A 45,237-nucleotide genomic window follows, 5' to 3' on the forward strand; every position below is an offset into this window, starting at 1 on the left:
TCCGGGCAGGCTGGCTGCGATAGCAGCAAGCCGCTCATGCATCGAGCTATCTGGCTCTGTGAATCACCAATGCCGAGGAACTGGCAGGCTAGAAGAAGCGGCTGTTGAGATAGACGCGCTCGACGACAATCGATGCGTGGCGGAGCGACGATCAATGCGGATCGTCACACCGTTTGGGAGGAGACTCATGGCTACGGGCAAACCGCACTCTTACGTATGAGATAGCTTTGGACTAGAGGCGATAGAAAAGGCCGTTTCGGCTGGCGCCAGCCTGCGCCACCGGCAGCAGACTGGTCAGCTCTCGACCACCGCGTTCAGCTAACCGGCTCGACCTCTTTCACGGCTTTTGGATCAGAGGCGGCGATCGATGCCTCAGCCTGATCACGGCGCTTAATGAATTTCCAATCCGCTTCGTCGATATAGATTCCGGCCGGGCCGCTACCGCCTTCCAGGTCGATAGCTACATGTGCCGACACCTGCGGCTTCACCGAGGCCAGAATCGGCACGAAGCCGAGTTGCAGGCTGGTTTCGATGAGTGCCTGCTGGTTTACGCTCGTCAATGTTAGCCGCTTCGTCCAGATAATGGGGAGTCGGATACGGCCCACCTGCTTTTCAAGTGCTTACGAGCAAAGCTGAACCGTAAAACGGTCTCGCAGATTCTTGAGTTCAAGCAGCCTTGAGAAAGCGCGTCAACGCGGCGTTTCCTGGTTAGCACCTAGCTGGGCAAAACCATTTCGCTCTGCTCGGTAAGCACTGATCGTCTCATAGACCGTCTTCCTCAGTCGGTTGATGCCACCTATCGGCCGGTGCGCCGGCAGAGCATGCCAAGGGTTGAACGAAAGATTGTCGCAGGCAAGGTTCTGTTCGGGGTTGTCAAAGTCCTGCGCAGGGAGGCGGATATCGGCAACCGTTTCGAACGGAGAAACTGAATCGTCCCATTCGATACTGGTGTCCTCAATCGGCATGTAATGGTCTGCGTTCTGCCGCTGAACCTGAAGCTGAAAACAGGCTGGCGCGCGGTCCAGCGACAATTGCTGGTAGAGCGCACTGCGCAGGAAGTTCGGTAGATCGCGGTTCTGCTCTGGCAGACGGTAGTCCGGGCAATGCTCGGGGGTGGGGATTACGCGGTACTTGATGTTGTGCGGGCCGAGCTTGTATGGCGCCACTGAACTGTAGGTGGTCGCGACTGGACTCTCGGGTGCCGGTGCGAGTGTCTCCAACGCGATATAAAGGTGGCGTAGTTCCCAGCTGCGTGGGTCGGCACTCGGAAAGAAGGCCAACAATTTTTTGCCTTCGGCTTGAGCTGCAAAGTTGCTGCGATATTCTGCGACGTCGCGTACGAAGAACACCGGATTGTTGAACATCACGAAGTCCTGCTCCCCGGCATGGTGCGGGTCGCGGGTGAGCTTATCGCCTGGCACATCGAGCAGTTTGATAGCCATACCGCGGGCGTCCTTGATCCGGTCGAATTGAGGATAAGCGTTGCCGTTGGAGAGCCGCACCCAGGCCTGCCAGGTTTTGCCTGGCTCCGCGAATACACCCTGGCGCAGCGCGCTCTCCAAATCTTCACGTACCCTCACCTCGGCCTTAACGCAGCCATGCGCTTTGGCGTGTGCGTCACGAAGCACGCGAGTGTTGTCTCGATGCTGCTCGATTACCGCGATAGCGTTCTCGATGATCGCCTGCGTGTCGGAGGCTTCGTCGGGCGCGACCATCTCTTCGGTCGGAACTGGACCGCTGTATTTGAAATGGTAAAAGACAAAGCTGATTGCCCAGACGGTCACGCCGAGCGCGATCAAAGCGACCAGCAGTCGGCTGAGCAGGCGCCCGAGCCAGAGCCAGAACCGTGTAAACATGTGTAACTCCTTATGTGCTGATCAGCGGCAGGCCGGGCCAGGATTGTAACGGCGGGGTGGAATGTCGCTCAGCAGAGGCTCGAAGCGCGGATCACCATATACCTTGAGGTATTCCACCAGAGCCCAGCGTTCGTGCGGCTCAAGGGCACGACCAATCACGCCGTTGCCGCGGCATCCAGCACGAAATTCATGACCGCGATTGCTATTGCCGGTGATCGAGGTGTCCAGCAGGAACCCGCCCTCGAAGCGCTCGGTGCGGATGCCGACATGCCGCGGGTCATATTCTCGGCTACCGGTCCAGAAGGTTTTTTGCCGCTCGGCGACGGGCGACAACAGCTGGAACAGGGTTGGCACGGAGCCGTTGTGTAGAAAAGGAGGCGTCGCCCAGATGCCGTCTAGCGGGCGCGCCTTATAACCGCGGACTTCCTGCACCCCGATCGGCAGCCCGAAGCCATCGAATTCGGCCCGCTCTTCCGGCGTGATGCCCGCGTCGCGATATGCGCGGTCGCTGACGTAAGCAGTGATATAGGCCAGTCCCTTAGCGCTAGAAACCTTCCTCAGGTCCAGTTCGCCTGCCGATTTACCGAACAGACGGACGTCCAGCCGATTCAGCTCCTCCTGCTTCCAGCCCAAACGGGTGAGATCGAAGCGATTGTCGGCAATGTTGTCGGCTGTGGTCGGGTCGGTACCAACGAAAGAGGTCGCAACGACTGGCATGCGCCACTCCGGCTCACGGCTTGGAGCAAAGCGCTTGTCGGCCGGTTTGGGCTTGGCGTCGTGACAGTGCGCGCAGTTTTCCCAGTACAGCGCGCGTCCCTGGCTCGCCTGCTGGAGATCGACCTGGCCCAGCACCTCTTCAGGCCAGCGTGGCGGGGTCAGCTGCATCAGGGTCGTTTCAAGCCTATGCAGGTCTCGTACACGCACGCCGGACGCATAACGCTCGGCCTCGGGAACCGGTTGGCCATCTTCGTGCAGCAATTGCAGTCGCGCACCCACGCCCAGTGCCTCGCCAATGTTGCGCGCCATAGGCTGCATGGCCGAGCCGTTCCACTGAACCCAGTCGAACTTCCAGATATCCCAGAGTTGCGGATAGCTAACCGGGGCGTTGGCGACGCGGTAGTTGACCGGGTCAATGGCGTCACCGAAGGTTGTGTTGGCGATGCGCCCGAAGGCATCGGTGCGGCCGAAGCCTTCCTCGGTCGGGTAGAGTCCACGATGCCAGTCGTTGTAGGCCGTGCCGAGCAGCCGATTGAGCACCTGCTTGAAATCCCGGCGCAGCTGGCTACGATCACGCTCGTAGTTCTCACCCAGCACCTCATGAGCGAAACGGCGGAACTTGAGCGGATTGTAGTAGGTAAATGCCATGCTCATGCCGAGCGCCTGGCCAAAGGACCCGCCGCGCAAAGTCGGTACGGTCGACGCCAGTGAGTGCATCGCCGCGCCGCCGTCGATGCGTATGGCCTGACCATTGTAGCGCAGCTCGCCGGTGTGGCACGCCGCACAGCTGACGTCCAGGTAGGCTCTTCCTGTCTCGTCATCTTCATGTCGGGCAAAGCCGACCGGAAGATTGCCAGGGTTCAGTGCAGTGGCCTTCTGTGTGGGATCGATCAGAAATCCGAAGCGGGCCAGGTAGTCGGGTGCCGCGAATTTGGCTCTACTGAGCGGTAGCTCCAGCGCTCCGAACCAGTCGTATTCCAGGCCTTTAACCTGGGTGCCTTGTGGCGTGTAGTAATAGGTTTGCCGGTCTGCCTCGCTCCATTGGTCGAGGTAGCGAAGCACCTTGGGCGCCTCATAGTCAGGCAGGTTGGGATAGGCCACGAAATACAACCCAGCCCCGACCACCAGCGCAGCCAGCAACAAAACAGCCAACAGGACACGTCGCACTAGTCGCATTGGTACATCCTTGTAACGGTAATGGCGAATGCGCGTTTATGGCAGGGTTAAAGAGCGATGGCAATATGGCGCTTTCTGTTTTGGTTTACACAGCTTGTCACGATGAAGACAGGAACGGATTTTGTTGTTCTTCTCTACTCTTTCGTCTTTTTCTCCGCGTTTCGAAGATCATTTTCGGTTGGCGTCAATGGCTAGCGACAGGTCCGTAGCTGTCAGGCGTTCCAGTGCATGTGTGACAGGGTCCGTCTCCATATCCACCGCAAGGAGGGTCGTACCGTCAGCGTCATAGACCAAATAAGCATTGCCGTTGGTTATTTCATGGGTCTTTTCATCTACCTTAGCTATGGTTTTCGGGGTTGCAGACATTAGCTCCTCGACCGAGCTGTAGCGCAATGCCAAATCAATCTCGCCCAGTCTATCGAGAGGGGCATCGACCTCTTGAGAAGGCTCCGCCATCACGGACTGCAAAGATACTGAATTGGATGCTCTGATCCACCTGTCCGAGTAGGTGAAAATCAGGTCTTGATACTGGCTCGAAAGTGGCTTCTGAATATTGCATACAGCCTTGCGAATGGATACGCCATTCTGCCCATTGCGGATGTTACCGTACACGCAGTCAATAAGCGGGACTTTGTCCTTAAGGGTGAGCGTATAAAATACTTCGAAAAGAGTGTTTGATCCGGCGTTTTCGTAGCTAAGCGCCGGGCCACCGTTGAACGAGGACAGAGCTCTGGAAACTTGCCCTGTATAACCAACTATATCGGTGAATATCTTGGTTTCCTTTCCCCAGCTGATCGTTAACGCACCGGTATTCATGTTTGCTTTATAGACAATCTTCGGCGATGCATTGCTATCTATTATCACTGTATATGGATCTGCATGTGTAGCGGTAGCCAGCGAAAGCGAAACCAATAGCGTGGAATATCGTGTGTATCTCATGGCGCGAAGATTTCCTTGGCCGAGGATGTTTTTCTTAGAATGATTTCAAATTTTTGTGCATAACCGGCAATGAGCTGGTGCTGATCGGTTCCGTTAATAACTCTGCGGGCTTCGGCATAGTCCACGCCAGCAGCATTAATGTACTGGCTTAGTTTCCAACCTGTAAAAACTCCTTCCTGCATTCCCCAAATCATAATTGGCACGGAATGCTCGGGCTGCGCGGCTTTTTCAGGTTGGGTCACGAAATCGACGCCAAGATGCTCCTCCGCCTTGCGGTAATTATTCTTCCAAGTAAGGTGGACGAGGCCTCGCCCTCGGTATTTATAACCGTCACCCGACAATATGTTCCCATTTGCTATGGCTCGATCTCGATGTTCTTGGGTGCTGGCTAGCATCGGGTCATATTTGTTGAAGTAGGCAAAGCTGCCTACTTCGGGCTTGGAACTAAAAAACTCACCAGTGGGGAAATAGTAGGCCTCATGCCGGGCTGTCGCAAGCATGTACGCCAGCTCGAAGAGGTTTGCTTTTCCAGGAAAGCTATGGAGTAGGAAATTCTTGACGAAGGATATTTGACTTAGGCGCAGATATATTTAAGTAATGTTCAGTGGATATCTTTGCTTCCGAAGCTCTAGAAGAGCTTTCTAAATCATGCCAATTTTATCGTGGTGACTAGAATCGACTGACAAGTGATGGCTTTCGCTCGTTTCATTATGGGTTGATGTTTTAACATGGCACGTGCATTCCGCAATCAGATAGTGGAGTTAAAATACGCCTCTTTTTCCTTGTATCGTTTTATCATGCAGTCGAGTTTATTAGCTTGCTCTGCTCGAGTTCCAATGCTTTCGAGAGCTTCGGCTCGGCAAGTCTTTTCGATAAAATCATCCCATACTTTAAATGCTTCTTCCAATCTCTTTACCTGCTCTTCATGATTGGTTGGAGAGGTCGATGCAAATTCGACTACTTCTTTGTATGCGTGTTCGGCTAGGTCTTTTTGTGCTTCTAGTTCCATCCGGAGCTGTTTTTCTGTTTCTTGTTGCTGTGCTATTTCCGTCTCAAGGCCAGCATGGGCCAAGGCGGTGAAGAAGAAAGCTGTAAATATTGCTTTACCAATCATTCGTATACTCTTTCCGTCTGTTGAATCTGTCTGGCGGCACATTGTGTGTCGATACCCAGAATGCTTGGTCTTGCATTGCTTGTTTGAGGTTAGGAAAATCATTTTTATAACATAGCTCCTGAATTTTTTCTCTTGTAGCTGGCTTGTAATCGCCTCGATATCTCAAATCAATCATAAGATCTTTTATCTTCTCATCAATTGCGTTCCACGCTTCTTCGCCTCGTCCGGACATGGTGGGGAAATATCTGTTAAGAGTGGTGCTCGCGGTGCTGATGCGCTTCACATCAGCCTCCATTAGATGATATGTAAACAGAAATAGCTGGTGTTGTTGTTTTCTAGTAATCGTAAGTTTGCGCAACTCTTCAGGTGCGGCTGACAAGTAACTGCATGCCTCTACTTGTGTTTTGCCTTGTCCAGCCACAAGCCAAGATAAGAATGGTTCTTCAATCCCCGCACTCTCAAGATCGGCTTTTACATTAGGTTGTTGACCTATATCGTAGCCGCGGCCGAGGGTTACGCCGGAGTTTCCTACAGGAGGCCAATGAGCCACTCGGCTAAAATAAATTGAACTTGGGTTGTCGTTGCCTTCGACGTCGAAAGTTAGTTGTCCTTGCGGAACTTTTAGCCATTTCAAATCATTCTCGTCTTCGAGAATATAAAGGTTGCCAATTAAGCCTGACGGCTGAAAATGCCAAGCCTTCCCATCCCCACCGAGCCCATGCTTTTCGGCTACATCGCTCCACCAGCTCAGCTTCTCAATCCGCCGTTTTTCCGCTTCCCAAATAAAATTCGGTTTTCCAGGTTCCTCCTCCAGTAACGGGTCCAGTTCATTCCATTTACTCCTGTTCCAGAACCATTCGCTTTGATATCTGGTGATCATTTGGCCGAGCAGTTGCGCCTGCCAAGGCTTCGTAAGGGCAGCACGGATTTCCGTGCTGGTCAGAATTCCGTCCTTATCTGTGTCGACGATGTCGTGCAGCCGAGCCAGCGTCAGGATGGGACCGCCGTCTGCCTTGTTGATCTGGGCGTGATAGTTTTGCTGTTCCTCCGTATTTAGCAGGCGGCGGGCATCGAGACTATAGGCAAGCTTTTCGACGGGCGTCCCGGTTTCCTCGACGCATTGGAAGCCCTCCCACTCCCAGGGACTGTGGCGGGTAGTGATCAATTCCTGTTCGGCCAGCCAGCCGTCGATGGGATTCCCGTTGACGTCAGCGAACAGGCTGTCCAGTCGCCACCAGCAGGTCGTGTCGCCATCGTCCGCGGTCTTGACCTGGATCTTGCTCGAAGCCGGTAGTCCGTCCAGCAGCGCTTGCGGAATGATCAGGTCGACACCGATCTGAGAGCCTTCGTCGCTGAGCCTGGGTGGACTATCAGCGCTGATGTCGTCCCGGTGCTTGATCAGCTTGCTTGCGCCTTTGTAGACCTTGAGCAGGGTTTTCTGGTCGTCGGGTAGGCGGCCCGCCCAGGCGCGACTCTGAGTGAGGAACGCGGGCACATCGTCGCAGCTGAAGAGCTCGATATGGACCATATGCTGGGCGGCGCTGTCGTGGTTCTGGTACAGGCCCGGATGACCAATCAGAGCACCGGCCTTGATTGGCCGCCCGCTGTCGAGGACGACGACCTTGTCGTATTCCGCTGGTTCGCTGTGCGGTTTGAGCAGCTTGGTGAGTACGTAGCCAGGCAGTTGCCCGTTTTCATTGGTCGCCATGACGGGTTGCGCCGTTCCGCTGATCAGGCTGACCAGCTTGCTGAATTCGCCTTGCGTTTCGCCAATGGCAACTTCGGCTCCCCTGGACAGCTCGGAAAGCTTGGCGGCGTTCTTGCTCGGACCCGCACGGACGCTCAAACCTTGATTCTGCGTGTTGACGGTATAGCTTCTCGTTTCCCAGAAGGCGGGGCGCGGCAGGTCTGGCTGCGCCTGGTAGCCCGGCCAGTCCAGCAAGTGCATATACAAGCTGTAGAGGGTCAGGTTTGGAGGGATACTCCGATCATCGATGCGGCCGTCGGCATTGCGTAGTGGTGGTGCCTGTAGGCTGTGCTTGACCAGAACGAACCCCGGCGAAAACGGCGCGCGTTTGATCAGCGGGATCTCGTCCGTAAACTCGCTGACGGGGTAGTGCTCGTCGATGCGATAGGCGATCACCTCTCCATCAGCGATGCAGCGCACGCTCGATTGATCGAACTCGGCTGCAGTGCCGTCGTCGAAATGCACGCCGCCATGCCATAGGCCATTCTCGCCGGTCGGGTAGTAGCCTCCCTTGGCTGACGCCATAAGGGTAAGTAGCTGCAGCGGATTGCTGGTTGCGTCCCTGCTGGGGAACGGGTAGCTCCAATTGATCGGTTTGTTTTCGGCCATGTTCGTACATTGCTCCTTGCCTATGAGCACGCCTGGCGGCTTGCCCTATCCTTTTCTTAACCCGAAAAGTTAAGCGAGCGCTTGCGTTTGGTGGTCAAGTTGCCTGCCTCACCTAGCTGCGCCTGCTCCAACAAACTCCCCGCCTTGTCGCGATCCGCCATCCCCGGCAGCACCGGCGGCTTGATCTTTATCCCAGTCCCTTTGCCCGGCGCGCCACCGGCATTTATCTTGACCAATGGACCGCTGACGGTGATGCCGCCGGGGTCGAGCCTGATGAAGCTGCCGCCAGCGTGGAGGGTGAGTTCGATGCCGGCTTCGATGACCATTTTCTGGCCGGACTTGAGGTGTATCTCGCGGCCGGCTTTGGTCAGTTGGGCGGTGCCGAGCTTGATATGTTGGTTCTGCCCGACCGCGAGATGGTCGTCGGGTTTGATTTCCACCTTGCGCTCGGTTCTGACGATCAGGTGTTCTTCGGCGTGCAGCTCGGTGTAACTGTTCTTTTCTACACTGTCGTGGCGTTCGTTTCCGACGCGGATTTTCTGGTCGTGCTCGACGTTTTCGTCCCAGTCGCGCTGGGCGTGGATGTAAATCTGTTCGGCACCTTTGCGGTCCTCGATGCGCAGCTCGTTGTAGCCGCCACCGCCCGGTGAGCTCAGTGTCTTGAAAACGCTCCGGGTCTTGTTCGCCGGCAGGTCGTAGGGGACCTGGTGTTCGGCGTGGTAGAGGCAGCCTGTGACCAAGGGTTGATCGGGGTCGGCCTCCAGAAAGGTAACCAGTACTTCCATGCCGACGCGCGGGATGGCGATACCGCCGTAGCCGTCTCCGGCCCAGCTGTTGGCGACGCGTAGCCAGCAGCTGGTCTTGTCGTCCGCTTGGCCTTCGCGGTCCCAAAAAAATTGGGCCTTGATTCGACCGTACTCATCGCAGTGGATCTCCTCTCCGGCGGGGCCGGTGACGACTGCGGTCTGGGCGCCGAGTAAGCGGGGTTTTGGGTAGTCCAAAGCGGGCCGGAACGGAACATCCCATGGGGTTGCGAAAAAGCGGTTGCGATAGCCTTGAGTGAAGCGATCTTCCGTAGAACTCAGTCCTTCTTCCGGTTGAGTTGTGCGGGCGCGCCCGTGCCCGCGCTGACTTGAGTTATTGGCAATCGACTCCTCCAACACCTGCGGCTGTTTACCTTCGTGAAACACCTCAGTCAGCAGCCAGAGGTCGTTCCATTCCCGTCGAGGGTGGTCGGAAATTTCCAACAGATGACCGCTGACCAGCGTGGGCTGGTCGCTTCGGCCTTCAGCCCGCCGATAATCGGAACGGTGGCGTTCTAAGGCACGCTGAGATAGATGCTTGCCGCGGGCGCGCTCGGTGAAGCGCCCCGGGTAGTCGTAATCTTCTAGGTCAGATCCTGATGCGCTCTGCTGTTCGGAGCCCTTGTGGCCGGCTTCCATCACCAGACGCGGCTGCTCGAAGTCGTAGTCGCGCCGGCTGACGCGGTTGGTACGGGTCTCCAGGCGGACGGCAAAGCGCTTGATCACTGGCTCGTCGGGGACCAGCCCGCTGTCCTGGAGGTATGCAGTCGGTTGGCCGAGTTTGGGAAAGCTCGTCTGGTCGTCCCCAAACACCAGCACGTGGCCTCGTTCGCTGTGCTCGAAGTGATAGTGGATACCTTCCTCTTCGCACAGGCGCTGGATGAAGTGCAGGTCCGTCTCGTCATACTGCGTGCAATAGTCACGTTCGGGATAGACCACAGGACCGAGTTGAAAACGATAGGCGTCAGCCTGAATGCCGTGACCCTCAAGCACCTGGGCGATGATTTGCGGTACGGCCAGGTGCTGAAAGATGCGCTGATCGGTACGGTGGGCGAGGTACGCCAGTTGCGGAACGATAGTTACTTGGTAGCGGGTTAGGCGCTTGCCGGACTCGCCCTGTGCGACGCGATGAATCAATCCGTGAATGCCATTGCCGGCCGGAGAGAGCGACAGGAATGCTGGCTTGTGCAGCAGGCTCTGCAGGTCGAGATCGGGATGCTCGCCGACAAGCTCCAGGTCGAATCGGTAGGGCTGGCTGATGGCCTCGCGACCGGTGAAAGCGAGTACCTGTAGGTCGTGCTCGACGCCTTCGATGGTGAGGCTGAAGTGGGTGTCGTTAGCCGCGTTGAACATGGCGCTTCCTTGTTTCCTATGTCATCCATGGGGGCGCCCGAACCAGCGCTGCAGGCGGCTAGGTGCGGGGCGACGGAAAATTTCCAGTAGTTGAGTCAAGCTCGCCGTGCGGTCAGGGATATTGAACGCCAGCGCCGAACGCAGTACTGGCCAGCCATGCATCAGATTTGGTGGGCACCGCAGCTCTTTCTCCAGGGCCATAGCTTTGGCCTGCTTGGCACTCAGCCGGCGGAACGGGTGCTGGCCGCTCGCAAGTTCGAATAGCAGGCACGCAAGCGCGTAGATGTCGCTGACTGAGGAAGGCTCGGCGCCTTCCAGCAGTTCTGGAGCCGCGTAGCGGGTCGTCCAGGCCTTAAAACGATTACGAGAGAGGCGTGGTAGCTTCTTGAGAACCTCCTCGAGTGGCTGGCCGAGGCCGTAGTCGAACAAGCGCAACCCGTCCTCGGCAAGCATTACGTTGCTTGGTTTGATATCGCCGTGGATCACGCCGTGGCTATGGGAGTAGGCCAACGCTTCGATCAGCGGCAGGGCGATTTCGCGCAGCTCGTCCCAGGCGAGGCCACCAGGGCGCTCGCTGAGCAATTGGTCGAGGGTCGGACCCTTGAGCAATTCAAGGGTGATAAAAGCTCTCTGGCTGGCTGTGTCCACATCGAAGCCGAACAGCCGTACGACATGGCGATGGCTAAGCCGTGCGGTCAGGGCGAACTCGGTATAAAGCAGCGCATGGGCGTCGGGGTACTCGGCGAACTCATCGTTCAGGGTTTTGAGCGCAATGTAGGGCTCCGGGTCGCCGAACTGTTCACGTAGCAGGTCCCGGGCGCGGTAGACGGCTCCCATGCCGCCCACGCCGAGCAGTCGTTCAATTCGGTAGCGACCGCCTAATACCTGCGGCAACTCGTTGGTATGGGTGGCCGACGACGTCGGAGTGCCAGGCATGGCAGCCGTGGAGGCGAAGGCGAAGTAGGTCAGGTCCGAAGCCGGCTCGGCCCCTATGGGCTCGTTCATCGGCGTACCACCACGGCGCTGAGGTTGTCCCGCGCCGGACCGTCCATGGCCAGGTCGAACAGCCGTTGCAGCGCAAGCGCCGGCGACGGCGAATTGAGCGCTGCACCCAGTGCGTCCGGCGATAGAGTCTGGTAGAGGCCATCGCTGCACAGCAGCAGGGCGTCGCCTGGATAGACATCGAACTCAAGAATGTCCAGCACCAGATGCTCGCTGGCACCGACAGCGCGAGTGAGCGCATGCGCAGCGGGGCGGCGTGCAGCCTCCTGCGGGCTTAGGTTTTGTTCGTCGATCAGTTGTTGCAGCAGTGAGTGGTCGCGCGAAAGCTGATACAGGCGACCGCCACGCCAGAGGTAGCAGCGGCTGTCGCCGGCCCAGACGCAGGCGGCGCGATTATTCTCCATCAGCAGTGCGACCACGGTGCTGCCAATCACCGGGTCTGGACGATCAGCGGTGACGGTCAACTCCTGCCCGAGCCGGTGGTTCAGGTCATGCAGGCAGCGCCGCAGGTTGGCCAACCGTTCGGTCAGGCTACCTTTCGGTAAGTCGGCCAGTTGCTCAACGATCAAGCGGCTGGCCAATGCACCGTTGTGATGGCCACCCATGCCATCGGCGACCGCCCACAAGCCTTGCTCAGGGAGGTCGAGGAAGGCGTCTTCATTACGCGTGCGAACCTTGCCGGTGTCGGTTCGCGCGGCGCTACGCCAGCCATGGGCGGGGCTTGCGGTGCTCGTCATCACAGGGTCGCCGGTAGCTTGAAGTCGCGCAGCAAGGCGATGTCGAACGGGTTCGGCGAGCGCTGGCTGTGCAGCAGGTAATTGGCGTGACGGCCGGCCAGATTCGCTTTGAGCATCAAAACGTCACGGCCGCTGTGGTAGTCCACCTGCATCAGGTCCAGCAGGCGGAACAGCGACCAGGGACCGGTGTTCTTCTCAATGCCGACACGGTGTCCACCGAGCTCTTCGACAACCAGGCTGGTGCGGCCGTCTTCGGCGTCGGCAGGCCAGCTGAAGGCTGTCTGCACGATCGGGCCGTGGCGGTATTCCATCTGCTGATTGCCGAAGCGGAAGTCGGCGCGGCCCAGGCTCGAATCCAGCGAATAGGGCTCAAGTTTGAAGCGGATCTGCGGCTCGTTCGGGTTCTCGGCGAAGAAGCTGCGACGGATCGTTTGTGCGTGGCTCATCTGGGCCAGGAACTCGCGCGACAGAGGTAAGCCACGGCCATCGACACGACGCAGCTGATACTGGCCAGCGCTGCCGCTCACAAAGGCCTTGAGGTATCGATCGAAGAAGCTTTCGGCCACGCCCTGTGTCTTGAAGAACTCGCGGAAGTCAGCGATGGCAACATCGCTTTCGCTATGGGCGCTGAACGGATAGCGCTGGCGCAGCGATCCTTTGTAAAACGCGTACAGCTCGCTTTGGTAGCGCTGGTTGAGGTAGTGGTAGGCGTCGTTCAGCACCAGCGTCCAGCTGTCTTCAGCGAGCAGGCCGAACCAGTTGCCGATCGGTTGCGGCAAACGGGCTGCGCTGGCGCGTAACTGGTTGATCGCATCTCGCTGGCCGCCCATGCGTGCTTTGGCGAGTTCGAACGCGGCCTGATCAGGCGTGCTGGCGTGGGCCAGACCCGCCAGTTGCAATTGCAGCGCATCGAGAGCCTGCAGCGTCGGGACCAGTTCGGCGCTCGCGCCCGAATTCTCGTCGAGCAGACGATGTAGGGGTTCGAAGCGGCGCTCCAAGGTTTTGCGCGCGGTGTCCGGAAGATTCTTGGCCAATACCACCTGAGCCTGCTCGGCAGCGGCCGATGCCAGCATGGCGGCTTTGCCCAGCTTGCCCTTGGCGCCCTTGAGCGCATCGCCAGCGTCTGCAGCATCGTCAGCGGCGTCAGCCACCCCCGCGAAGTGGGTGTTGTCGCGTATTTCGACGAGTAATTGCAACAGCGGCGAATTGGCTGCGCTCAGCCCGCTGAGCAATACCGCGCCCTGACCAGCACCTGCCATCGGCTCCAGCGTCAGTTGTGCGACTGCTTCGCTCCAATAGTTGGCATAATCGCGGAAATAGAGCTGTTCCATCTCCACCATGAGGTGGCTCAGGTCCTTAAGGCTCAGGCTGTCGCCCCCTCCGAGTACCCAGTTGTCACGCAGAATTTCGCGCACCAGATCGCTGCCCTGGGCGACGTAAAACTTCTGATAGCCATTCTGGGTATAGAGGCCGGGAATGGCATAGTCGCTGCCGTTGAATAGGGCGCCCTGAGGGCCGAGGCGTTGGCTGAAGCGATAGTCCGGAAGGCTGCGGGCTTGGTCGCGCAGCATCCGGTAGACGACGTTGGCCAGCGATTCGCTGCGTAGCACTTGGCGCGCTTCGGCGACCAGCTGGTCGTTGAGCGGGTAGGCCGTGAAGCTTTCGTCGAGCAGCCGCTCGAAGTGCGTAAGCAGGCCATTTTGCGCCACGGCATTCCCGGCATAGCGCAGTGACCAGTCCGCTGCTAGCCACTCCTTGAGGAAGCCGTTTTCGCGCCGTTGCTCCAGGTTGAGCATGAGGTAGGCACGCAGACTGCCCAGCAGGCGCTCGCGGTCGGTGAGGTTAGCGCGGATCTGCGCTTCGAGCTGGCGTGCTACGCGCGGCAGCAGCAAGTCTTCCAGTTCGCGCCGGTAGGCCTGATGCAGGGTCGGATCTACCCGTTCGCCCTGGTAGAGCCCGGCACGCTGCAGGTAGGCCACCTCGGCTTTATTCGGGAACACCTGTGTGGCCGCGTAGCTGGTATCCAATGCCTTGAGTGTGCGCAATGCATCGTCCTGAGCAGAGATGGCTTGATGCTCACGGCCCAGATGCTCGGCGAGGCTGCGTAGTTGCTCGAGACGCTGGTGGTTGTTGGAAAAGCCGTTGGCCCACAGCGCGCCGAACAGCGCCAGGCACGCGAAGCTCGTGGCATAAAGAGCGCGCTGTCCCCAGTCGATACGGCGTAGTTCCTTCTGGTCCAGCCCGGCAAGATCGGCTTCGGGGAAAATCACACGGCTGAGCAGGTGGTTGATAAAGCGCGCTCGGCCGCTGCGGTAGGTAGGCAGGGCGCTGCTCGACAGCCCGATGTTGCGACCGATTCCACTGGTGAGCGGATCGAGTCCGTTTTGTAATTGCGGTGCGCTGGTCAGGTAGAAACCGCGCAACTGACTGGCACGCTGGTAGCGGTTGCCGGAGAATGCCAGCTCGACGAACAGGCACAAACGCTCGCCGATCTGGCCAAGCTGGTGAGGGAAGTCGAGGATGCGCCCGCGGCGCTGGGTATCGCGCTCCTGGTGCATGCGTAGAATGATCTGGCTGTTGAGCCGGCGCAGCAGTTCCTCGAATTCGCCCCGAACCACGTTGACGTCGGTGCCGTCCTGTTCCTTTCGGAAGCTGGTCCCCAGCACTTGATCGCTTTCCTCTCGCGAGAGCTGATCGAAGAACTCGTCGAAGCCAAGCACCTTGTCCGCTTTGCTCAAGACCAGATAGATAGGCACGTCGGCACCGAGGCGCTGGCGGATCTCATGCAGGCGCTGGCGGCTTTGGCGCGCCAGGGTCTCGAGTTCCAGTTCGTTCGACTGGAGCAGCTGCTCGACCGGAATATTGACCAGCACACCGTTGAGCGGACGCGCACGGCGGCGGCGCAACAGGCCAAGTAACGTATCCCAGGCTTTGCTGTCCACGGGGGCGTCGGGCTGGGTCAGGTAGCGGCCGGCGGTGTCGATCAGCACCGCATGATCGGCGAAATACCAGTCAGCGTAGCGGGTGCCCGAGACATCCTTGGTCAGGCGCTGGTTTTCGCCACGGTTGAGGGGAAAGTCCAGGCCGGAGAAGTCGAGCATCGAGGTCTTGCCGCTGCCTTGCGGGCCGAGCAACAGGTACCAGGGCAGATCATTGCGCCATTTTTCGCTGCGCCCGCGATACAGGCTCGAACCCTTTAACGTGCGCATAGCGTCGCGGTAACGCTGGCGTAGGATGCCTTGCTCTTCGCTAACCAAACCTTCGCAGCGCAGGCGCTCCTGGGCCTGTTCGTCGCTGGCTTCGGCCTGCTTGCGGCGGGTAGTGCGCCAGCTGGTGAAGACAATGAACAGCCCCCAGGCCAGGCACAGACCGGCGATGGTCAGCAGGCGGCTGGTCGAGGACTCCCAGACCTTGTAATCGTCAACTGCGAGCAGCGGGCCGACGAACCACACCAGCAGGATCAGCACCAGCAGGACACATAGGCTCCATACCCAGGTCTTGCGGAAAAACGCGGCAAGCTTGCCGAAAAAAACCTTCATGGCATTACATCCTTGTTACGGCTTGGGCTCGACCTGAACGGTCGGATCAACAGGTTGGTACGGCTGTAGAACGGTGTCGCGGTGTTCGCCCAATACCCAGGCGAACCCCGCATACAACGTTACCAGGCAGATCAGCGTGAACAGCGTGACCAACCACCAGGGCACGATGCGGACCAGGCGGCGGCGCGTATCGCGTAGCCCCTGCCAATGCGGCGAAACCTCGCGGGGTACGTCACCGCGCAGCTGGCGAATCTGCCGGTAAAGACTGTCGCGCACCGCTTCGAGCTCGACCATGCCGCGCGGCATCACCCGGTACTTGCCCTCGAAGCCGAGCGACAGGCAGAGGTACATCAGCTCCAGCATTGGCAGGTGCTTGACCGGGTTGCGTGACAAACGCTCGAGCAGCTGGAAAAACTTCTCGCCGCCGAAGGTCTCGTTGTGAAAGGAGGAGAGCAGGCTCATCTGCGACCATTCGCTCTCGTTCCCCCAGGGCGTGGTCACCACCGCTTCGTCGATCGCGGTGCACAACACATAACGCGCGGCCATGACCTGGCTGCTCTCGGCGCCATCGTGCAGGGCGCGGTGTTCGAACAGCTTGAGTTCGCCAGACAGGCGTTGGTTTAGCGCATGCAGGTCTTCGCCTTCGTAGCTGTGCTTGAGCCGCACCACTTCCGACAGCAACGAGGAGGCCGCCGCCACCAGCGGGTTGAGGCTGATGTTGAAGGTTTCCGCCGGGCGCAGGCGCGCGGCGTAGATCATCCGCTCCTCGAGCTGCTCGAAGCGCGGGGGGGCGCTGAAATCCGTCAGCGGGCTTTGCGCCGGAGCGTCGCCGTGGCGATTGAGGATGACCGTCTTGTCGTCCTGCCCGTAGTCCATTTCTCTGATCATTGGTCAGTTCCTGATCGCCCAGAATTTCAGCTCAAGCCCGGAAAATTCACCGGACACGTGGAAGGCGAAGCCGCCGGAGCGCTCCAATTGCGCCAGCTCCTCGGAGCTCAGCTCCAAGGAGAAGTAGGTCTTGCCGGAGTGGAACGGAATCTGTCGCGGTGCAACTGGCAGCGGTTTGACCTTGATCCCCGGCAGGTGCAGGTTGACCAACTGGCGAATGCGCTCCACCGGGCCGACCTTGAGATGAGCCGGCAGGCGCGTGCGCAGCTCTTCGGAATCGCATTGGGCGCTGGCGGCGAGTACGAACGAAGCGCTGCCGAGCAGCTTGTGGTCGTGCAGCGGGGAGACCTGGATGCCGTACTGGCGCTGCTGCAGTAGCAACTCGATGGCGTGCTGTTCGAGCACCATCGACAGGACCTGGCGGATCGCATCCATCAGCTTGCGGAACGACAGTCCCTGATCGTTGTGCAGGTAGCGACCCTCCAGCCGAGGACGCTTCGTCTCGCTGGAAAACGTCGCCAGCTCCCCGAGCAGACCCAGCAGCTCGCGGTAGATCTGCTCGGGATGCACCCGATCGATACCCATGTAGTGGCGTAGCACGGGCTCGTAGCGGTTGATCAACTGCAGCATCATGAAGTCGCCGACCTCCGCTCCGCCGACCTTACCGGTGGCGCGGATACGTTCGGCGAGGATGTCGCCGCGATGGCCGAGCATGCTGATCACTTCCTTTAGACAGGACAGCAGATAGCCGGAAGCCTGAAAGTCGATGAAGGTCGGGATGTACTCGGGGTCGAGGCTGATGACCCCATCCGGCGTGGTGTCGAGAATGTCGCAGAGCTTGAGTTTTACGTAGGCCTGGTCGCTCTGCTGCTCACCCAGAAGCAGGCGAAAGTCTGATCGGCCGGTGCTGACTTGGCTGCTGCTGCTATCGCCGGCGTTGGAGTCGGCGACTTCCTCATCGAACGCGATGTAGCGTGCCAGTACGTCTTTCTGCTCTGGGCGACGACTCTCGATATGGTTGCCGGTGACCAGTGGTAAAGCCAGGTACACAGGGGTGTTACCGGTATTGGGCGGCACGTCCAGAGCCAGTGGTTCACGCTCGGCGCCAATCTCGAAAAGGCTGCCATCAGGAAGCAGACCACTGGCCAGGCTAAGCACCAGCTTGCCCATGTTTAGGAACTGGCGATCGATCTCCAGCTCGAAGAAGCCCCAGGCGTAGTGGCCCAACTTTTGGGTTCGCAGCTTGAGCTGCGCATCGTAATAGCGGTCGCTTTGCTGGAAGTGCTGCGGACGTAGCAGCATGCCCTCCTGCCAGATCACCTTGTTCATGCTCATCGATCATTTCCCCCTCGTGAGCGGATCGACGGCTTGAATGCCGCGTTCGTCGAGACCGAGCTCAATGCGGTTCTGCGCCTTTTGCTCCAAGGGAATAACGAAACGCCAGTTGGATTCGGGCAGGTCGCGGTAGGCGGCCAGCACGGCGACGTAGCGGCTGCCTTTCCGAACGAACAGCTTCAGGTCGCGCTGCTCGCCCGGGCGCAGTTCCAGCTCTTCCTGAATCACCAAGTCCGGGGACAGGGCTTCCTTGGGGCGTTGGTAGAGCGAGAAGAAATCAGCGTTCTCGAAGGCCACTGGATGCTTGAGTTCCAGCAGGCGAATCACGATGGGTGAGGGTCGTCCGTTGAGGTCGGGGTTGAGCCTGTCGCCACCTTGTAGCGACAGGTCGAGCTTGGTCAGGTCCGAGTTGGGCGAGAGGGCAGAACAACCGCTCAGAACGGCAAGCGCAGTAAACACCGTGGCGGAAAGAAAGCGAGACATGAACATCATCCTTGAAGGTCTGTGTTGAGCGTGGCGATCAGGCGAACTTGCTCCTCGTAAGCCTGGGCGAAGTCTCGAGCGAACAGCCGCTCGCTCCAGTCGTCGTCACGTTGCATGGCCAGATGCAGGCGCTTGTAGGCGCGCCAACGAGTCCCTGCGGTGGAAATCAGCGGCTTGTTGTCACGCTCGAAGCGCAATGCCAACTGGTCTGGGGAGAACTGCTCAAGCATGCTCTTGATGGCGGCGCGACTGGCAGCCAGCATCGCCACCTGGTGCGCCTGCAGGTCCCGATAGGCGCGCCCCATGGCCTGTTCAGCAGGTAGCTGCCCCAATTTCCCCCCCCGCAGCAAGAGGTTCAGCGCTTCCCCGCTGTCGATGCTGTGCTTGAGCGGGTTGTTGCCAGCACTCTGTATGGTGGTCAACGACAGACGCATCTCATTTTTCAGTTCGCTGCGGGTACGCAGCGTCTGCTGCAATCCGCCGACGCTTTGCTTGAGTAGGCTCGCAGCCTTGAGCGCCAGTGCCTGACGGCCTTCCTCGTCGAGGTCGTCCAGGGGGACCTCCATCGCCTCACCGAAGCGCGCCCAGAAACCCTGCGATAGCCGCTCTGGCTCTGGCGGAACCTTGGCTTGGGCAGCTGGCTTGGGTATCACCAGCTCAGGAACCTGCAAGTTTTCTTCGTCGATCTGGGCGTAGTCGCGTTGCTGGGTGTGCGCCCGAGGCGGGGCGAGCACGGCGGTAAGATCGTCGACCTCTGCATAGACCCGCTCCTGCTGATCCATTGCATTTAGTGGATCGAGATCGAGGAAGGCGTCGTCGGGAATGATGCTTCCGGCTGGCTGCGGACGGCCGATATCGCCTTCAAAGGAGGCCGGATCCTGAATCAGCCGCGCACGGATTTCGAAGCCCCCCAAACAATACACACTGCCATGCTCGATGCGCTGCGCCCGGCCCTTGTCCAGGCTGGCACCAGTGTCTTTGAGTTGGATACCGTTGCTGCTGATGTCGGTAAGGAAGAAGGCACCGTCCCGGTAGTTCACTTCGGCGTGGCGGCTGGACAAGACACGTTTGCGGTCCGGTATCACCCAGTCACAGTCCTCGGCACGGCCAATGATGCCTCCGGCCTGCTTGAAGGTTTTGCTGCTGATGAGGCCTGGCGCAAATTGCTGCGCACTGACCATATCGAAAACCAATTCCATGGTTTTTTTCTCCTAGTGAGTCAGTTGCCGCGAATGGACGCCTGCGGATCACCCAACGGGCGATATTCGTCATCATTGAACTTGTAGTTGCCGGAGCAACCGGCGAGGGCGAGGGATGCGGCGAATAAAACGAGGGCGCAATAGCGGGCTAGCACGCGATTTCCTCCTTGAAAGCGTGTGGGCAGACGGCCCCGCTCGCCGAAACGACGAAGCGAGACTCAGGCTGAGTATTGAAGTTCACCCAGGTGCGCGCGTGGGTGAACGGGGTCACGAAAAATAGCCGGTTTGCGTCGGAAACGAGAGCTGGGGCTATAAACGCGGAGGGCTGGTAAGGCGTAACGAGTCTTCTAGGCGAAGGCTCGGGCACTTTTCTGTTTGATGGTCGCCAGGTGTTCTGCGGTCTGGTTGTCTTTGATGCCGCGCCACTGCGCTACCAACTCTGCGAGGTCTACCCGTTCCGCGTGTTCACCGAAGACGCTGCGTGGCGTCACCAAACGCTCCGCCTGCGCTAGCAAACGTTGCTGAGTTCGAGTGAGTGCCGGACTCTGTTCAGCTCGAACGCGTTCCGCCTGCTCCACCGCATCGGCGTAAATGGCACGCAGTTCCAGATCGCTCTTGCCGTAAAAGCGCATCTCACCCCTGCGCCTGAGTTCCCATCGAAACTCGTTAAATGAGCGCGCTCGCCAGCTTTCCAGTAGCTGCGCAGTGCTAAGTAGCTGGGCGTAGATGTCACGGATTTCGGCCTCGCTGAATAGCTTTCCGTTGCGCTCTTCGACGCTGGCGTTCCAGCGCAGCAGGTTAGTGAGCGCGGCCCGTGCATAGCCGCTATCGCTGGCATGGTGAGTCCCCCAAGTGCAAGCCGATTGGGCATGTCACCATCCAGCCCGATTTCCCCAACGTAGCGTGCGCAGGTTTGCTCATCGATCAGTGCGCAACCCGGTTGCCATAAGACTGCGGCCTCGCTCCCGGCCCCAGGCTTACGTGGCATGAAATGCCACTGCTCGCCGTGGTGCTCGTAGGGGTCGCCCTGAAGATTAACGAGCCCTGCAAGCAACAAGGCGATGCCGGTTACTGGCGAGCTGAAAAGCAGAGCTGTGCCGGGGAGGGCCAGCTTCCACTCAGCGTCCATCCAGGGCAAAGGCACGGCAGGAACTGGATCGTTATGGTTGACGATACGGTGATGGGTAAGCGGCTGGGCGGCTTTAACGAAAGCAGCGTCGCCGGCGCGGGGTGCGCCATAGGTGTAAAGGATGACCTTTGGATTGGTGGGCTTGCGACGCAGCCATTCCGCCAGTAGAAGGGCAATTGCTCCCCCTAGGCTATGGCCACAAATCACTAATGTTTGCCCGCCTGTGTAAAAGGCATCGAGGTAGCGCTCAACGAAGGGTTTCGCCGCTTGGAAGCCCCCATAGAACCCGCGATGTGCCTGGCCTTCGCCATCTTCAAATGGCACTTGGCGAGCATCAGCGTCGCGGCTGGCGTCTGCCAGCATCTCTTGAGTGCCACGCACCGAGATCAGCACCACCTTGTCGTTGTGCGTAATGAAGGCTTGGGTATTCGCGTCGGTGTTGTAGAGAAAATGCACGTCTTCTGGATTGCGCCACTCATCCTGTGCTTCTTTCTCGTAGCGATGAGGATCGTAAGGCACAATCTCGAGGCGCTTCGAGTAAGCCACTTCCTCGCAAAGCAAATGATAGGGCCCCGCACCATCGAATTGCGTTGGCTTGACTCTACGCCCCAACTGATTTTGCAGTACATGGCCGATGCTCCCGATCGAGTCGTAGGGAGGAGGTGAAGAGGCGCAAGGCTTCCTTTCGGTATTAAAAGGGGCGTAAACGAACGTGCTCATCAGCGCAAGGTGGTAGGCGTTCAGTGCGCAGAAATCCGTCTCTCGGGAAAGTAGAGGGCTATATGCACGGAGCGCTTTATTTCGATGACATAGTGTTGGTTTGGACTGAGCGCAATGCCTTGTTGATTTTGTGCCAAACCTGAGTTTTGCTTTAGTTCTACTGCCGGCCTCGGGCCCCAGGTATTGTCGGGCTCTGGAAGGTGACAGGTGACCTCAGCGAAGTCACTGACTTCTGCTCGAAGGAAGCGAGCCTGCTCACTTACCGCCCGTGCTTGTGCCAGATAGGTATTGCCATCAGCATGGCGAGGCCCCGCCGGTGATTGCTCGGCAGCAACTTGCAGTGCAGTGAGGGCTATACGGAAACTTTCTCGGCGAGAAATGACGGTATACCAAGGGTCTCCTCCGGAATAGCTATCCAAAATTGACAGAACAACCGGGCCGCAATGAATGTTGTTCGTTCTCGTAAAACCGTTACTGTCCAACACATCGAAATACTGGTGGCCTTGACTGTTCTGCATTTGGTACGAGAGGCCAGCATAGGGTTTCCCATCGCCATGCTCGTCTACTAAACGGAAGCTGATCCAATCGCGGCGAAGAGGGCATTGCATCGTTACGTTAGAAACTGAGTCGTTCATCCTTGATCACTCTGTGCAGTTCGGGTAGACCGTGCATTGCCGGCCATTCATCTTGACGGTGCGGTATTGCGGTGGGTCCGTGCAGAGCTCCTCGAACCTCGTTCCCCAGCGGCCTGTGCACGGCTTCCAGCCGGTACTGGTATTCAGCCAGTAACCACTGAGGTATGGACGGTCTTCACCGTTTAGTTTGAATGCCAGGTTTACCGTCTTGTTCGGCAATTGGTCACGGAATAAATAAAGCCCTGCGCTTTTGCAGCTCAGTTGCTTCGATAGTTCCAGTTCGAGTTTGCTGATTTGGAATAACCACAAGCATTCCGCTGTCTTGGATAAAGTCCCATCTGCTTGGAATACCGGAGCACCCTCGGGTAGCTGGTCAACAATGGTCAGTCCGCCATTGTCATAGGTTCGCTGCCAGTCCTTATCGCCGTATCGAGCACTGATGAACAGCCCGACCCTGGCGAGCTGCATATCGCACATACCGTCGCGGTAGTTCACCGGAATACGGAAGTTATATTCGTGGGGGGCGCTATTGAAATTCGTCTCGAAGGTTTTCGTCTGACTAGGGCCGTTGCAGTTTCCCACCGCGCCATAGTGAGCCAGTGCTTTAAGGGAAAAATCGGCGGGCAGCTGACCTTCGAGCGTAAAGGACTCAGCGCCTAGCGAGCCCACTGTGCTGCAAGCATTAAGGGCAAGAGCTAGCAGCGCTGGACACACAAAGGCGCCGGTGCAGGATTTCTTGGTCGAATTCATAAGAGAGGTTTCCGTGCATTGATGCTCGAAAGCGCCGTGCTGACCCGGGCGAAATGGGCTTCTGTCGTTTCATGCTCGGCCGGCACCCATGCCGGGTGCCCCGCAAGTGCAGGGTTGAGTTGGTGGTACAACAAGAAATGCAGCTGGTCTTCTGAATGCCAATTCCAGCGTCTGGCCTTTTCGAGTTGATGATCCAGCCAGTCCGTTAGCAGGCGAGTCTCGGCCAGATCCGCGGTGGCCTTTGAATGGTTCTGCCACAGCCAGAGCTCAAGATTGTGTCGCTTGATATGTTGCTGCACCGTTTCCGGTTCGGGTACTACCAGCCATGGCATCTCAAATGGCGCTGGGTACTGGTTGGGCTGCGGGTTATCGAAGCGCTGCCAGCATTGGCCATCCCAGCACAGCGCACTGCTTAGAGGGCCGAGCAAAAGCGGGCGCTGGATTTCTTCTATCCCGCGCAAATGGTGAGCAATGACGCGGTTGTCCTGGAAACGGTAGAGTGCTCGTTGCTCTTGCTCATTGATCAGCATGCGTTCTCGCCAGTGCTGGGCGAGGACAACTAAGTCGACGTGCTCGACGCTGGCCAGCCAGCCCCAGCCGCGTTCAGGTGTATCAAGCAGCGTTTGGATGAACTCCGAACCGGGGTTGTGCAAACGAACCAGCCAGGGTCCGACATCTGCCATTTCAGCGAACTCGGTACCTCGGTAAAGGTTGACGTAGTCCTGCATCAGGTCCGCGCTAAACAGGGCTTCGATCAGATCCGGTTCTGCGAGACGGTCGACGATTAGCAGCAGTTCGTGTTGTTGGACAAGCTGGTCGGCGATCCAGTCTGAAGCAGTGACTGCCTGCGTCATGCGAACCTCCACAATGACAGGGCTTTCAGTGCTTCTGAGGCGAGAACCAGAACAACCAGCATGACCTGATGATCCGGCCAGTAGCTACCTGCCAGGAGAATCAGCGAAACCGATGGGTATATGAGCAAGAGCCGGAATGGAATCTGCGCAAAACCAAGATAGCGAGCCCACCGGTAACCGCACAGGAACAGCACGGCGCTCAATATGACGGAAAACTGCAGAAACCATGACATGGTCGCCACTGCGATATTGGGGCCGCCAAGTTCAGAGCCAAGCGCAAGGGTGTTGGATAGGTCGGTGATGTAAGGGATGCGGCCGTTTTTCCAGCTCATCAGGCTGTACCAGACGACATAGAATGCATCCAGAAGCCCCCATATCAGTAGCGTTTTATTTACCCGCGCCAGTATTCTGATCACGTTTCGGGATCCTTATTTTCATAAACGGTGTTGGCGGTTACAGGCTGCCAGTGCCTGGGTCACCCATTTACCAGGGCCGCTCGTGATTGGTGCGGCTACGCTGGGTGCTAGGGCAGGTTTGCCGTGGGGCTTGCAAGTGCTAGCGCATTAGGGGATGTGGTTATTGCGCTCGGCTGCACCGCACAGATTCATCCCTACACGCTTCACAAATCGGGCAGCGACTTGCCCCGATCTGCCTGGCCTTGCGGGCCATTTGCAGCTGGGTATTAGCCAACGCGAGTTTTGGCTTCGCACCGGCCTTGTCATTGTCGGCTGCCCAAGGAATCACCGGAGCCAGAATGCTCAGCCCTGAACCTTTGCCAGGTGCCCCACCGGAATTCATCTTGATGGTCGCGCCGTTAAGTGTGACGCCGCTCGGGTCAAGTTTTAGGAAGCTGCCACCGCCTTTGGCGGTGAGCTCCATGCCAGCGTCGATGACGAATTTGCTACCGGCGTAGTAATGGATTTCGTTACCGGCTTCGATGAATTGCCCCGTGCCGACTTTTACATGCTGACGGCTACTCACGGTGAGGTGGTCGTTGGTGCGGACCTCCGTCTTGCGATCGGCATGGGTGGTGCGGTGTTCCTCCGCCTTGAGCTCGCTGTAGCTGTTGCCTTCCACCGTGTCGTGGCGCTCGTGGCCGACGCGGATCTTCTGATCGTGCTCGATATTCTCGTCCCAGTCGCGCTGAGCGTGGACGTAGATCTGCTCGGCGCCCTTACGGTCTTCGATGCGCAGCTCGTTGTAGCCGTCGCCGCCCGGTGAGCTCAGTGTTTTGAAGACGGTACGGGTCTTGTTCGCTGGCAGGTCGTAAGGGACGACATGCTCCTTGTGGTACAGGCAGCCAGTGACCAGCGGTTGGTCGGGATCGCCTTCGAGGAAGGTGACTAAGACTTCCATCCCAACGCGGGGGATGGCGACGCCGCCGTAGCGGTCCCCGGCCCAGCTCGAGGAGACGCGTAGCCAGCAACTGGTCTTGTCGTCGGCCTGGCCTTCGCGATCCCAGTGGAACTGCACTCGTATGCGGCCGTATTCGTTACAGTGAATTTCTTCGCCTGCAGGGCCGGTGACGACTGCGGTTTGGCTGCCGAGGGCTTTGGGCTTGGGATGCTTCAGCGCCGGGCGAAAGGGGATGTCCCAGGGCGTGGCGGTGAAGTGATTGCGGTAACCCTGCGTGAAGTCCGCGTTATTCGTCGATTGCGAAACTGACTCCTCCAACACCTGCGGCTGTTTACCTTCATGGATGATTTCTTTGAGTAGCCAGAGCTGGTTCCAGTCACTGCGAGGGTGCCCTCTTAGCGCGAGGAAGTGACCGGTGACCAACAGGGGCTGATCGCTCTCGCCTTGGGCCAGTTCATAGTCGCTACGGTGGCGTTCCAGGGCGCGTTGCGACAGGTGCTTGCCGCGTGCGCGTTCGGTGAATCGGCCAGGGTAGTCGTAGTCTTCCAGGTCTGGCTGGAACTCGCTCTGGAAGGTGCCTTCCATGGTCAGGCGCGGTTTCTCGAAGTCGTAGTCGCGGCGGGTAACGCGGCTGGTGCGGGTTTCCATGCGCAGGCCGAATCGCTTGATCACTGGTCTGTCAGCGACCAGACCTGAATCCTGCTGATAAATGACGGGGGCGAGCTTGGGAAACCCTGTCTGGTCGTCGCCGAAGGCCAGTACATGGCCCGAGGCGCTGTGCTGGAAGTGATAGTGGATGCCCTCTTCTTCGCACAAGCGCTGGATGAAATGCAGGTCGGTCTCGTCGTACTGCACACAGTAGTCGCGCTCGGGATACACCGAGGCGAGCGCGAAGCGATAGGCATTGGCCTGTATACCGTGCTCTTCGAGCACCTGGCTGATGATCTGCTCCACAGTCAGGTGCTGGAAGATACGCTGGTTGGTGCGGTGAGCCAGGTAGGCCACCTGTGGGCGCAGGGTGATGTGGTATCGCGTCAGGCGCTTGCCGGAATCGCCCTGGGCGATGCGGTAGATCAGGCCATGGATGCCGTTACCGGCCGGCGAGAGCGCCAGAAAGGCCGGCTGGTGCAGCAGGCTTTCCAGGTCGAGATCGGGGCGTTCGCTGACCAGTTCAAGATCGAAGGCGAAGGGTTGTGAGAGCGCCTCACGGCCTTTGAATTCGAGCACCTGTAGGTCATGGTCGGCACCTTCGATAGCGAGGCTGAAATGGATGTTGTTGGCCGGGTTGAACATGTCTTCGGTCCATCCTTAGAGGTCTGCGGGGCTGATGCTCAGCCGATCCATGCGATAGAGCAGCGTACGGCGAGGCAATCCCAGTTCTCGCGCCGCCTGGCTCTGATTGCCGCCATTCTTGCGCAGGCAGTCGATCAGCAGGTTGCGTTCGACCCGATCGAGTCGCTCGCGGAGATTCATCGTGCTGTCGAGTTCGTCGTCGAGCCTGTGCAGGTTGAAATGCGCCGGCAGCAATTCACCGGATTCGCACAGCAACACGGCACGTTCGACCAACCCCTTCAGTTCCCGTACGTTGCCCGGGAAGCCATAGCTGGCGAGCTGTTCCAGTGCGGCATCGGACCAGCGCACGGCATCGCGTTGCAGGAAGCCACAGGCGTTTTCAGCGAAATGCCGGGCCAAGCGCAGGATGTCCTGATCGCGCTCGCGTAGGGGCGGCAGCTCGATCGGGAAAATGGAAAGCCGGTAGTACAGATCTTCACGAAATCGACCTTCCTCGACGCGCTTGCGCAGATCTTGATGAGTGGCGGCGACAATCCGGACATCGACCTGGTGCGTGCGGGTACTGCCCAGTGGCCGCACCTCGCCTTCTTGCAGGACGCGTAGCAGCTTGGCCTGCAAGGTCAGCGGCATGTCGCCGATCTCGTCGAGAAACAGCGTGCCGCCGTTGGCCGCATCGAACAGACCTTCGTGGTCGCGCTCGGCGCCGGTAAAAGCGCCCTTGCGGTAGCCGAACAGCTCGCTTTCCAGCAGATGTTCTGGCAGTGCCGCGCAGTTCTGCACGATGAACGCCTGGCTGCGCCGCGAGCCGCACTCGTGAATTGCGCGGGCAACAAGCTCCTTGCCGGTGCCGGTTTCACCCGTCAGCAGGACACTCACCGGGTTGTGCAGGACTTTGCCGATCAGCCCATAGACCATCCGCATACGAGTGCTGTCGCCAATCAGCCCGTACCCGCTTGCGCAAGGGCGCGGTGGGGCGCTTTCCGCTGTTGCAGGCTGCGCTGCGCCGCGCAGTTTGTTGAGCAGGTGGGCCTGACCGAGGGCGAAACGGCCAAGGTTGCTCAAGGTTGCGGCTGCGGTGGCCAGATCCTGACTGGCTGTACTGGCCGCTACCATCAGTCCGACCGCATGACCTTCTGCATCCTCCAGCGGCAGGCACAGCAGGCTGCGCCAGGGCCGCGGCGACTCGGGAAGGAAGCCGGTCTGATGCAGGCTGGCGTCCAGTGAGACAATGCTCAGCTGGCGATTCTGGCTGAGGCAGTACTGCAGCAGCTGTTCGTCCCGGTAGTCGCTGGGCACGCTCGCCGTCTCGTGCCGCCGCGAGCCATTGAACCACTCGGCCGATAAGGTCAGACGTGTGTGGGTCGCATCCAGCAGGTAAAGCTGGGCGAGCGGGCAGCTAGCCAGTTGCGCCGCCATCTGTATCAGCCCATCCAACCAGCCGCTTGTATCAGTCGTCCAGGCTAAATCGGCGAAGCGATCCAGTAACGCGCTGGCAAACGAGGAATGCTCGGTAAGCATTGACGGGACCTTAAGCGAACTCACAAACCACCGCCCCGTTGCCGTCGAGGGTTGCGTGCACGCGTTTCAATGTCTTGCCACCCGCCATGGCGCCTAGCAGGCGATCGACGACCTGCGGCTGCAAGTGCTGGTCGATCAGATGGTCGATCAGACGCGCACCGCTGTCGCTGTGAGTGCAGCGCTCGGCCAGGTTCTCGATCAGTGCTTCGCAGTGGCTGAATTGCAACTGACGCCGCGCCAGGCGCTCGCCGAAGCGCAACAGTTTGAGCACCACCAGTTCGTTGAGCACTTCCCCCTGGATCGGGTAATAAGGCACTACACGCATGCGCGCGAGCAGCGCAGGCTTGAAGTGCTGGGTCAGCGCCGGGCGGATGGCCTGCTCCAAGTCCTCGGTTGCCGGGCGCTGGCCGCCCTGGCAGAGGCTGGCGATACGGTCGCTGGCGAGATTGCTGGTCATCAGGATCAGGGTGTTGCGGAAGTTGATCTCGCGCCCTTCGCCGTCGTTGGCCACGCCCTTGTCGAAGATCTGATAGAAGACATTCATCACGTCCGGATCGGCCTTTTCGACTTCATCGAGCAGGACCACCGAGTACGGCTTCTGCCGAACGGCTTCGGTCAGCATGCCCCCTTCGCCGTAACCTACGTAGCCCGGTGGCGCGCCGATCAGGCGGGACACGGTGTGCTTTTCCTGAAACTCGGACATGTTGATGGTGGTGAGGAAACGCTCGCCGCCATAGAGCAGATCCGCCAGGGCCAGTGCGGTTTCGGTCTTGCCAACGCCGCTTGGGCCGACCAGCAGGAAAACGCCAACAGGCGCGTCGGGCTTGTTCAGCCCGGCCGCGGTGGCACGCATCGAACGGTCGAGCGCATCGATCGCTTGCTCCTGGCCCCGTACGCGCTGGCGGAGATCGTTCGCGAAGCTGAGCACCTTGCTGTTGTGTTCACGGGCGAGCTGAGAAAGCGGCACGCCGGTCCAGTGGCTGATGACTTCCGCCACCAGGCGAGGGCACACCTCGAAACTCACCAGGCGCTCGGCGGACTGGGCGCTGGCGAGTTCGACCTGAAGACCACGCAGTTCGGCTTCAAGCTGCTCGAGGTCCGGGTGCGCTTGATTGTCGGACTCGGTAGCTGGGGCCAGGCGTGCGGCAGCACATTGCTGGCGACGCTCCAGCAGGCGTTCGGCCAGTGTGCGTTGCGTGGACCAGCGTGTTTCCAGCTGCTCCAGTTCGGCACAGGCAGCCGCCAAGCGGGTCTCGAGAGCATCCAATACTTCGGTGTCGATGTGCAGGCCTGCATCGAGGTCTCGGCGCAGCGCGAGGCCCTGGCGCTCGCCCTCGGCGATTTCACCGCGCAGGCGTTCCAGCGCTTCAGGGGCCGCGGCGAGACTGATGCGCACTCGAGCACAGGCCGTGTCGAGTACGTCCACAGCCTTGTCCGGTAGCTGGCGCCCGGCGAGGTAGCGGGCTGACAACTCGGCAGCGGCCACGACGGCGTCGTCGCGCAGGTAAATGCCGTGGCTCTTTTCGTACACCGGTGCGAGGCCGCGCAGAATAGTCACCGCTTCGTCGACGGTGGGTTCGAGCAGTTGCACCGGTTGAAAACGACGAGCAAGGGCAGGGTCCTTCTCGAAGTACTTCTTGTACTCGCTCCAGGTGGTGGCGGCGATGGTTCGCAATTCGCCACGCGCCAGCGCCGGCTTGAGCAGGTTGGCGGCGTCGCCACTGCCGGCCTGGCCGCCAGCGCCGATCAAGGTGTGGGCTTCGTCGATGAACAGGATGATCGGCTTGGGTGAGGCTTTGACCTCGTCGATCACGCCCTGCAAGCGACGTTCGAATTCCCCTTTGACGCTGGCGCCGGCCTGCAGCAAACCGAGGTCCAGGCACAACAGCTCGACGCCCTTGAGCGCTTCGGGCACTTCGCCATTGGCGATGCGCAAGGCAAGGCCCTCGACGATGGCAGTCTTGCCCACGCCGGCTTCGCCAACCACGATCGGGTTGCTTTTGCGACGGCGCGCGAGGATGTCGATCATCTGGCGGATGGCAGCGTCGCGGCATAGCACCGGGTCGAGTTTGCCGTCCCGGGCCTGCTGAGTGAAGTTGTGCGTGAAGCGCGACAGGTTGGACTCGCCTGCTGGCGTTGCCTTGCCCGGTGCGGAAACTGGCTGCTGGGCCAGCGCGAACTCGCGCAGGCGTTCGGCGTTCAGACGAGCCAGCAGCGGCTGGTAATGGCTACCGGCATAGCGCATCGGGTTGCGCAACAGCGCCAGGATCAGTGCGGCCTGGTCGATCTGGCTCTGACCGAGTTCTAGGTTGCCTACCAGCAAGGCATCCTGCAGCCATTGCACCAGTTCGGCGGAGAACACCGGATTGCGTGATTCGCTGTGCTCGCCGCGTGGCTGCAGCGCCTGGGCGAGGGCTCCCGCGTCGACATCGGTGTCCTGCAGGGCTCGCATAAGCAAGCCTTCGGGCCGCTCCAGCAGGCCCAGCAGCAGGTCTTCGACGAGGATCTTGCTGCCGCCACGCACCACACAGCGTTCGGCTGCAGCTTCGAGGTCGCGCTTGGTCTCGGCATCGAGTGCCTGGACCAGTTGTTGTAGGTCTACGTTGATCATTTCATCGTCCTTAATGAGTCTGGCTGCCCAGGGTGACCATGCCGTCGGCGCGTTCGCTACCGAGCCAACTGGTCCAGCCGAGGCGGCAGGGGTTTTCGGCGCCGATGCGCATTTCGCGGATTTCGTCGCGACGCAGCTCCAGGCGAATGTCGTAGTCGAGCGGATCGCGCAGGGTGAAGCGCACCAGGGCGCACAGCGGCTGATAGCCGTTGCCCACGGGCAGGAATTCGTGGAACCGGTCCCAGCTCAGCTGGCGGATGTGGATACGAAATTTGCCGCCGCGATCGCGTACCCGTTCGCCAAGAACCAGACTCTCGCCGAGCTGGCTGTTGGCGCGGCCAAGGCGATTCTGTTGCTCAGCGAGAATTTCGACCTGACGCTCCAGACACTGCTCGATGCGCAAGTCGGCGTGCTTGAAGTAGTAGCGCAGTACCGACTCGATCAAGGCGGCCGAGTGCGCGCGCAGGCTTAGCAGACCCAGATACGGAAGCAGGCGCTTCCAGTTGAGCTCGGAAGCGGCGCGGATCTGCTCGCCTCCGAGCCCGATCAGGGCAAACAGCTGCTCGGAGAGCGGATCGCGTGCGCCGCTGGTGAAGCGGGCTCGGTAGCGGTATTTCTGCCAGATCGGTAGCATCAGGCGCTGCAAGCGGTTGTTGAACAGGTCGAGAAACTCGCGCGTCGGGTTCCCCTCAGCGTTGTCGCCCAGAGCCTGCTCGCCGTAGAAGGCGGGCAGGGGCGATCCGGCACCAAACAGGCTGATCAAGTTGATGCGCAGCCGCGCGCGCAATTCGCCGTGTTCCTGAAAGAACTCCACGCGATCGACGTCGCTGCCGGGAAAGCCCAGGCTCGGGTTGGCCTGAAACTCCAGATGCTCGTAGAGCGCCTCATCGTCCAGATCAGGATGTGCGGCTTTCAGACGGTCCATCACCAGCAGCACACCCTGGAACAGGCTGTACTCGCGGATGCCCCGGCTAATCCGGTTCAAAGCAGGGGCTGCTGCCCCATACGTGGCGCCCATTGGTACACCTCTCCCTGTGTGCTCCTGACGCGCAGCTCGTGATACGAGTTGAGGCTCGCGTACAGCGCAAAGAATTCATTGAGTACCGAAGCAAAGAGGAACAGATCCCCCTCGCCCAGATAACCCTCGGGGTCCATCACCAGCTCCGTACGGACGCCGCGCACCGGCAAGCCCCGGTGCAGGCGGTCGACGTGCTGGTGCCCGATCTGCTTCAGGCCGCCGAGCAGTCGCTTGCTGACCTTCTCGGCGTGCTGGTCGTAGTAGCGCGGCAGGTCGTAGGTTTCGAGGATGACCTTCAGCGCCTCGACGTTGGCCAGCGACAGGTAGTTGAGCGACATGTTGCTGATCAACTTCCAGAGGAAGTCACGGTGCAGCGGCGGCGCGTAGCTAGGCGTCACGGCGCTGATGTTGCGAAAGGTCAGGAACTCCGGCGTGTCTTCGCTGGGCAGACAGATATCGCCCAGGCGCAGCTGGCGCGGCAGGTTCTGGTTGGTACAGGTCAGCTCGATGGACAGCGTCTCGTGCTGGTCGAGGTTGCGCAGGCCAAAGCTGAGGTAGGTCTCCAGTCCGTCGCCCAGCATCGAGGGTTGCTGGCGCACGCTGTAGTGCGGGCGCGCCACCGGCACGTCGAAACTGGGGTCGTGCTCAAAGGATTCGAACGGCACGTATTCCTCGTAGCCCATGCCGCCGGGTTTCCAACCGGTGACGCGGTCAACCGAGAAGACGCCGCATTGGCTGCTGTCGAGCTCTGATGGCATCAACAGATACTGGTCTTGCTTGCCGTCCAGGCGAATCGGGATGGCGTCGTGCTCGAACAGGTTGACCACCGGCGTGCAGTACAAGCGCACGTGATCCAGCGTCGGGCGGATGCGCTGTACGCCCGCCTTATGAATGTCGAAGCGCAGCTCGAAGCCGCGCGCCTGCTCCAGGACTTCCTGCGGCAGACGCTTGAGCGCGTCGAGACCTTGAAGGTCAACGAACAGGAATTTCTCTTGAAAGGCGAAGTATTCCTGCAGGTAGCGATAGCCCCGGAAAGTATTGAGTGGGTAAGGGATCAGCGCCTGGTCTTCGGCAAAGCCCACCGGCTGCAGCTTCGACGGATCGATATGGAGGGCGGGCAGCGCAACGCCGAAACCGTCGGTGAATGGTTTGCCCTTGGCATCCAGCGCGACCAGCTGCACGCCGGCGACATTGCGCAGCAGGCTGAGATAGAGCATTTGGCTGATGTAGCGCTCGCCGGCCAGGTGCAAGCGCAGCTGCTTGAGGTTCAACTCGCCCAGATGCCCATCGGCCGTCATCTGCAGACGCAGACTCAGCAGTGCGCCACCGCCTTTGACCGAATAGTCCAACGCGTCGAGCGCCAACGGCAGCACCTCGGTGGCGTAGGCGGTACGAAAGCGGCAGGTCACGCCCTGGATCGGTTTGGATTCGACCGGTGTGTTGCGCGGTACCATCAACGCAGGGCCCGACCGCTTGACCGGATCGAATTGCAACATGCTGAACGCCGGCAGCGGGCGCATGTAGTTCGGCCACAAGAGGTGCATCAGCGAGTGGGTCAGCTCCGGCAGCTCGTCATCAAGCTTCTGCCGCAGCCGCCCGGTGAGAAAAGCGAAGCCTTCGAGCAGCCGCTCGACATCCGGATCGCGCCCGGCCTGGCCGAGGAACGGCGCCAGCGCCGGGCTGCGCTCGGCAAAGCGTTTGCCTAGTTGGCGCAGGGCGGTGAGTTCGCTCTGGTAGTAATGGTTAAAAGACATTCGAAGCGCTCTTCCTTGGGCGTAGGGTCATGGACACAGGGCGGTGTCACGAATTTTCCAGGCGTGTATGGAGTTGCCTCTGCGTTCGTAATGCGAGCGTCCGAGCTGCGCAACAAACCCTGTTTTGTCGAGCGAAAGCGAATTGCCATTCGCGGTGATATCGAGGCGATAGGTATCAGGAACGTTATTTTCCAACTCATCATCGAAGGATATGTAGGACAGCACTTCGATGACTTCGCCAACCGCGACGCGCTTGTTCAATACGAACGGCTCTTTGGCGTTGGAATATCCATAAGCGGTGATATCGACCGGATAGCTGCAGAAATTTTCCAGGTCGGCGATAAACACCGTTTTCGATTGCGCTGTGCAACCTCCAAGAACGAACAGGGAAAGCAGGACGAGGTGCTTAGTCATCGAATTGCACCCGTGATAGCCAAAGCAGGCCTTTGACATCTTGTTCCGAGGCGACTGCGCGGTTCCAGTAATCCTGATAGCCTCGCGGGCCCCTCGGAGAATCTGAGTGATAGTGCATCACGTCTACTTCACCACTGCCCGGAACCGGGTGCTTAGCTACCGGGGATTGGGTTAGGACGGTAGAGGTTTCTTTGTGACTCCAAGAGTACTCAGGAACCAGTCCACCATCGCCGTACTCGTTGAGAATCAAGTGACCTACTTCGTGAGCGGCAGTGTGTTCGAAATCGCCATCTGCGAAGCCCTCGGGATAATTGGCGGCGCTCCAAAAACCCTGGTTGTGATAGATTTTCTTGAACATGGCAAAACTGGTTGAGCGACCAAAATCGGCGCTCAGTGAGGAAATCAGCGGGAAATTCTTGGCGCTTGGTTCGGTATTCACATCAGCCACCACCTTAACCTTGTAAACACCTTTTGCCGTCTGGATAGGTGCGCCTACGCCTTGTGCGCGACTGCCGTCGCGCGACCAGTAACGTTCGATACCCGCCTTGGCCATGGCCTGCAACTCGGTGAAGGTTTTTGCCGTCAGGTTGTCGTCCTTTCCCGATACGCCTCCATCGGAAAAACTTGGCCGCAGGGTAATTTCAACCAACTGGGCCAAGCGATCGATTCGAGTATCGACCCACTCGATCTCTTCAGCGTCGTTGCTGAGCGAGAGTTCTTCGATCTGTTGCTGACCACCCTTTACTGCCGTCAAACGCACCTTCAGGTTGGGGCTCTTTAGCACCTTGGTATCGAGCACTCCAGCCTGGTTGTAACCGTCCCATTGCCAAATATGCTCGCCAGCGGGCAGCAGTGTGGCGGTGTTGGGTTCTGCATATAACAGGGTGCTGCCATCGAGCACTTCAAGCGTCAGGCTATCTGGAGGTTGCTTGCGATTGGTCACCAGAAAATCAATGGTTTCGCTGTTCTCCGTTGAACCATCTTTCAATTCCTTGAAATCAGGAATTTGTAGAGGCGTCAGGATGCGATTACCGCTGCGTTTCAGACTGAGTCGGTAGTCCAGCTCTTCGGTTGTTGTCTCCGCCGCTTGCGCCGCTGGGACCAAGGCGCCGACCAAGGCCGTTGCCACCGCCGTTGCTGCTGTTGCCGTAGTCGAAGTTTCAGCCGAAGCCGAAGCTTTGGATGTCGCAACTGCCGCTACTGCGGTCGCGGGCATGGCAGAAGGCGCGCTAAACGCCGCGCCGCCCCCACTTGCCCCAATTATCACCGTCCCCGAACCCGCCACAACCGTATTGCTATGACTACCAACTGTGCCCACTGTGGTCGCCGGCTTGCCATTGATCAGCACTGTTGGGATGACCGCGCTGGCCAACGCGCTGCCACAGGAGGTCGGGTCGCCCATGCGGGCGGCGGGCAAGCCGTCGAACAGGACGTCGGGAGAGCCGGCCGCAATCGGGTTGGTGCCGTGGCCCTTTTTCGGGCAATCGGTGGGGTCGCCCAGGCGGGCTGCGGGTTTACCGGACATCAGGCTCTCCTTAGTGGACCTTGACTTGTCCGCTGCCATCCAGGCTTGCGGAAAAACTCACATGACGCTTGAAGCCGTCGACTTCCAGCAGGCCTTCGATGGCGAACGACAGGCTCAAAGGATCGTGGTCGCGGGGCAGGGATATCACCCGGACCTGGCTCAAGCGGGGCTCGTACGCTTCGATGAAGCGTTCGATGGCGATACGCGCCTGTTGCAGCGAGTCGTGCAGCGACAGGCGCATATCGTTCAAATCGGGCAACCCGTAATCGGGCAACGTTTGCACGCTGCCCGCCCGGGTGCTGAGCATTTTGGCCAGATGGGCAGCCACCGAAGCCATTGCCGCGACTTCGCGACTCCAGCCGGCGCGCTTGTCGGCGTCACCGCCGAGGCGTTCGAAAAGGCTGCCGTAGGCCATGGATGCTTATTCCTTGTCCAGTTTGCCAACCAGCGACAGGGTGAAATCGGCACCCATGTACTTGAAGTGCGGACGCACGTTCAGGCTGACGCGGTACCAGCCCGGCTCACCGTCGACATCGCTGACCACGACTTGCGCGGCGCGCAGCGGACGGCGGCTACGGACTTCGGAGCTTGGGTTCTCCTGGTCGGCCACGTACTGGCGAATCCACTTGTTCAGTTCCAGCTCCAGGTCAGTACGCTCTTTCCAGGCACCGATCTGCTCGCGCTGCAGCACCTTGAGGTAATGCGCGAGGCGGTTGACGATGAACAGGTATGGCAGCTGAGTGCCGAGCTTGTAGTTCAGCTCAGCGTTCTTGCCTTCTTCACTGTTGCCGAAGAACTTCGGCTTTTGCGTGGAGTTGGCCGAGAAGAACGCGGCGTTGTCGCTGCCCTTGCGCATGGTCAGGGCGATAAAGCCTTCCTCGGCCAGTTCGTACTCGCGACGGTCGGAAACCAGTACCTCGGTGGGGATCTTGGTTTCGATCTCGCCCATGCTCTCGAAGTGGTGCAGGGGAAGGTCTTCCACCGCGCCACCGCTCTGTGGGCCGATGATGTTCGGGCACCAGCGGAACTTGGCGAAGCTGTCGGTAAGACGGCTGGCGAAGGTGTAGGCGGTGTTGCCCCACAGGTAATGCTCGTGGCTGTTGGCAACGTTTTCCTTGTACACGAAGGATTTGACCGGGTTGTCTTCCGGATCGTAGGGATTACGCAGCAGGAAGCGCGGGACAGTCAGGCCGACGTAACGGGCATCTTCCTGCTGGCGGAAGCTCTGCCATTTGGCGAACTGCGGGCCTTCGAAGTGATCCTTCAGATCCTTGAGGTCCGGCAGACCAGTGAAGCTTTCCAGGCCGAAGAACTTCGGGCCTGCCGCGGCAATGAACGGCGCGTGGGACATGCTGGCGACCGAGGCGACGTACTGCATGGTCTTGATGTCAGGTGCGCTCGGGTCGAAGAAGTAGTTGGCGATCAGGGCGCCGACCGGCTGGCCGCCGAACTGGCCGTATTCAGCGGTGTAGATGTGCTTGTACAGACCGGACTGGACGACTTCCGGGCTGTCTTCGAAATCGTCGAGCAGGTCCTGCTTGGATGCGTTGAGGACTTCGAGCTTGATGTTCTCGCGGAAGTTGGTGCGATCGACCAGCAGCTTGAGGCCGCGCCAGGAGGATTCCAGCGCCTGGAACTGCTGGTGGTGGAGGATCTCGTCCATCTGACGGCTGAGCTTGGCGTCGATTTCCGCGATCATGCGGTCGACCATGGCTTTTTTGACGGGCTCGTGCTCGTTCTGTGGCTTGAGGAGTTCTTCGATGAAGGCCGATACGCCGCGCTTGGCGATATCGTAGGCCTCGTCGTCCGGGGTCAGTTTGGTTTCGGCGATGATGCGGTCGAGGATGCCGAGTTCGGCGAGGTTCTTGCCGCTTTCGACGGCTGCTGCGCTAGTGCTCATGGTGTTGGCGTTCCTTGTCGGAGTAATCAGGCGTCCAGTTGTTCTTTGGCGGCGAGGCCCAGCTCACCGAGTATGCGGTCGCGCGAGACGTCGTCGGCCAGTACGCTCTCGATCGCCTTGCGGAAGGCCGGGGCATTGCCCAGCGGGCCTTTGAGGGCGACCAGCGCGTCGCGCAGCTCCATCAGCTTTTTCAGTTCTGGAACCTGCTCAACCAGGTTGGCCGGGTTGAAGTCCTTCATCGAATTGATGTTCAGCTGCACGGCCAGCTCTTCATCGGTGGGCTCGTCCTGCAGACGGTTCGGCACCGAGAAAGTGAGGTTCAGCTCCTGCTTGGCCAGGACTTCGTCGAAGCTGTTCTTGTCGATAGCGATCGGCTTGCGGTCTTCGATCTTGCGATCATCGGCACGCTGGGTGAAATCACCGAGCACCATCAACTTCAGTGGCAGCTCCAGCTCTTCCTGAGCACCACCTGTCGAGGGCTTGAAGGTGACGTTGATGCGTTCTTTGGGGGCTACCGAGCCTTCTTTGGCCATGGGTCTTCTCCTTTGGTTTACGGCCCGGGGGCCTAATCGAGTACCACTTCGAGATCGAGGTGGCACAGCCTGCGGTAAATCTCATCCTTGCTTTCACGCACGGCGTGGTTCTGCGGCAGCAGCTCACAGCAGCTATGCAGCAGACGCAGCACCTCGAGGGCGAGATCGGGTTCCCAGTCGCCGAGGCCCGTGGCCTGCAGCGTCTGATCGAGGGATTCGAGTTGGGTCTTAGCCAGGTCGTATTTCTTGGCCTGGAAGCACAAGCGAGCCAAGGTCAGCTGCCAGAAGAAGCGCTCACGCCCGCCTCGGGCCTGGTTCAGCCCGAGTTTGAGCTTCTGCACCGCGCATTTGAGCCCGACCTTTCGCAGCTGAGGAAGCACTTCCTGAAGCGCTTCTTCCCAGGCGGGCGTTGCGTCGCTCTGGTTGTTGTGCGATTCGGGGGCCTGTGCCGGTTGTACATGCGGCATTACCCGGGCGCTGATCCAGGCACGGGTTTCGGCATCGGCGAAAGGAACGCCGTCATGGAAGCGCAACTCGTCGAGGCCAGGCATGCGTTGCAGGAAAAGCGCAAGCTGGATTTCCACTTCCCGCATCGCCTGCTCCGCGTCCAGCTCGTTCAGGCATTCCCAGGCTAGGCGCTGGCCGTCCAGCCAGAATGGTGCTCGGGCGATGCTGGCCTCCAAGTCTGCCAGCAGGTCGGCGTAAAGACCTTGGCCAAAACGCTCGCGATAGCTAGCCAGCTTATCTGGGGGGATGCCACGCAAAGAAGTGATCTGCTCGGCGTTGCGTTCAGGCAGGCTGTCGATAGAGAGCCACAGCAGGGTCCGGGTTAGGCGCAGTGGCCGGAGGTCTGTGGCTTTCTGCTTAAGCCACCAGCTACAAAGCGGTCGGGCCTGATCCTGCAGGCTGCGTAGGCTCTTGTGGGCGTCTTTCTCATGCTCAACCGGTGTGGTGGCGGTGAACACCTGCACTGCCGCCTGCTTGACCTGGGCGATAGCGGCGCCGACAGCGCCTGGCTGCGGATGGGCAGCGCCGGCTCGCTTGACCATTTCCTCGAGTCGGCGACATAGCGGTAAAAGAAGTGGGGCTTGGGATCCCAGGCGTGTCGCTAGGCAGCTTTCGAGGCTGCGTAGTTCGATCGCGATCTGCTCGAATAGAGGCAGTTGCTCGCCCATTGGCACATGGTCGGCAAGCACCTGTTCCATGCGGGGGACCAGCCAATTGATTGCAGCAGCGCGAGTGCGGTCCTTGCGAGGGTGGATATCTTCCCAGTGATCGCGGCAGAAGAAGCCGAGCATGGCCAGGCCGGCATGCAGCCCGAGAAACGAGTCGCGTTGATACAGGCTCCAAGTCAGCCATGCGGCGATTCGTAGATCTTTCGTCTGGGTGCTTAGCAGGCTTTCACTACCTGCGCGCATAGCTTCCCAGTCGACGGCCCCGGCGGCGTGCAAGGAAGCTGCCTTGCCTAACTCCTGCTCCAGGAGCTCGTACTCTGCAGCGTAGCGAATATCGTCGCCTGCAAAGCAGGACGCTGTGATTGGAGATTTTGCTGCCGCCAGAACCTGAACGGCTAGCTTGCTAGAAAACGTCATTCCATGACTCAACTGAAACCTGCTTTTATGCATTGCTGCTGCAGGGCGCGCTTCATGCGCAACGACTTGCTGCGTGCAATACCCGCACGCCAATGAAGTGCGAATGCTAGGCAGGATAGATCATGAGGACTGTGAAGCAGTTTACAACTAGGGCGTTGCGACGGCGGCAGAGCGGGGTAGGCATCCAATAATGAGTGCTGGTTAGCTTCTTAGCGCAATTTTTGAGTGAACTCAGGCCCGCGGCTATGGTCGTTCGCTCGTACAGCTAATTGGTGCGCACATTGCGGCCGTTTCGCCGCCTTCATATATAAGAAGCGCGGATATAAGAGGCGCGGGCCTATAGAAAACTCAGTCTCGCCCAAGAAAAGCAAAACAACCGTTGACGTGGTTTTTTGAGTGCCTATAATGCGCACCTTCTCCGGCGCAGGCCTTTGGCGAAACGTCTTGTAAATCAAGAAGTTAGCTAAAATAAAGGCTTGCACGGAAGGCGGCTTCGAGTAGAATGCGCCGGGCTGACAGGGTGAAGGTTGAGTCCTGTTGGCGCTTCGGTCGGGTTGATCGGAGGCGGTTGAAAGAGGTGGTTGACAGCGGTTTTGGACGCTGTATGATTCGCCTCCCGCTGACGAGAGACGCGAGATTGATCGGAAGCGCAAGCGGTTGAGAAGAAAGAAAAACTTCTTCAAAAACAGCTTGACGAGAAACAAGGCTGCTGTAGAATGCGCGGCCTCGGTTGAGACGAAAGACTTGATCGAAACGCTCTTTAACAACTGAATCAAGCAATTCGTGTGGGTGCTTGTGAGGTAAGACTGATGGTCAGCAAGATTATCAGCATCACAATGTACTCAACGAGAAATCATTGAGTGCTCTTCTTTTAGGAGAAGAGATTTGCGATTGCTGAGCCAAGTTTAGGGTTTTCTCAAAACCCAAGCAGTATTGAACTGAAGAGTTTGATCATGGCTCAGATTGAACGCTGGCGGCAGGCCTAACACATGCAAGTCGAGCGGATGAAGGGAGCTTGCTCCCTGATTCAGCGGCGGACGGGTGAGTAATGCCTAGGAATCTGCCTGGTAGTGGGGGACAACGTTTCGAAAGGAACGCTAATACCGCATACGTCCTACGGGAGAAAGCAGGGGACCTTCGGGCCTTGCGCTATCAGATGAGCCTAGGTCGGATTAGCTAGTTGGTGAGGTAATGGCTCACCAAGGCGACGATCCGTAACTGGTCTGAGAGGATGATCAGTCACACTGGAACTGAGACACGGTCCAGACTCCTACGGGAGGCAGCAGTGGGGAATATTGGACAATGGGCGAAAGCCTGATCCAGCCATGCCGCGTGTGTGAAGAAGGTCTTCGGATTGTAAAGCACTTTAAGTTGGGAGGAAGGGCAGTAAGCTAATACCTTGCTGTTTTGACGTTACCGACAGAATAAGCACCGGCTAACTTCGTGCCAGCAGCCGCGGTAATACGAAGGGTGCAAGCGTTAATCGGAATTACTGGGCGTAAAGCGCGCGTAGGTGGTTTGTTAAGTTGGATGTGAAAGCCCCGGGCTCAACCTGGGAACTGCATCCAAAACTGGCAAGCTAGAGTATGGCAGAGGGTGGTGGAATTTCCTGTGTAGCGGTGAAATGCGTAGATATAGGAAGGAACACCAGTGGCGAAGGCGACCACCTGGGCTAATACTGACACTGAGGTGCGAAAGCGTGGGGAGCAAACAGGATTAGATACCCTGGTAGTCCACGCCGTAAACGATGTCGACTAGCCGTTGGGATCCTTGAGATCTTAGTGGCGCAGCTAACGCATTAAGTCGACCGCCTGGGGAGTACGGCCGCAAGGTTAAAACTCAAATGAATTGACGGGGGCCCGCACAAGCGGTGGAGCATGTGGTTTAATTCGAAGCAACGCGAAGAACCTTACCAGGCCTTGACATGCAGAGAACCTTCCAGAGATGGAGGGGTGCCTTCGGGAGCTCTGACACAGGTGCTGCATGGCTGTCGTCAGCTCGTGTCGTGAGATGTTGGGTTAAGTCCCGTAACGAGCGCAACCCTTGTCCTTAGTTACCAGCACGTAATGGTGGGCACTCTAAGGAGACTGCCGGTGACAAACCGGAGGAAGGTGGGGATGACGTCAAGTCATCATGGCCCTTACGGCCTGGGCTACACACGTGCTACAATGGTCGGTACAAAGGGTTGCCAAGCCGCGAGGTGGAGCTAATCCCATAAAACCGATCGTAGTCCGGATCGCAGTCTGCAACTCGACTGCGTGAAGTCGGAATCGCTAGTAATCGTGAATCAGAATGTCACGGTGAATACGTTCCCGGGCCTTGTACACACCGCCCGTCACACCATGGGAGTGGGTTGCTCCAGAAGTAGCTAGTCTAACCTTCGGGGGGACGGTTACCACGGAGTGATTCATGACTGGGGTGAAGTCGTAACAAGGTAGCCGTAGGGGAACCTGCGGCTGGATCACCTCCTTAATCGAAGACTTCAGCTTCTTCATAAGTTCCCACACGAATTGCTTGATTCACTAGCGAAAAGCGATTGGGTTTCGACCCGAGAGAGACGATTGGGTCTGTAGCTCAGTTGGTTAGAGCGCACCCCTGATAAGGGTGAGGTCGGCAGTTCGAATCTGCCCAGACCCACCAATTGTCATGGGATGTGGCCGATCTGTAGATGGGGCCATAGCTCAGCTGGGAGAGCGCCTGCTTTGCACGCAGGAGGTCAGCGGTTCGATCCCGCTTGGCTCCACCATTAACTCGATAATCGCTGAAAGCACAGAAATGAATGCGCTCTTTGAGTGTATTGATTTCTGGTCTTTGCGCCAGTAACTGTTCTTTAAAAATTTGGGTATGTGATAGAAGTAGATTTGGGTAATTACTTTCACTGGTGATTATTCAAGTCAAGGTAAAATTTGCGAGTTGCTCGAGAGAGCGAAATGCGGATTTTCGGCGAATGTCGTCTTCACGTTATAGACAGTAACCAGATTGCTTGGGGTTATATGGTCAAGTGAAGAAGCGCATACGGTGGATGCCTTGGCAGTCAGAGGCGATGAAAGACGTGGTAGCCTGCGAAAAGCTTCGGGGAGTCGGCAAACAGACTGTGATCCGGAGATGTCTGAATGGGGGAACCCAGCCATCATAAGATGGTTATCACACACTGAATACATAGGTGTGTGAGGCGAACCAGGGGAACTGAAACATCTAAGTACCCTGAGGAAAAGAAATCAACCGAGATTCCCTTAGTAGTGGCGAGCGAACGGGGACTAGCCCTTAAGCTTCTTTGATTTTAGCGGAACGCTCTGGAAAGTGCGGCCATAGTGGGTGATAGCCCTGTACGCGAAAGGATCTTAGAAGTGAAATCGAGTAGGACGGAGCACGAGAAACTTTGTCTGAATATGGGGGGACCATCCTCCAAGGCTAAATACTACTGACTGACCGATAGTGAACTAGTACCGTGAGGGAAAGGCGAAAAGAACCCCGGAGAGGGGAGTGAAATAGATCCTGAAACCGTATGCGTACAAGCAGTGGGAGCCTACTTTGTTAGGTGACTGCGTACCTTTTGTATAATGGGTCAGCGACTTATTTTCAGTGGCGAGCTTAACCGAATAGGGGAGGCGTAGCGAAAGCGAGTCTTAATAGGGCGTCTAGTCGCTGGGAATAGACCCGAAACCGGGCGATCTATCCATGGGCAGGTTGAAGGTTGGGTAACACTAACTGGAGGACCGAACCGACTACCGTTGAAAAGTTAGCGGATGACCTGTGGATCGGAGTGAAAGGCTAATCAAGCTCGGAGATAGCTGGTTCTCCTCGAAAGCTATTTAGGTAGCGCCTCGTGTATCACTGCTGGGGGTAGAGCACTGTTTCGGCTAGGGGGTCATCCCGACTTACCAAACCGATGCAAACTCCGAATACCAGCAAGTGTCAGCACGGGAGACACACGGCGGGTGCTAACGTCCGTCGTGAAAAGGGAAACAACCCAGACCGTCAGCTAAGGTCCCAAAATCCTGGTTAAGTGGGAAACGATGTGGGAAGGCTCAGACAGCTAGGAGGTTGGCTTAGAAGCAGCCACCCTTTAAAGAAAGCGTAATAGCTCACTAGTCGAGTCGGCCTGCGCGGAAGATGTAACGGGGCTCAAACCAGGTACCGAAGCTACGGGTTCAACGTAAGTTGAGCGGTAGAGGAGCGTTCTGTAAGCCTGTGAAGGTGAGTTGAGAAGCTTGCTGGAGGTATCAGAAGTGCGAATGCTGACATGAGTAACGACAATGCGAGTGAAAAACTCGCACGCCGAAAGACCAAGGGTTCCTGCGCAACGTTAATCGACGCAGGGTGAGTCGGTCCCTAAGGCGAGGCTGAAGAGCGTAGTCGATGGGAAACGGGTTAATATTCCCGTACTTCTAGTTACTGCGATGGGGGGACGGAGAAGGCTAGGCCAGCTTGGCGTTGGTTGTCCAAGTTTAAGGTGGTAGGCAGAGGTCTTAGGTAAATCCGGGATCTTAATGCCGAGAACTGATGACGATCCTTCTTTTAGAAGGAGAAGTGGTTGATGCCATGCTTCCAGGAAAAGCCTCTAAGCTTCAGGTAACTAGGAACCGTACCCCAAACCGACACAGGTGGTTGGGTAGAGAATACCAAGGCGCTTGAGAGAACTCGGGTGAAGGAACTAGGCAAAATGGCACCGTAACTTCGGGAGAAGGTGCGCCGGTGAGGGTGAAGGGTTTACCCCGTAAGCTCATGCCGGTCGAAGATACCAGGCCGCTGCGACTGTTTATTAAAAACACAGCACTCTGCAAACACGAAAGTGGACGTATAGGGTGTGACGCCTGCCCGGTGCCGGAAGGTTAATTGATGGGGTTAGCGCAAGCGAAGCTCTTGATCGAAGCCCCGGTAAACGGCGGCCGTAACTATAACGGTCCTAAGGTAGCGAAATTCCTTGTCGGGTAAGTTCCGACCTGCACGAATGGCGTAACGATGGCGGCGCTGTCTCCACCCGAGACTCAGTGAAATTGAAATCGCTGTGAAGATGCAGTGTATCCGCGGCTAGACGGAAAGACCCCGTGAACCTTTACTATAGCTTTGCACTGGACTTTGAATTTGCTTGTGTAGGATAGGTGGGAGGCTTTGAAGCGTGGACGCCAGTTCGCGTGGAGCCAACCTTGAAATACCACCCTGGCAACTTTGAGGTTCTAACTCTGGTCCGTTATCCGGATCGAGGACAGTGTATGGTGGGTAGTTTGACTGGGGCGGTCTCCTCCTAAAGAGTAACGGAGGAGTACGAAGGTGCGCTCAGACCGGTCGGAAATCGGTCGTAGAGTATAAAGGCAAAAGCGCGCTTGACTGCGAGACAGACACGTCGAGCAGGTACGAAAGTAGGTCTTAGTGATCCGGTGGTTCTGTATGGAAGGGCCATCGCTCAACGGATAAAAGGTACTCCGGGGATAACAGGCTGATACCGCCCAAGAGTTCATATCGACGGCGGTGTTTGGCACCTCGATGTCGGCTCATCACATCCTGGGGCTGAAGCCGGTCCCAAGGGTATGGCTGTTCGCCATTTAAAGTGGTACGCGAGCTGGGTTTAGAACGTCGTGAGACAGTTCGGTCCCTATCTGCCGTGGACGTTTGAGATTTGAGAGGGGCTGCTCCTAGTACGAGAGGACCGGAGTGGACGAACCTCTGGTGTTCCGGTTGTCACGCCAGTGGCATTGCCGGGTAGCTATGTTCGGAAGAGATAACCGCTGAAAGCATCTAAGCGGGAAACTTGCCTCAAGATGAGATCTCACTGGAGCCTTGAGCTCCCTGAAGGGCCGTCGAAGACTACGACGTTGATAGGTGGGGTGTGTAAGCGCTGTGAGGCGTTGAGCTAACCCATACTAATTGCCCGTGAGGCTTGACCATATAACACCCAAACAATTTGATGTTTGCGTGTCAGACGGTTGAAGTCGACAAACAAACCGAAAAGACGCATCGCTCGCAAGCGAAACCAATACAGCAACACCATCACATACCCAATTAGGGGAAGCGACTGAACACCGACTCCCCAACCGAATTGCTTGACGACCATAGAGCGTTGGAACCACCTGATCCCATCCCGAACTCAGAAGTGAAACGACGCATCGCCGATGGTAGTGTGGGGTCTCCCCATGTGAG

At 58.5% G+C, this 45,237-nt stretch carries 32 protein-coding genes, 2 tRNA genes, 3 rRNA genes and 1 pseudogene; 5 read left to right on the forward strand and 33 right to left on the reverse strand.

From position 1 onward, the window contains the following. Window positions 1-314 precede the first annotated feature (314 nt). From UF78_RS22490 to tssA, 33 genes and pseudogenes are all read right to left on the reverse strand, one after another. Window positions 315-611 (reverse strand): annotated as a pseudogene (locus UF78_RS22490) (Mks condensin complex protein MksF); the annotation flags it as partial. A gap of 78 nt (window positions 612-689) precedes the next feature. After that, window positions 690-1,856 (reverse strand): catalase family protein, encoded by a 1,167-nt coding sequence (locus UF78_RS00395; RefSeq protein ID WP_045160041.1) that lies wholly within the window; start codon window positions 1,854-1,856, stop codon window positions 690-692. A 21-nt stretch (window positions 1,857-1,877) separates the two neighbouring features. Next, a complete protein-coding gene (locus UF78_RS00400) occupies window positions 1,878-3,749 on the reverse strand; it encodes a di-heme-cytochrome C peroxidase (RefSeq protein WP_045160042.1) in 1,872 nt (623 codons plus the stop codon). Between the two features lie 168 nt (window positions 3,750-3,917). Further along, window positions 3,918-4,688 carry a hypothetical protein gene (locus tag UF78_RS00405; RefSeq protein ID WP_045160043.1) on the reverse strand — a complete coding sequence of 257 codons (771 nt, stop codon included), beginning with the start codon at window positions 4,686-4,688 and terminating at the stop codon, window positions 3,918-3,920. Beyond that, a complete protein-coding gene (locus UF78_RS00410) occupies window positions 4,685-5,188 on the reverse strand; it encodes a hypothetical protein (RefSeq protein ID WP_052679260.1) in 504 nt (167 codons plus the stop codon). The genes UF78_RS00405 and UF78_RS00410 overlap by 4 nt, the downstream gene beginning before the upstream one ends. Window positions 5,189-5,436: 248 nt before the next feature. Then, complete coding sequence (locus UF78_RS00415; RefSeq protein ID WP_045160044.1) at window positions 5,437-5,802, reverse strand: hypothetical protein; 366 nt, start codon at window positions 5,800-5,802, stop codon at window positions 5,437-5,439. Continuing rightward, window positions 5,792-8,158, reverse strand: coding sequence for a hypothetical protein (locus tag UF78_RS00420; RefSeq protein WP_045160045.1), 2,367 nt, complete (start codon window positions 8,156-8,158; stop codon window positions 5,792-5,794). The genes UF78_RS00415 and UF78_RS00420 overlap by 11 nt, the downstream gene beginning before the upstream one ends. 56 nt (window positions 8,159-8,214) lie before the next feature. Next, complete coding sequence (gene tssI, locus UF78_RS00425) at window positions 8,215-10,314, reverse strand: type VI secretion system tip protein TssI/VgrG (protein ID WP_045160046.1); 2,100 nt, start codon at window positions 10,312-10,314, stop codon at window positions 8,215-8,217. Between the two features lie 21 nt (window positions 10,315-10,335). Then, window positions 10,336-11,319 carry a serine/threonine-protein kinase gene (locus UF78_RS00430; RefSeq protein ID WP_196298622.1) on the reverse strand — a complete coding sequence of 328 codons (984 nt, stop codon included), beginning with the start codon at window positions 11,317-11,319 and terminating at the stop codon, window positions 10,336-10,338. Then, the gene (locus UF78_RS00435) at window positions 11,316-12,053 is read right to left on the reverse strand and encodes a PP2C family protein-serine/threonine phosphatase (RefSeq protein WP_045160047.1); all 738 of its coding nucleotides are present in this window, start codon (window positions 12,051-12,053) and stop codon (window positions 11,316-11,318) included. The genes UF78_RS00430 and UF78_RS00435 overlap by 4 nt, the downstream gene beginning before the upstream one ends. After that, window positions 12,053-15,592, reverse strand: coding sequence for a type VI secretion system membrane subunit TssM (gene tssM, locus UF78_RS00440; protein WP_045160048.1), 3,540 nt, complete (start codon window positions 15,590-15,592; stop codon window positions 12,053-12,055). Before tssM ends, UF78_RS00435 begins: the two co-directional genes overlap by 1 nt. A 15-nt stretch (window positions 15,593-15,607) precedes the next feature. After that, window positions 15,608-16,480, reverse strand: coding sequence for a type IVB secretion system protein IcmH/DotU (gene icmH, locus UF78_RS00445; protein ID WP_045160049.1), 873 nt, complete (start codon window positions 16,478-16,480; stop codon window positions 15,608-15,610). Window positions 16,481-16,483: 3 nt separating this feature from the next. Further along, window positions 16,484-17,815, reverse strand: coding sequence for a type VI secretion system baseplate subunit TssK (gene tssK / locus UF78_RS00450; protein ID WP_045160050.1), 1,332 nt, complete (start codon window positions 17,813-17,815; stop codon window positions 16,484-16,486). A gap of 3 nt (window positions 17,816-17,818) precedes the next feature. Next, a complete protein-coding gene (gene tssJ / locus UF78_RS00455; protein WP_045160070.1) occupies window positions 17,819-18,298 on the reverse strand; it encodes a type VI secretion system lipoprotein TssJ in 480 nt (159 codons plus the stop codon). 5 nt (window positions 18,299-18,303) lie between these two features. After that, window positions 18,304-19,497, reverse strand: coding sequence for a type VI secretion system-associated FHA domain protein TagH (gene tagH, locus UF78_RS00460; protein ID WP_045160051.1), 1,194 nt, complete (start codon window positions 19,495-19,497; stop codon window positions 18,304-18,306). 20 nt (window positions 19,498-19,517) lie between these two features. Continuing rightward, a complete protein-coding gene (locus UF78_RS00465) occupies window positions 19,518-19,652 on the reverse strand; it encodes a hypothetical protein (protein ID WP_045160052.1) in 135 nt (44 codons plus the stop codon). A 192-nt stretch (window positions 19,653-19,844) separates the two neighbouring features. Then, entirely contained in the window at window positions 19,845-19,988 is a 144-nt protein-coding gene (locus tag UF78_RS23060; RefSeq protein WP_230623557.1) for a hypothetical protein, read from the reverse strand. 17 nt (window positions 19,989-20,005) lie between these two features. Next, the gene (locus UF78_RS00470) at window positions 20,006-21,346 is read right to left on the reverse strand and encodes a lipase family protein (RefSeq protein WP_230623558.1); all 1,341 of its coding nucleotides are present in this window, start codon (window positions 21,344-21,346) and stop codon (window positions 20,006-20,008) included. A gap of 20 nt (window positions 21,347-21,366) precedes the next feature. Then, the gene (locus UF78_RS22785) at window positions 21,367-21,981 is read right to left on the reverse strand and encodes a hypothetical protein (protein ID WP_155397577.1); all 615 of its coding nucleotides are present in this window, start codon (window positions 21,979-21,981) and stop codon (window positions 21,367-21,369) included. A 6-nt stretch (window positions 21,982-21,987) separates the two neighbouring features. Then, entirely contained in the window at window positions 21,988-22,731 is a 744-nt protein-coding gene (locus UF78_RS00475) for a hypothetical protein (protein ID WP_045160053.1), read from the reverse strand. Continuing rightward, window positions 22,728-23,585: a DUF4123 domain-containing protein gene (locus tag UF78_RS00480; RefSeq protein ID WP_045160054.1), complete on the reverse strand. Its 858-nt coding sequence runs from the start codon at window positions 23,583-23,585 to the stop codon at window positions 22,728-22,730. Before UF78_RS00480 ends, UF78_RS00475 begins: the two co-directional genes overlap by 4 nt. Beyond that, window positions 23,582-24,001, reverse strand: a complete 420-nt coding sequence (locus UF78_RS00485; RefSeq protein WP_045160055.1) for a hypothetical protein — start codon at window positions 23,999-24,001, stop codon at window positions 23,582-23,584. Before UF78_RS00485 ends, UF78_RS00480 begins: the two co-directional genes overlap by 4 nt. 160 nt (window positions 24,002-24,161) lie before the next feature. Next, entirely contained in the window at window positions 24,162-26,234 is a 2,073-nt protein-coding gene (locus tag UF78_RS00490) for a type VI secretion system tip protein VgrG (RefSeq protein WP_045160057.1), read from the reverse strand. A 15-nt stretch (window positions 26,235-26,249) separates the two neighbouring features. Continuing rightward, window positions 26,250-27,752: a sigma-54 interaction domain-containing protein gene (locus tag UF78_RS00495; RefSeq protein ID WP_045160058.1), complete on the reverse strand. Its 1,503-nt coding sequence runs from the start codon at window positions 27,750-27,752 to the stop codon at window positions 26,250-26,252. Window positions 27,753-27,762: 10 nt separating this feature from the next. Further along, window positions 27,763-30,363: a type VI secretion system ATPase TssH gene (gene tssH / locus UF78_RS00500; RefSeq protein WP_045160059.1), complete on the reverse strand. Its 2,601-nt coding sequence runs from the start codon at window positions 30,361-30,363 to the stop codon at window positions 27,763-27,765. A 10-nt stretch (window positions 30,364-30,373) separates the two neighbouring features. Further along, window positions 30,374-31,381, reverse strand: a complete 1,008-nt coding sequence (tssG, locus tag UF78_RS00505; protein ID WP_045160060.1) for a type VI secretion system baseplate subunit TssG — start codon at window positions 31,379-31,381, stop codon at window positions 30,374-30,376. Further along, entirely contained in the window at window positions 31,345-33,135 is a 1,791-nt protein-coding gene (gene tssF, locus UF78_RS00510; RefSeq protein ID WP_045160061.1) for a type VI secretion system baseplate subunit TssF, read from the reverse strand. Before tssF ends, tssG begins: the two co-directional genes overlap by 37 nt. Before the next feature lie 27 nt (window positions 33,136-33,162). Then, the gene (locus UF78_RS00515; RefSeq protein WP_045160062.1) at window positions 33,163-33,549 is read right to left on the reverse strand and encodes a hypothetical protein; all 387 of its coding nucleotides are present in this window, start codon (window positions 33,547-33,549) and stop codon (window positions 33,163-33,165) included. Further along, a complete protein-coding gene (locus UF78_RS00520; RefSeq protein ID WP_045160063.1) occupies window positions 33,542-35,074 on the reverse strand; it encodes a PAAR domain-containing protein in 1,533 nt (510 codons plus the stop codon). The genes UF78_RS00515 and UF78_RS00520 overlap by 8 nt, the downstream gene beginning before the upstream one ends. A gap of 10 nt (window positions 35,075-35,084) precedes the next feature. Next, on the reverse strand, window positions 35,085-35,489 hold the full coding sequence (tssE, locus tag UF78_RS00525; RefSeq protein ID WP_045160064.1) for a type VI secretion system baseplate subunit TssE: 405 nt from the start codon (window positions 35,487-35,489) through the stop codon (window positions 35,085-35,087). Window positions 35,490-35,495: 6 nt separating this feature from the next. After that, on the reverse strand, window positions 35,496-36,974 hold the full coding sequence (gene tssC / locus UF78_RS00530) for a type VI secretion system contractile sheath large subunit (RefSeq protein ID WP_045160065.1): 1,479 nt from the start codon (window positions 36,972-36,974) through the stop codon (window positions 35,496-35,498). Between the two features lie 26 nt (window positions 36,975-37,000). After that, window positions 37,001-37,507, reverse strand: a complete 507-nt coding sequence (gene tssB / locus UF78_RS00535; RefSeq protein WP_045160066.1) for a type VI secretion system contractile sheath small subunit — start codon at window positions 37,505-37,507, stop codon at window positions 37,001-37,003. 32 nt (window positions 37,508-37,539) lie between these two features. After that, window positions 37,540-39,099, reverse strand: coding sequence for a type VI secretion system protein TssA (tssA, locus tag UF78_RS00540; RefSeq protein WP_045160067.1), 1,560 nt, complete (start codon window positions 39,097-39,099; stop codon window positions 37,540-37,542). 935 nt (window positions 39,100-40,034) lie between these two features. Between tssA and UF78_RS00545 the strand changes: the two genes are divergently transcribed. From UF78_RS00545 to rrf, 5 genes are all read left to right on the forward strand, one after another. Next, window positions 40,035-41,571 (forward strand): 16S ribosomal RNA (locus tag UF78_RS00545). Between the two features lie 91 nt (window positions 41,572-41,662). Then, window positions 41,663-41,739, forward strand: a tRNA-Ile gene (locus tag UF78_RS00550). 30 nt (window positions 41,740-41,769) lie between these two features. Beyond that, window positions 41,770-41,845, forward strand: a tRNA-Ala gene (locus tag UF78_RS00555). 249 nt (window positions 41,846-42,094) lie between these two features. Continuing rightward, window positions 42,095-44,985 (forward strand): 23S ribosomal RNA (locus tag UF78_RS00560). 154 nt (window positions 44,986-45,139) lie between these two features. Beyond that, a 5S ribosomal RNA gene (gene rrf, locus UF78_RS00565) occupies window positions 45,140-45,237 on the forward strand; the annotation flags it as partial.

This window comes from Stutzerimonas stutzeri (assembly GCF_000952685.1).
Lineage (GTDB): Bacteria > Pseudomonadota > Gammaproteobacteria > Pseudomonadales > Pseudomonadaceae > Stutzerimonas > Stutzerimonas stutzeri_E.

Bases quoted from the DNA above. Each gene is read 5' to 3' on its own strand.
- UF78_RS00395 (WP_045160041.1), bottom strand. From the start codon at position 1,856: ATGTTTACACGGTTCTGGCTCTGGCTCGGGCGCCTGCTCAGCCGACTG.
- UF78_RS00400 (WP_045160042.1), bottom strand. From the start codon at position 3,749: ATGCGACTAGTGCGACGTGTCCTGTTGGCTGTTTTGTTGCTGGCTGCG.
- UF78_RS00405 (WP_045160043.1), bottom strand. From the start codon at position 4,688: ATGAGATACACACGATATTCCACGCTATTGGTTTCGCTTTCGCTGGCT.
- UF78_RS00410 (WP_052679260.1), bottom strand. From the start codon at position 5,188: ATGCTTGCGACAGCCCGGCATGAGGCCTACTATTTCCCCACTGGTGAG.
- UF78_RS00415 (WP_045160044.1), bottom strand. From the start codon at position 5,802: ATGATTGGTAAAGCAATATTTACAGCTTTCTTCTTCACCGCCTTGGCC.
- UF78_RS00420 (WP_045160045.1), bottom strand. From the start codon at position 8,158: ATGGCCGAAAACAAACCGATCAATTGGAGCTACCCGTTCCCCAGCAGG.
- tssI (WP_045160046.1), bottom strand. From the start codon at position 10,314: ATGTTCAACGCGGCTAACGACACCCACTTCAGCCTCACCATCGAAGGC.
- UF78_RS00430 (WP_196298622.1), bottom strand. From the start codon at position 11,319: ATGAACGAGCCCATAGGGGCCGAGCCGGCTTCGGACCTGACCTACTTC.
- UF78_RS00435 (WP_045160047.1), bottom strand. From the start codon at position 12,053: ATGACGAGCACCGCAAGCCCCGCCCATGGCTGGCGTAGCGCCGCGCGA.
- tssM (WP_045160048.1), bottom strand. From the start codon at position 15,592: ATGAAGGTTTTTTTCGGCAAGCTTGCCGCGTTTTTCCGCAAGACCTGG.
- icmH (WP_045160049.1), bottom strand. From the start codon at position 16,480: ATGATCAGAGAAATGGACTACGGGCAGGACGACAAGACGGTCATCCTC.
- tssK (WP_045160050.1), bottom strand. From the start codon at position 17,815: ATGAGCATGAACAAGGTGATCTGGCAGGAGGGCATGCTGCTACGTCCG.
- tssJ (WP_045160070.1), bottom strand. From the start codon at position 18,298: ATGTCTCGCTTTCTTTCCGCCACGGTGTTTACTGCGCTTGCCGTTCTG.
- tagH (WP_045160051.1), bottom strand. From the start codon at position 19,497: ATGGAATTGGTTTTCGATATGGTCAGTGCGCAGCAATTTGCGCCAGGC.
- UF78_RS00470 (WP_230623558.1), bottom strand. From the start codon at position 21,346: ATGAGCACGTTCGTTTACGCCCCTTTTAATACCGAAAGGAAGCCTTGC.
- UF78_RS22785 (WP_155397577.1), bottom strand. From the start codon at position 21,981: ATGAACGACTCAGTTTCTAACGTAACGATGCAATGCCCTCTTCGCCGC.
- UF78_RS00475 (WP_045160053.1), bottom strand. From the start codon at position 22,731: ATGAATTCGACCAAGAAATCCTGCACCGGCGCCTTTGTGTGTCCAGCG.
- UF78_RS00480 (WP_045160054.1), bottom strand. From the start codon at position 23,585: ATGACGCAGGCAGTCACTGCTTCAGACTGGATCGCCGACCAGCTTGTC.
- UF78_RS00490 (WP_045160057.1), bottom strand. From the start codon at position 26,234: ATGTTCAACCCGGCCAACAACATCCATTTCAGCCTCGCTATCGAAGGT.
- UF78_RS00495 (WP_045160058.1), bottom strand. From the start codon at position 27,752: ATGCTTACCGAGCATTCCTCGTTTGCCAGCGCGTTACTGGATCGCTTC.
- tssH (WP_045160059.1), bottom strand. From the start codon at position 30,363: ATGATCAACGTAGACCTACAACAACTGGTCCAGGCACTCGATGCCGAG.
- tssG (WP_045160060.1), bottom strand. From the start codon at position 31,381: ATGGGCGCCACGTATGGGGCAGCAGCCCCTGCTTTGAACCGGATTAGC.
- tssF (WP_045160061.1), bottom strand. From the start codon at position 33,135: ATGTCTTTTAACCATTACTACCAGAGCGAACTCACCGCCCTGCGCCAA.
- UF78_RS00515 (WP_045160062.1), bottom strand. From the start codon at position 33,549: ATGACTAAGCACCTCGTCCTGCTTTCCCTGTTCGTTCTTGGAGGTTGC.
- UF78_RS00520 (WP_045160063.1), bottom strand. From the start codon at position 35,074: ATGTCCGGTAAACCCGCAGCCCGCCTGGGCGACCCCACCGATTGCCCG.
- tssE (WP_045160064.1), bottom strand. From the start codon at position 35,489: ATGGCCTACGGCAGCCTTTTCGAACGCCTCGGCGGTGACGCCGACAAG.
- tssC (WP_045160065.1), bottom strand. From the start codon at position 36,974: ATGAGCACTAGCGCAGCAGCCGTCGAAAGCGGCAAGAACCTCGCCGAA.
- tssB (WP_045160066.1), bottom strand. From the start codon at position 37,507: ATGGCCAAAGAAGGCTCGGTAGCCCCCAAAGAACGCATCAACGTCACC.
- tssA (WP_045160067.1), bottom strand. From the start codon at position 39,099: ATGACGTTTTCTAGCAAGCTAGCCGTTCAGGTTCTGGCGGCAGCAAAA.